This window comes from Limnohabitans sp. (genome assembly GCF_031539175.1).
Taxonomy (GTDB): domain Bacteria; phylum Pseudomonadota; class Gammaproteobacteria; order Burkholderiales; family Burkholderiaceae_C; genus Limnohabitans.
Window position 1 is genome coordinate 1 of sequence record NZ_JAVKLQ010000012.1, and the last position, 55210, is coordinate 55210.

Here is a 55210-nt window from a genome sequence, read left to right on the forward strand (position 1 = left end):
CCGTGACGGATGAGGAATTGACTATGATTGAAAACCGATTGAATCATCGCCCCAGAAAGCGACTAGGATTCAAGACACCTCACGAGGTATTCCATGCCTCGTTAAAGCGTGTTGCACTTCGTCCTTGAATCCGCCTTTGTCATATGGCTCGATCAAACTGTCTTTTTATGTTTGATCGACATGCTTAAAGCCCTGAGTTTTTCTGTCTGCTTGTGCCTGTCAATGGCTGCGAGCGCTGCTGATTTTTCATTTGCTTTGTGGGGCGACATGCCCTATGGAAAAAACAAAGACGCTCGTCAAACCCAAGCGGTGATCAACAGCATCAACCGCTCAGAGGTTGCGTTTTCTATCTTTGATGGGGATTTCAAAGATGGCAGCTCACGCTGTGATGACGCGGGCTATCACGCGGCTTATGTGATGTTTGAGGGCATGAAGAAACCCACGGTGTACGTACCCGGTGACAACGAGTGGACCGATTGCCACCGCACCAACAACGGCGGCTACAACAGCCGAGAGCGGCTGTCGCTCATTCGTCGTACGTTTTTCTCGCAGCCGTTGAGTCTTGGGCAAGAAAAAATGCCTCTGCAAAACCAAGGTGCCTTGGGGGAGAAGTTTTCAGAGAACACGCGCTTTCAAGTGGAGGGTGTTGTTTTTCTGGGCTTGAATGTGCCAGGCAGCAACAACAACTGGGTGCCCGATGCGAAAACGTGTGCATCTAAAAGCGTTCGCACACCCGCCGATTGTGAAGAGGCTAATCAAGAGTATGAAGCGCGCAACCAAGCCAACTTGGCATGGTTGGCCTCCAGTTTCGCGCAAGCTACGACCCGCGCTGCGAAGGGCGTGGTGATTGTTTTTCAAGCCAATCCGGGGTTTGACCTCTTGGAAACTGAGAAGGTCGATGAAAGCCAGTTGCCTGAGTACGCGGGCTACCAGTCTTTGATGGCGGCTGTGGCGTATGAGACGGCGCAATTCAAAGGTCAAGTCTTGTTGGTGCACGGCGATGATCATTTTTTCAAAATGGACAAACCTTTGTACGCGCCCAGCAAGTTGTTGAACAACTTCACCCGCGTGCAAACCTTTGGCAGCCCCTCGAACCACTGGGTCAAGGTGCTGGTGAACAAAGATGACCCCGAGGTCTTCACGATCAAGCCGGTGATTGTTCACCTCGATTAAGTGTCCCGCTGGTGGGCTCGCGTACAGTTCGCGCCATGAGAGTTTTTCAAATTAGTCCACAAGCCGTTTCTGAAACGGCACAACTTCCCGAACGATTGCCCGAACAAGGCTTCGTCTGGATGGCCTTTGCGCGTCGTGAATTTGAGGTGCTGCAGCAAGAGATTCAGGGCACCTTAGAGCGCTTGTGCGGCGCGCAAATTGTGGATTTGCATGTATCGGACGTGTTGAACAACCAGCTGCCCTCGCATTACGACTACACCTCTGATTACAACTTGATGGTGTTTCGCCGACTCGCCGCAGGACAAACAGAGTCGGACTTGTCGCGTCCAGGCGAGATCTTGCATCGTTCGCGCGATAAGGGGGGACCGCCCGTTTTGCATCGCATTGATACCAGCCCTGTTGCTTTTGTGGTGTTCGATCGCATGGTGTTGACGGTGCATCCGACCGACTGTGCCATTCGCGAAAGTTACGCTGCGCGTTTGTTGAACTTAGGCGCTTTGGCTGCGAATGCACAAGCGGGTCAACAGCCAAACCGATTGCCCGTCAGCCCCCCTGATTTGATGCTGCGGGTGATCAGCCAAATGGTGGACGGCTATCTCAATTTGCGCCGCGAACTCACGCGTCAACTTGACCATTGGCAAAGTGAGTTGATCAATCCTAAAACGCGCTTCAACAATTGGAGTGCTTTGCTGGACGCCCGTTTGTCGTTGCACCACTTGGATGAAATTTGTGAAGACCAACGTGCGGCCATTCAAGATTGGATCGATGCTCTTGATGCGGTGGTTGAGCCCCATGCCGTGCACCCACGTTCGTTTGAATTGCTCAAAGTTCGCAGTCGCGATGTGCTTGAGCACATTGAGCGCGTGGTGCACCATGTGCGCCGTTTAGAGCAAAGTGCCGAAACCGCCGTGCAAATGCACTTTAATGCGCAGAGCAACCGCACCAACGACATCATGCGCACGCTGACTGTGCTGACGGCCATCTTTTTGCCCTTGAACTTGATCACTGGTTTTTTTGGCATGAATTTCGAAACCTTTGCCGTACTTCATGATGAGCATGGTTTGTGGTGGACGAGTTTGTTCATGCTGGTCTTGGCGGTGAGTTTGGTGATTTTCTTTTGGCGCAAACGTTACTTAGGTGGCAACACTTGAGTCTGTTGCCTTGTCACTGATTTTTCACAATCGCTAGCTAAAGTTCATGTCAATTTATCAATCGATTGACATGAAGGTGGCCTTATTTCTCGCCATATTTTTCAAGCGCTATGCTGCCTGTGTCTCGTGCATGCGCTATCCGCTTGTGCCATCCGTCCCTATGTGGTGGACCAAGCTGCACAGGCATTAAGTCATCAAGATCAAACCACTGAAGAGGACCTGGTCTTGGTCCGCGAGGCCAGTGCTTTCTATCTCAAGATGTCAGAGTCGTTGCTGCGCGAGTCGCCTGGTAATTTGAAGCTGGCTCAATCTGTGGCGGCTGGCTTCACACAATACGCCTACGCTTTTGTGGCCTTCGAAGCTGAAAAAACAGAATCAGTGAATGCCAAAGCGGCGTTTGTGCTGCGTGAACGTGCAGCACGTTTATATGGTCGTGCGCATCGTCATGCCATGACAGCTTTAGAGTTGAATCAGCCTGGTTTGACTAGGGCTTTGGCTGAGCCTACCAAGGCACGGCCCCTACAACTCTCTGAGGAGCAAGTGGGACTGGCTTACTGGGCTGCGGCCTCTTGGGGGGGGCTCATTTCTTTGTCCAAAGATCAGCCTGATGTGGTGGCTGATTTGCCGCAAGCCATCCTCTTGGCGCATTGGGCTTGGCTGTCTCAGCCGAGTTACGGGCAGGGTGCTTTGGCCAGTCTCTTGGGAACGTTTGAAGCCGCACGGCCCAACGGGTCTGTGACGCAAGCCACACAGTATTTCGATCAAGCCATGCGTGATGGTGCGGGCGCCCAAGCTGGCCCCTATGTGGCGAAGGCCGAAAGTATTGCGTTGGCTGTGCAAGACCGCGCGATGTTTGAACAGTTGTTGCACCAAGCCGTTGACGTGTCGACGCGTCACCGACATTTGCAAAACGAAGTCATGCGTGAACGCGCGGTATGGCTGCTTGAGATGACGGACGATTTATTTTGAAAGCTTTGCTATGTTGAAGTCTGCTTTGTTGGTCATGGCCGTTTATGTGGGGGCCATGAGTCCTGTGTTGGCGGCTGACAAACCATTTCGTATCGGGACGCTTGCGCCTAAAAACTCGCTTTACCACCGTCAACTTTTAGAGGTCGGCGAGGCATGGCGTGCTGCGCAAGGTGGCAGCGCTAAGTATGTGGTGTATCCAGATGGTAGCCAAGGCGGTGAGACCGAGTTGGCACGCCGCATGCGTATTGGACAGCTACAAGGCGCACTGTTGTCTGTCGTGGGCTTGCACGAAATTGAGCCCTCAATCAGCGCACTTCAGGCCATGCCGCTGCTGTTCAAGAGTTGGGAAGAGGTTGATTACGTGCGTGAAAAAATGCGCCCTGCTATAGAGAAGAAGTTTTTAGACAAAGGCTTCGTGGTCCTCGCGTGGGGGGATGCAGGCTGGGTTCGCTTTTTTTCGAAGGAGCCTGCATTCAAGCCTGATGACTACAAAAAGATGAAGTTTTTTGCGTGGGGTGGTGAGGCCGACCAGCAAGAAATTATGAAAAATTTGGGCTACACACCCGTGCCCTTGGAAACCAGTGACATCTTGCCTTCCATCCAAACCGGCATGATCAATGTGGTGCCCTCGACGCCTTACTTTGCCTTGGCCAGTCAGGTCTACACCATGGCACCCAACATGTTAGAGATCAATTGGGCGCCAATTGTGGGTGCCTTGGTGGTGACAAAAAAGGCTTGGGATGAGATGTCACCCCCCACGCAAGAGGCGGTGCGCATCGCTGGTGAAAAAGCGGGGTCGCAAATTCGCACCAAAGCCCGTCAAGAAGTCGATGAGGCGGTCGACGCCATGAAAAAGCGTGGGTTGGTGGTCAACAAGCCGAATGCGGATCAAATGCGCGAATGGTTAGACCTCGCTGACAAGCTTTACCCGCGCATTCGTGGGACCTTGGTGCCTGCTGATACGTTCGATGAAGTGTTTCGTCATCTGAAGGTTTATCGCGCGAGCAAGGCGAAGTGATGCGAAAAATTTGGCCGTTGGATGAAGCACTGGCAGGGGTGGCGCTGACGTTGATGGCGCTGATTCCCATCCTTGAAATTGTTGCCCGCCCAGTCTTAGGCCGTGGTGTGGAGAACGCCCCTGTGTTGGTGCAGCACCTCGGTTTGGTGATGGCCATGTGGGGTGCATTGGCCGCCGAGCGGCATGGGCACCTCACAAGTTTAGGTGCCGTGTTCAAAGGTTTTCAGCCTTGGGCGCAAGGCGCTGCTGCGTTGGTGTGTGGGTTGTTGGTTTGGGCGAGCTGGCAGTTTGTCGCGAGTGAACGCGAGGGCGCACAAAGCTTGGCCTACGGCATACCGATGTGGTGGGTGCAATTGGCGATGCCTATAGGTTTTGCCTTGCTCGGCTTTAAGTTGGCCGGACGTTGCGTACCCCAGTTGGGGGGGCGAATTTTTTTAGGACTTCTACTGCCAGTGTTGGGCTGCGGCTTGGGACTGGTTGATGACGGCGAAGTCGTTGCGTTATGGCCGATGGTGTTGGGTTTGGCTTTCATGCTGTTGTGTGGCGCCCCAATTTTTGCTGTGTTGGGTGGGCTGGCTTTGGCACTGTTTTGGCAAGCGGGGTTGCCACTGGCATCGATCGCGTTGTCTCACTACCAAATCACGGTGAACCCGTCGTTGCCCGCTTTGCCATTGTTCACGTTGGCAGGTTTGGTCTTTGCGCGTACAGGCGCTGCGAAGCGCTTAGGTGCGGTATTTCTGGCCATGTTTGGTCAAGGTGTTGTGGGCTCGGTGGTGGCGACAACGGTGTTGTGTTCTGTTTTCACCGCATTCACAGGGGGCAGTGGCGTCACGATCTTGGCGTTGGGTGGGTTGTTGTTGCCGCTGCTGCGTGACGCAGGTTATCCCGAGAAAAAAAGCATCAGTTTGGTGACCAGTGCCAGCGCGTTGGGGGTGCTCCTAGCACCTTCTGTGCCGTTGATCATGTATGCCATCATCGCTCGCGTACCCATCAACACCATGTTTTTGGCAGGTTTGATTCCTGCTTTTGTGATGGTGGGCTGCTTGCTGGTATTTGGTGGATACCTCCGCGTGTCTCGTGCACCAACGACTGTCATGTCATCTTCTGAACCTCTTTCTTTAAGAGGTGCTTTGTGGCAAGCCAAGTGGGAAATTTTGGCACCAGTTGTCGCTGTTGGTTCGCTGGTATCGGGACTCGCCACGCCCACAGAAAGTGCTGCTTTGACGGCCATTTACGCGGTGCTCACACAGACCTTGGCGCACGGTGAATTGAATGGTCGCTTGCTCGCCCAATGTTTGTCGACCTGTGCACAAATCATTGGTGGGGTCATGTTGATTTTGGGCATGGCCTTAGGGCTCACGAATTTCTTGGTTGACGCAGGCGTTCCCGATTTGGCGACGGATTGGGTGCAAGGCGTCACGAGCAACAAGTGGGTCTTCTTGTTGGCCTTGAACGTCTTTTTGTTTTTCGCCGGTGCTTTGATGGAAATTTACGCAGCCATTGTGGTGCTGGTGCCGCTGTTGCTGCCGCTCGCCGTGAGCTACGGCATTGATCCCGTTCACTTCGGCATCATTTTCTTGGCCAATATGGAAATGGGCTTCTTGTGTCCGCCCGCTGGTATGAACATTTACTTTGCGTCTGCTGTGTTTGGCAAGAGCTTGCGCGATGTCGCGCTGTCCGTGCTGCCTGCTTTGGCGGCCATTTTTGTGGGCACGGTGCTGATCTCGTGGTTGCCACTCGTGGCTACGGGGTTACCGGCTCTGGTGGCGGCGGGTTGGCGCTGAGTTTTTGCCGCCGCAAGAGTAGATCAGCTAACGCTGAGGGCCTCTAGCTGCGCGGTCACGCTGCTGCGTGCCAACAAGGCCAAGCTCTTTCTGGAGTGACCTTGCGGCATCAAGCAGGGGCTTGCATGCAGCGTGATGCAGATGCCATCTCGGGCACGCATCACTTGGTGAAGTGAGCTGAGAAAGCTCACGTCGCCGACAAACGCAGCCCTCGTGCAGTGCTCGCCTGTCTGTGTGCTGGTGTAACGCAGAGCCAAGGGCTGCACGGGCACGTCTTGTTGAATGGCGGCCTCGAACAAGTTGCCATGAAACATGTCGACCGTGTGGCCCAAGGTGCTGGTGCCTTCAGGAAATCCGGCGACGTTGTGGCCGCTTCCCATGGCTGTTGCCACTTGGGTGACCATGTATCGTGCCGAGCTGGGTGAGCCACGGTTCACAAACACCACACCGCAGGCTTGGGCAATGGTGCCGACGACCGGCCAACGACGCACTTCTTCTTTGGCCACAAAGATGCTGGGTTGCACGGTTTGAATCGCCACCGGATCTAGCCAAGACACATGGTTGGCCACCAACAGTTGGGTTGTGTTGGACAAAGGCGGTCGCTCAATGTGGCCTACGACGTTGACCGTCACGCCCATCACCGCCAAGGTCTGAGTGGACCAAGTTTGGATAGCCAAGAGCTTTTCTTCGCGATTGAGGCGAGGAAATTGCACCCACAAAATCCAAAACGCACGAAGGAATGCCTGTATCAGGCGTAGATATTTGATAAGCAGCATAAACACCAAGAAGTTTAGATGTCTGATGTGACAAAGCGGTTAAAGGTGTGTCATCAAAATTTCATGGTTTCGTCTTGGTCCCGTCACGCGATGTTTTGAGAATTGCAGCCATTGCAAGACATACATCACGTCAAAAAAAGGACTGACCATGAAAGAATTGCCAAACCCCACGATGCCGTTGTCGTTGATCGACTTCCCTCGGGGGTCACTTCATCGACACGATCATCAAGCTGAAAAAAATCTTGTTGCGCCCCAAAAAACTCAAGAGCGTCCAGCGCTGATTGTTGAGTGGGCCAAGCACCAAGATGAGGTGCGTGAGGCGCAGCGTTTGCGTTACGACGTGTTTGCCACGGAAATGGGGGCACGTTTGAAAGAGAGCATTCCAAGCCATGACATCGATTTGTTTGACGATTACTGCGAACACCTGATCATTCGCGATGATGCGACCGAGCAGGTCATTGGCACCTACCGCGTGCTCACGCCCGCACAAGCGAAACGCATTGGCAGCACCTATTCTGACTTAGAGTTTGATCTGATTCGCTTGCGTGCTTACCGCGAACGTATGGTGGAGTTGGGTCGCAGCTGTGTGCATCCTGAGCACCGCCACGGTGGCGTGATCATGGCGCTGTGGGGTGCTTTGGCTGAGTTCATGGTGCGTAACAAGTTGGATGTGATGATCGGTTGTGCCAGCATTCCGATGTTGCATCAAGGTGTCATCAGTGGCGAAGTGGCTGCGAGCATTTGGCACCAACTCAAGCAAACACATTTGGCCGAAGTGTCGGACCATGTCACCCCTCGTTTGGCGTTGCCTGTGGATGAGTGGGAAGTCAACCCCGCTTTTGAGCCACCTGCATTGATCAAAGGCTATTTGCGCTTGGGCGCCAAAGTGTTGGGTGCGCCTGCATGGGACCCTGACTTCAACACCGCCGATCTGCCGATGCTCATGAAGATCAATGACATGCCTGCACGTTACCGCAAACACTTTTTGGGTGCTTGATGCATTACCGGGCGATTTTCATTTCTGATTTGCATTTGGGAACGCCTGGATGCCAAGCCGATGCTTTGCTTGATTTTCTGAAGCTCAACACCAGTGACTACTTGTACTTGGTAGGTGACATCGTCGATGGCTGGCAGTTGCGTCGAAAATGGTATTGGCCACAAGCGCACAACGATGTGGTGCAAAAGCTGCTTCGCAAAGCGCGAAAAGGATGCCGGGTCATTTATGTGCCTGGCAATCACGATGAATTTGCGCGTGGATTTTTAGACCATCAATTCGGCGGCATTGAAGTGGTGGAGGAAGCCACGCACTTGACGGCAGACGGCCGTAAGTTGTGGATCATTCATGGTGACTACTTTGACGCCGTGGTTCAGCAAGCCAAGTGGCTGGGGTATGTGGGCGATTATTTGTACGAATTCACGCTCAAGCTCAACCGCTATTTGAACAATATGCGTGGTCGATTGGGCTTGCCTTATTGGTCGTTGTCTGCTTATTTGAAACACAAGGTGAAAAAGGCCTTGAACTACGTCACTGATTTCGAGAATGCTGTGGCGCATGAAGCTGCCAAGCATGGCTATCAAGGGGTGGTGTGTGGCCATATTCACCGCGCTGAAATTCGTGATGTGAACGGCGTTTTGTACTGCAATGATGGTGATTGGGTGGAAAGCCGAAGTGCTTTGGTTGAGCATAAAGACGGTCGTTTGGAACTGGTGTTTTGGAATGCGGAAGCCAAGGCAGTTGAAAAACCGAAGTTGCTCAAAGTCGCATGAAGATTGCATTGATCACAGACGCATGGCGTCCACAAATTAATGGTGTTGTCACCACTTTGGTTGAGTTGGTGGACCAACTCAATGCGCAAGGCCATCAGGTTGAAGTGATACATCCGGGTCTGTTTCAGACGCGCCCTTGTCCAGGCTATGCGGGCATTGAGCTGGCGGTGCGACCCTTTGCGCAGCTCAAAGCGCAGCTGGATCGTTTTGCACCGGATGCCATTCACCTTGCGACCGAGGGTCCTTTGGGCTGGGCGGCCCGCAAATATTGCCTGCGTGCAAAGTTGCCATTCACGACGGCATTTCATACGCGATTTCCTGAAATTTTGAAGGCTGCTTTGCGTGTGCCTTTGTGGATGGGCTATGCCTTGTTTCGGCACTTTCATCGGCCTTCTTCGGGGGTGATGGTGCCCACACAAGGTGTGATGCGGTTGCTGGATGGCAAGGGCTTTAAAAACTTGCGCAGTTGGACCCACGGCGTGGACATGTGTTTGTTTGAGTTTTTCTCGGCCGCTCAGCACCATCCCGATTTGGACGATTTACCGCGTCCTGTTGCGTTGTACGTGGGGCGCGTGTCATATGAAAAAAATATCGATCAATTTTTAGCGATGCCTTGGCATGGCAGCAAAGTGGTTTGTGGTGTCGGACCCTTAGAAGTTCAGTTGAAAGAGCGCTTTCACAATGTCCGTTGGCTGGGTGTGTTGCCGCGTGATGAATTGGCCAAGGTGTATGCCAGTGCAGATGTCTTCACTTTTCCTAGCCGTAACGAAACCTTTGGCTTGGTGATGCTCGAAGCCATGGCGTGTGGTACGCCCGTGGCGGCTTATCCTGTCGATGGACCTTTGGAGGTGTTGCGTGATCAGACGGGGTCAACGCCGCGCCCGCAGGGCGGTGTCTTGCATGACGATTTGGGTTTGGCCAGTTTAGAGGCGCTCAAGGTGCCGCGTCACAACGCACGTTTGCAGGCGTTGAGCTTTAGTTGGGACGAAGCCACGCGTTTGTTTGAGTCACATTTGGTCAAAATTTCCCCACGATGAAATTGACCGGGAAACGTGCGCTGGCGCGCAGTCTTTGCTTTTTCAAATACGTCAAGCTTGCAAAGTTACGTTGATTTGTCACAAGATTGTCACGATGGCAAGACAAACTTGCAGGCATTGAAATTAGGTATTCACATGACCACTGCGCCAACGACCCCAAAGACACCTGTAGCCCCGGTTTCGACCGACTGGTTAGACCGAGATTTGAGTCTGCTGGCTTTCAACGCACGCGTGCTCGATTGGGCGAAGCGTCCAGATGTGCCGTTGTTAGAGCGTGTGCGCTATTTGTGCATCGTCTCATCGAATTTGGATGAGTTTTTTGAAGTCCGTGCTGCACTTTATTCCAGCATCGAAAAACCCAAAGCCGCGCCAGATGCCGCAAGTGCCAAAGCACATTTGAATTTGAGCGAGGTGGCACACGCGTTGGTCGATGAGCAATACGCGCTCTACAACGACGTGCTGATGCCAGCTTTCGCCAAAGAAGGTGTGCGTATTTTGTCGCACGGTGAGCGCAACTTGGCACAGCACCGTTGGGTGAAGTCCTATTTCGATCGTGAAGTTCGCCCGCTGCTTTTGCCTGTGGGCTTAGACCCCGCACACCCCTTTCCTCAAGTAGCGAATAAGTCGCTGAATTTCATTGTTCGCCTTTCGGGCAAAGATGCTTTTGGTCGTGACAACGAAATTGCGATTGTCAAAGTACCTCGCAGCTTGCCGCGCCTCATCCCCATTCCTGAAAAATTGTCTGGCAAGCGCCAGTTGTTCGTGTCGATCTCCAGCGTGATTCGCGCCCACTTGAAAGACCTCTTTCCTGGCCGCGATGTGGGCCAGTTTTCTCAATTTCGCGTGACGCGCCATTCAGACTTGGCGGTAGACGAAGAGGATGTGAAAAATTTGCGCACGGCCTTACGCAAAGGGCTGGTGCATCGCAACTATGGCCAAGCTGTGCGTTTGGAAGTGTCGGCGGGCTGTTCGGAGCATTTGTCGGACTTTTTGTTGCAGCAGTTTGAGCTGCCTGCCTCCGCGCTTTACCGCGTGCATGGCCCCGTCAATTTGGTTCGTTTGAATCAGTTGATTGATTTGGTGGACAACCCCAAGTGGCTGTTCCCACGCTACGTGGGCAGCTTCCCGCACCAACTCAATCCCAACACCTCCATTTTTGAGCAATTGCAGGCGGGCGATGTCTTGATTCATCAGCCCTATGAGAGCTTTGATGGCGTACTCGCCTTTTTGCGTGACGCCGTGCGCGACCCCGATGTGTTGGCCATCAAGCAAACGATTTATCGCACAGGTGCCGATTCGGTGTTGATGGAGTTGCTGCGTGAGGCCGTACAACGCGGCAAAGAAGTGACCGTGGTGGTGGAGCTGAAAGCGCGCTTTGACGAAGAGGCCAACATCAATTGGGCTGAAAAACTGGAATACATCGGTGCACAAGTGGTGTATGGCGTTGTGGGCTTGAAAACCCATGCCAAGATGCTGCTGGTGTCGCGTCGCGAAGGCCGCGTCATTCGTCGCTACGCACACCTGTCGACAGGTAACTACAACCCCCGCACGGCCAAGCTCTACACCGATTTAAGCCACCTCACTTGTGACCCTAAGCTGACGCAAGACGTGGAAACGGTCTTCAATCTATTGGCCAGCCAAAGCAAAATTCCGCGTCTCAACAAGATGCTCATTGCACCGTTTCATTTGCAACGTAGCTTGATCGAATGGGTGGATAAAACGGCCGCCTCTGCTGCTGCAGGTGTCGCCAGTCGCATCGTGTTGAAGATGAACACGTTGACGGATGAAAAGCTGATGGAGGCTTTGGTGCGTGCAGGTCAAGCTGGTGTGCAAATTGATTTGATCGTTCGCGGCGCTTGTATGTTGCCTGCACAGCGCGCCGGATTCACGGACAACATCCGTGTGCGTTCCATCATCGGCCAATTCTTAGAGCATTCACGCGTGTTTTACTTTGCCAGCGGTGATAACGAAGTCTTGTATTTGTCGAGCGCCGATTGGATGAACCGCAACATGCTGCGTCGTGTTGAGCTGGCTTGGCCTGTCGAAGACGTGGCGTTGCGTACGCGAATCGTCAACGAATGTTTGGTGGCATATTTACAAGACAACGTCGATGCTTGGGTGTTGGATGGAGAAGGGCATTACAAGCGCGTGCAAGCACCCAAAACACGGGCTGGAAAACTCAAAGAGCCGCACAGCGCGCAGGCTGCATTGAAAGCCTTGTATTCCGCCAAAGTTTGAAGGGATCGGCAATGGATTTGATTTTGTGGCGCCATGCAGAAGCAGAAGTTGCCGCACAGGGCGATGATGATTTATCACGTGCGTTGACGTCTAAAGGCGATCGACAAGCCCAACGCATGGCCGCGTGGTTAGACAGCCATTTGCCAGACGGCACCCGTATTCTGTGTAGTCCTGCGAAGCGGACGGAGCAAACGGCCAAGGCTTTGGGCCGTAAATTTAAATTGCGCGAAGAGTTGATGCCAGACAGCAATGCAGATGCTGTGCTGGATTTGATCAAGTGGCACCCGGAAACAGGCCCCCAGGGCAAAGGTCCTGTGCTTTTGGTGGGACACCAGCCTTATTTGGGAGAGTTGGTGGCCCGCTTGCTCGGGATGCCTGAGCAAGCTTGTGCCATTCGCAAGGGCAGTGTGTGGTGGCTGCGCACGCGCGTACGCGAAGGTCAACTGCAAACAGTGCTGTTGACCGTGGTCTGTCCTGACCTTATTTCGCGTTCGTGGGACGACCGGTCTTGATGGTGGGCACCTTGATCAAGGCGGCTTTGAATTGAATGTCGCTCATGGCGGCCAGTGCTTTGATGCCTGCACGCAAGAGTTCGCTTTTCTTGACAGGCTGACCTAATTTTCCACCGCGCATTTTGAGGGCGTCGATCACCTCGTATTCGTCTTTAGGAATGGTGAAGCTGTCGCGAACCAGTTTAGGTTTTTTCACCTTGGCTGGTTTTTCTGCTTTGACGGGTTTGGTAGCGACCACGGCCTTTTTAGGGGCTGCGACTTTTGTTGCTTTCACAGGCTTTGCTTTTGGCGCTAGAGGTTTGGCAGCGGCTTTGGCTGTGGGCTTCGCAGGTACTTTTATGGCTGCTTTCTTGGCTGCTGCACGTGGCTTTGCTGCTGCCTTTGGCGCAACGGCTTTCACGGATTGTGGTGCAACCACTTTGGTTTCTAGGGTGGCTTTGACCGGGGTGGCTTGGGCTGTCATTGATCGACCTTCAGTTGAAAAAGAGTAAACAGTATAAACCGTTTACTCTTTTTTGTTAATGATTCAAAAAATGAAGCGACCAAGGCGTACGCTCCCATGCGACACACTCTTGTCTGAGTAGATGCGCCGATTGTGGGTAGCGGTTTATCCACGCGGTATCTGCCGTTAAAACAAACAGTTGTCGCAGGTCATTGCACCGCAAGGAGAGGCCGCCATGGTCTGGCTCTTTGCGTGCATGGCACAAAATGATCGCAATGCGTAGCGCTAAGAGCAGTTTGACGAATTCGGGTTCATCGAACTCCGCTTCTAATTTTTTCAGTTTGCCTCTTTGACCAAGTATCAGCACGCTGAGACGATGCAGTTCTTGCATGCCAAAACCCAACAGGTCGGCGTTGTCCAAAATGTAGGCGCCGTGCTTGTGATAGTCACTGTGTGAGATGGCCATGCCGACCTCATGCAGGCTGGCAGCCCAGGCGAGTTTGCGTTCTAGCTTGTCGGTGTTTGCGGTGTCCTTGGGCCCGATGCGCTCAAACAGCGTCAAGGCCGCTTTGCTCACGCGTTGGGCTTGCGCCGCATCCACCGAGAATTTTTGAGCCAGCCGTTGGACCGATACGTCCCGCGCATCGGTGTTGTGGTCATCACGTTCGACCATCTCGAACAACACCCCGTGACGTAAGGCACCTTGTGCGACTTGCAATGTGTCGATTTCCAGCAATTCCATCAATGCGCGCAGGACGCTCACACCTCCGCCAATCACGGCACGTCGGTCTTCTTTCAAACCTTCCATGCGAACGTTGGACGCCTGGCCTGCACGCAGTAAACATTTCACCAACCAGTTCAAGCCTTCGCGCGTCACTTGCCCTTCGGGCCAACCCGACAGCGCCAAGATGTCTGCTACGGCGCCGACGGTGCCTGATGCACCGTAGGCGGTGTCCCATTGCGTGCGGGGGTAGCTGCTGAGGGCTTCTTCCAACACCGCTTGTGCGGCAATTTCAGCGCGGTAAAAGCTTTGTTCGGTGAACTCCCCTTGTGGGAAGTACGTCATGGACCATGTCACACTGCCCACTCGGAATGAGGCTGTTTGGCTGGCTTGCGTGCCCATGCCCAGTACCAATTCCGTGGAGCGGCCTCCAATATCGATCACCAACCGGCGTTCATCGCTGTGCGGCAGCATGTGCGAAACACCTTGATAAATCAAGCGCGCTTCCTCGGTGCCTGCAATCACTTCGATGGGGAACCCCAAAATTTCGCAACCGCGTTGAATGAAGGCTTCTCGGTTTTTGGCTTCGCGCAGCGTTTGGGTGGCCACCGCACGCACTTGGGATTTTTTGAAACCAGAAAGACGTTCGGCAAAACGCGCCAAGCAAGCCCAGCCCCGTTCCATAGCGTCTGGCGTGAGGTTTCGATCTTCGTCTAAGCCATTGCCTTGACGGACGGTTTCTTTCAAATACTCAACGCGTTGAATTTGTCCATGGTCGTAACGACCAATTTCAAGTCTGAAGCTGTTGGAGCCTAAATCGATCGCTGCAAGTAAGGTGCCGTGGTTCATAGAAACAATATTATCTTTTTCGCGTGACATATTTGTGTCAATCGTGTGAAGCATGTGCATCAGGCCGCCAAGTTGTCATGAAATGGTCACGTTGGCGGGGTAAGTTATGCCTTTGCCTCTCGCTTCATACAATGCATCTGGTTGTTTTTTTTGTTGGTTGATTGACCTATTCTTCGTTTCATGTCTTTTTCTTCTTCGCCATCTCAAATTCTGGGCTTTCTGTTGGCGTTGTTCGCCTGCACGGGATGGGCGCAGACCACCGAAACGGAAGATGAATCGGCCCGTTACCAAATCACCTACAACACGCAGCGCCACTTGGCGTTCAATGCGCCTTATTCGAGTCCAAACAGTATTTCCTCTCAAGCCGAGCGCATGTACACCCTCAGTGCGACCGCGCATTGGGGCTTTCGTCCTTGGCAAGGCGGAGAGTTGTATTTCAACCCTGAAATCACGCAAGGTTTGCCATTCACTGGCAACTTGGTGGGCTTGGGCGGTTTTACCAACGGTGAAATTACCCGCGCAGGGGGAACTGACCCTAAGCTGTATCGCCAACGACTGTTTGTGCGTCAGACGTGGAATCAAGGCGGGGGTCAAGAGGTCGTTGAATCTGACTTCAACCAAATGGCCGGCTTGGTTGATAAAAACCGCTGGGTATTGACGGTTGGCAACTTCTCAACCCTCGATGTGTTTGACGACAACACCTATGCCAAAGACCCTCGCACCCAGCTCATGAACTGGGGCAACTGGACTTACGCCGCTTACGATTACGCCGCAGATGCACGCGGCTTTGGTTGGGGCTTCGCGGCCGAGTGGTACCAAGACGACTGGGTGCTGCGCTTTGGTCGCATGACTGGCCCAACATCACCGAATGCCCAGCCCACCGACTTTGCCCTAGCACGCCACTATGGCGACCAAGTGGAGCTCGAGCGCTCGCATCAACTGCTGAATCAACCCGGTAAATTGCGCGTGCTGGCGTGGCGCAACCGTGCACAGTTGGCGAGTTTCAATGATGCCACGCAGTGGTTGCAACGCCCAGGCACGCCTGTGCAAACGGGGCCTGATGCGCTCATCGCTGTTCGCAACGGTGAAAAAGTGAAATACGGTCTAGGCTTCAACGTCGAGCAGGCCATCAACGCCGATGTGGGGTTTTTCTTACGCGCCATGAAGGCGGATGGCCACACCGAAACCCATGCATTCACCGAGGTGGACAGCTCTTTGTCGACCGGTTTGGTGTTCAAGGGTGGTTTGTGGGGTCGAGCGGATGACGCGGTGGGCGTGGCGTTCATGCGCAACACCTTGTCTGCAGACCGGCAGCAGTTTTTGAAGGCCGGTGGCATTTCGTATTTCATTGGTGATGGCCAACTCAACTACCGCCCAGAGCAAATTTTGGAAACCTTTTACAGCTTTCAAGTGGCACGAGGCACATGGTTGACGGCAGATTTTCAACACATTCAAAACCCTGCTTACAACGCGGATCGTGGCCCTATACAGGTGTACGCAGCGCGTTTTCACGCAGAGTTCTAACTCTGTTGCAAGGCCGACAAGAGAAGCTGGGTCGAGGCAGATAACTCACGTTTGGGGTTGAACGCCACCACCAACTGACGTTGTGCCCAAGCGTCTTTGAGGCGAATCACTTTGAGTTGGAGTGCTTGAACTTGGCTGGCACAGGCGCCCAAGGGAATCACGCCAACGCCCAAGCCTGCGGCAATCATGTGACACATGGCGTCAAAGCTCCGCACTTGTACACGCATGTGCATGTGTTGACCTTCTTGTTCTGCCACGCGCGAGGTGAGTTCTAACAGTGAGCTGCCTGTATTCAGGCCAACGAAGTCGTATTGCAGACACGTTTTAAAGTCCACAGCTTTGAGTTTGGCCAGCGGGTGCGTGGCATGGGTGAGTACGACCAATTCGTTGGTTTGAAAGGGTAAAACTGTCAATCCATCCATCGGCGTTTCGTCGGCCAAGACACCAATATCTGCAATGCCGTCGACCAATGCACGCGCAATGTCGCCGCTGAGTTGCTCTTCCACTTCCACCCGAATATCGGCGTGTTCAGATAAAAACGTGTGAAGGATGTGCGGCAGGTACTCCGTGAGAGAAGACATATTGGCCCACAAGCGCACATGACCGCGAATGCCTTGCGAGTAATCGCTGATCTCACTGTTGAAACGCTCTAAGCCTTGAAATAAACGAATGCAGTGCTGCAATGCCAAGTGCCCCGCAGACGTCAATTGCACGCCTTTTTGACTGCGATCTAACAATAGCGACCCAGTCGCTGCTTCGAACTCTGACAAGCGTCGACTGGCCGCTGACAACGCCAAATGGCAGGTTTCTGCACCTTTGGTGATGCTGCCCGTTTGAGCGACCGCACAAAACAGGCGCAAGGTCACAAAGTCGAATCTGCTGAGGTTAAAGCTTTGTTTCATGGGTGACTCTGTTGACCTTCGCAAAAAGCGAAGGAGATTTTACGCATGAGCAATTTTCTTGTTGGCATTTTGTTTTTACAGTCTTAGCCATGTCTGATTTACAAAGCTTAAAACCATGTCCGCGTTAACAGGGCTCAAAGTGATTGAACTTGGGCAGCTCATTGCTGGCCCGTTTGCGGCCAAAACCTTGGCTGACTTTGGTGCTGACGTCATCAAAATTGAAACCCCCAAGACCGGTGACCCTCTGCGCAAATGGCGCTTGCTCAAAGACGGCACCTCGGTGTGGTGGCAAGTGCAGTCGCGCAACAAACGCTCGGTGGCACTGGACCTGAAAGAGCAAGAAGCGCAAGACATCGTGCGTCAGCTCGTGCAAGACGCCGATGTGTTGATTGAGAATTTCCGCCCGGGTGCGATGGAAGCTTGGGGCTTGGGTCCTGAGGCGTTGTTGGCCATCAACCCGCGTCTCATCATGCTGCGCATCAGTGGCTATGGGCAAACGGGGCCGTACCGCGACAAGCCCGGGTTTGGTGTGGTGGCCGAGGCCATGAGTGGTTTGCGCCACCTCACGGCTGAGCCGGGTCGTGTGCCCGTGCGTGTCGGTGTGAGCATTGGTGACACTTTGGCGTCGCTGCATGGCGTGATTGGCATTTTGATGGCGTTGCAAGAGCGTCAAACGAGTGGACAAGGCCAAGTGATCGACGTGGCTTTGTACGAGGCCGTGTTCAATTGCATGGAAAGCTTGCTGCCCGAGTACAGCGCCTTTGGCGTGGTGCGAGAAGCCGCAGGCAGCGCCTTGCCTGGCATTGCCCCGAGCAATGCTTACCGCTGTCAAGATGACGGTTATGTGTTGATTGCAGGCAATGGCGACAGCATTTTCAAACGGCTGATGCACACGATGGGGCGCGACGATTTGGGCAACGATCCAGCACTCACCGACAATGCGGGTCGTGTGAAACGCGTGGCTGAGATTGACGCAGCGATTGGCGTGTGGGCTGCACAGCGCAGCGTTGCGCAAGTGTTGGAAGCTTTGGACGAAGCCGCTGTGCCCGCCGGTCGCATTTACACCGTGGCCGACATTGCCGCAGACCCACACTACCAAGCACGCGAGATGATTCAACACGTGCAGATGGACGATGGCACATCGTTGGCTGTGCCCGGCATTATTCCGAAGCTCTCGCGCACACCTGGCAGCCACCGTCGCAATGCACCCAGCATTGGGCAGGATACCGATGCGGTGTTGCACGACATTGGTTTAACGTCAGCACAAATTCAAGCACTCAAAGACAAAGGCATCGTGGCATGACCCGCATTTATTTCAACGAAGTTGTCACCCGTGATGGCTTTCAAATCGAACCCGGGTTTATTCCCACCGACAGCAAGGTCGCATTGATCGATGCTTTGAGTTTGTGTGGCTACGCCAAGATTGAGGCCACGTCGTTCACCTCGCCCAAAGCCATTCCTATGTTGCGTGATGCCGATGAGGTGATGGGGCGCATTCAGCGTGTCGCGGGTGTGGAGTACACCGTGCTTGTGCCCAATCTCAGAGGCGCTGAGCGCGCGATGGAGGCGAAGGCGGATGAGTTGAATTTGGTCATGTCGACCTCTGAGACCCACAACCTCTCGAATCTGCGCATGACCCGCGCCCAGAGCTTTGCCGCCTTGGCGGGGGTGGTCCGTTATGTGGATGGCCAAACACCGATCAATGTGTCGCTCTCGACATGTTTTGGCTGCCCCATGGAGGGCGACGTCCCACAAGCGGATGTTCTGGCTATTGCGCGTCGTTTTGCAGACCATGGCGTGCGTGGCATCACCATTTGCGACACCACGGGCATGGCGCATCCTGTGCAAGTCCAGCGCATGGTTGAAGCTTTGCAAGCGCAGTTGCCTCATACCCAACTCACGCTGCACTTTCACAACACGCGGGGTATGGGCTTGGCCAATATCTTGGCTGCTGTGCAAGCGGGTATCACGCGTTTTGATGGCTCACTCGGCGGCTTGGGTGGTTGCCCTTACGCACCCGGCGCCAGTGGCAATGTGTGCAGCGAAGACGCGATCCATATGCTGGATGCCATGGGCTATGACACGGGCATGGATGTGACAAAACTGATTCAACTCGCACGTCAGTTGCCACAGATCGTGGGCCATGAGGTGCCGGGGCAAGTGGTCAAGGCAGGGCGCATCACTGATTTGCATCCTGCGCCTGCTGATGTGAACGCACTCAGAGGACTAGCGTCATGATTGACCATCTCGATCACTTGGTGCTCACCACCTTCAACGAAGATGCCTGTGTCGATTTCTACACACGCGTCATGGGCATGACGTTGGAGAGTTTTGTGGGTGGTACGCCACCGGTGACGCGCAAAGCGTTCAAGTTTGGCCACCAAAAAATCAACTTGCATGTCCGCGGCAAAGAGTTCGAGCCCAAAGCCCATGTGCCCGTGCCTGGGGCGCTGGATTTGTGCTTCATCGCCTCCGTCCCTTTGGATGAGGTGATCGTCAAACTCCATGCCGCAGAGTGGCCGATCATCGAGGGGCCAGTCATGCGCACCGGTGCGACACAGAAAATTCGTTCTGTGTACGTGCGTGACCCTGATTTGAATCTGATTGAAATTTCAGAGCTTGTCTGAGCGAACGCATGGCGGTGGCTGAGCGGCCATCGCCATAGCGCATATTTTTATTGCTCGTCGACGATGGGGTTGGACAAGGTGCCAATCCCTTCAATCTCGATTTCGCAAACATCGCCCGGGGCCATCCACACAGGGGGTGTGCGCGCATAGCCCACGCCGGCGGGTGTGCCGGTGATGACCACGTCTCCAGGCTCCAAGGTCATGCACTCGGTGATGATGCGCAGCGACTCCACCACGTTCCACAAGAAATCGCGCGTGTTGGCGTCTTGCATGACTTTGCCGTTCAAACGCGATTGAATACGTAAGCCTTCAGCGCCCATGGGCAACTCGTCCGGCGTGACCAGCCAAGGGCCGAAGGGGCCTGTGCCATCAAAGTTTTTGCCGATCGTCCACTGTGCTGATTTGCGTTGGTAGTTGCGAATACTTGCGTCGTTGAAGCATGAATAACCCGCGATGCAGTCGAGTGCGTTGGTTGCCGTCAGGTGGCGTGCGCGTTGACCAATCACCACAGCCAATTCGGCTTCATAGTCGAGCTGCGTGGATGCTTTGGGGCGCACGATGGCGCCTTGATGCCCGACCATGGAGGTGGCGCCGCGCATGAAAAAGCTGGGGTATTCAGGGCGAGCGTTGCCGCCTTCCTTGGCGTGGTCGGCGTAGTTCAAGCCCATACAAACAATCTTGCCGGGATTGGGGATCAATGGCAGCAGTTCCACCGAAGACAAGGTCCGGATGGCCGAGGTGGGGGCCTTCTGTGCAGCGGTGTGTGCTGCGGCCATCGCACCCTTTGTGGCAATGAGCGTTTTCAAATCTGCTGGCAAGTCAAGGCCGAGCAAACTCAGGTCGACAAACGTCTCGGACGACGCGTCTTTGATCCAGCCTACGCCCGTGTGGTTGTCTGTTTTGAAACTTAAAAATCGCATGGTGTTGTCTCCTTTTATTCGTTATTCCAAGCGCCAGGTGTATTTCATGCTGGCCCAGCTTTGCTCTGGCTTGCCATCCACCGTGCCGGGGCGGAATTGGCATTTGGAGAGCGCGTTGCGTGCCGCTTCATCCAAACGGTTAAAGCCGGAAGACTTTTCAATCTCGGCTTGCAACACGCGCCCATCCGTCCCAATCAAAAACTTCAGTGTGACGGTGCCTTCTTCTTCTAAGCGACGCGAGGCGCTGGGGTAGTCTGGTTTGGCACAGCTTGCGCCGGCTTGAATGGTCGCGCCCGTGCGGATGGCAGGTGCCGCGGGGGCCGGCGGTGCTGCCACCACGGCTGGCGCTGGGCTGGGCGGCGCGGGTGGTGCGACCGGCACCGTGATGGCTGGTGCGGTGCTGGGGGGCACTGGCAGCGGTGCAGCAGCAGGAGGAGGCGGCGTTTTGGGCGGCGGTGGTGGCGTTTGCGGGGGGGCAGGGGGTGGTGGCACGTTGTCGCTCAGCAACATGGCTTCCACTTTGATCTCGGTGATCTTCACCACTTTCTGGGCCAAGCCAGATTGAAGCGCCCAGAGCAGCAAGACATGCAGCAAGACCACCAGCGCGATGCTGGTGATGTGCTTGCGCGGGTTGCGTTGGCGCTGAGCGTAAGGGGAGGAGGAGGTCGAAGAGGTGGTCACAGGACGATGCAGAAAATCTGTCTTGATTCTAGGGCGCCTGCGTGAACACGTCAGGTCACAGGGGCTGGATTGAACAACACCAAGGCGTTGTGCAGTTTCCAGTGCTCTGCCCACGTCTTTTTGCGACCGCTGGCCACGTCGAGCATGAGTTGAAACAACTCCATCCCAACTTCTTCAATCGTTTTGTCGCCATCGGCGATGGTGCCTGCGTTGACGTCCATCAGGTCATGCCAGCGGCGGGCAAGGTCGGTGCGTGTGGCCACTTTGATGACGGGTACCTCTGCCAAGCCGTAAGGTGTGCCGCGTCCGGTGGTGAACACATGCATGTTCATGCCCGCGGCGAGTTGTAGCGTGCCGCAAATGAAGTCGCTGGCTGGGGTGGCAGCGTAAATCAGTCCTTTTTGTTGGAGCTTGTTACCTGGTGACAGCACCCCCGAAATCGGGGCAGAGCCCGATTTGATGATAGAGCCCATGGCCTTTTCGACGATGTTGGACAAGCCACCTTTTTTGTTCCCAGGCGTGGTGTTGGCGCTGCGGTCGACGCGGCCTCGGGCGAGGTAAGCGTCGTACCACGCCATTTCACGAATCATGGCTTGGGCCACTTCGGGGGTGGTGGCGCGTGAGGTGAGTTGGTCAATGCCATCGCGCACTTCGGTGGTTTCTGAAAACATCACGCTGGCGCCTGCACGCACCAGCAAATCGGTGCAAAAGCCGACAGCTGGGTTGGCTGTGACGCCTGAGAACGCATCGCTGCCACCGCATTGCACGCCCACCACCAGTTCGCTGGCAGGTACCGTCTCGCGTCGTCGCAGGTTCAATCGTTCGAGGTGGCGTGTGGCCGTTTGTATGATGTCGTCAATCATCGACATGAAGCCCACATGGGCGTCGTCTTGCAGGCACACCACGTCCAAAGCTTCTCCGCGTTGGTCGTTGATGGGAATGGCACCTGGCGGCATCAAGCGTTCGGGTTGCAGTTTCTCGCAGCCCAAGCTGACCACCATCACTTCGCCGCCAAAGTTGGGGTTGAGGCTGATGTTGCGCAGGGTGCGGATTGGAATTTCCGCGCCGTCTGCGTCAATGGCCACGCCACAGCCGTAGGTGTGCTCGATGCCCACCACGTCGTCGACGTTGGGGTATCGGGGGAGCAACTCGGCCTTGATGCGCTGGACCGCAAACGCCACCACGCCCGACACACATTGCACGGTGGTGGTGATGGCCAAGATGTTGCGCGTACCCACTGAACCATCGGCGTTGCGGTAGCCCTCAAAGGTGTAGCCCTCCAGCGGGGGCAGTGGGTCGGGCTTGATGGTGGCGATCGGCAAGTTGTCCAGTTCGCGCGCTTCAGGCATCTGCAACAAACGTTCGTGCACCCAGCTGCCTGCCGCAATGTCTTGCAACGCATAGCCAATCGGAATGCCATAGCGCACCACGGCACCGTGGGCGGGCAGATCGACCAAGGCGACTTTGTGGCCCTGTGGCACTTGGGTTTTCAGCGTCAGGCCGTCGGGCAGCACGGTGCCAGCGGGTAAACCGCCGGCGTTGGCCACGATGGCCACGTTGTCGCGAGCGTGCATGCGGATGGTGAGCGGGGTCATGGTGTCTCCTATTTCGGCATAATGATAGCGGTACCATTTATCGGGTCAAGACCGATTTGCAAGTGAGCGACATGATTGACAAAGACAACCCCAAACGTTCTCGCCGCAGCAGCGGTGCCATCACCTTGCGCGATGTGGCCATGCTGGCGGGCGTGGCGCCTATCACCGCCTCGCGTGCCATCAACACGCCGGGGCAGGTGTCGCCCGAGGTGTTGCGCAAAGTGCAAGAGGCCGTGCAGCGCACGGGCTATGTGCCCAACCGCATGGCGGGCGGCTTGGCGTCGTCTCGCAGTCGCCTCATTGCAGCCGTGGTACCCAGCACGGTGGTATCGGTGTTCATGGAAACCATCGAGTCGTTGAACGGCACTTTGTTTGACGCGGGGTACCAGCTCATGTTGGGTCAATCGGGCTATTCTGCCGAGCGCGAGGAACTGTTGCTTGAGGCCATCATTGGGCGTCGTCCAGATGGCATTTTTTTGACGGGCATTTTGCCGCCAGGCAGGGCCCGCACACGTTTGTTGGCCTCGGGTATTCCTGTGGTCGAAACGTGGGACTTAACGCCCACGCCGATTGACATGCTGATTGGCTTCTCTCACTCGGACATTGGGCGTGAAGTGGCTCAATTCTTGATGAACAAAGGCTATCAAAAGTTTGCAATTGTGCGCGCTGAAGATGAGCGTGCCGACCGCCGTACGGTGGCCTTTCAAGACGCGGTGGCGCAACGCGGTTTCCCCCCTGTTTTTGACGTGAATGTGGGGGCCTCGCGCTCCCTCAAAAGCGGGCGCGATGCGATGGCCCGCATTTTGACTGAGGCACCGGGTGTGGAGGCTGTGTTTTGCAGCTCCGACTTGTTGGCCTTGGGTGTGATGACGGAGGCTCGCGCTCGCGGGATGTCCGTGCCCAGCGATGTGGCCGTGATGGGTTTTGGCGATGTGCCGTTTGTGGCCGACATGGTGCCTGCGCTCACTACCGTGCGCATCAATGGGGGGCAAATAGGCGAGTTGGCTGCTCGCTTTTTGATCGATCGTGCGGAGAGTCGACCTGTGGACCCTCGCATCGTCGACGTGGGTTTCTCGATCATCGAGCGCGACAGCACGGCCCTAGCGAAAACCCTAGGCTAAAACCATTGACGGTCAGTTTTTCCCTCGTTACCATCCCTTTAAATTCATTTGGTAGCGCTACCAAATGAAGTGATTGTCAAAAATCACCCGCAGCTCAACATCACCTCAACTCAAAGTGGCTTCCATGGCATCAACCTCATCACATATGTACTCGCGTTTGCTATTGACGGGCGCATCAGGTGGTTTGGGCCGCGTGCTGCGCCCACGTTTGAAAAACCGTTGCGATGTGTTGCGCGTCAGTGACTTGTCAAATTTGGGCGATGCGGGCGTTGCTGAAGAGGTGATGCATGTCGCTTTGCAAGATCGCCCTGCCGTGATGCAAATGTTGCAAGGTGTGGATGCGGTGGTGCATTTGGGTGGTATCTCCACCGAGCAACCGTTTGACGACATCGTGCAAGCCAACATCATTGGCGCCTACAACTTGTACGAAGCCGCTCGCATTCACGGCACACGCCGCATTGTGTTTGCCAGCTCCAACCACGTGACGGGCTTTTATCGCCAAGACGAGGTGGTGGACGCCACCATGCCCGTGCGACCCGATGGTTACTACGGCTTGAGCAAAGCGTTTGGCGAAAACTTGGCCCGTTTTTACTTTGACCGTTACGGCATCGAGACCGTGGCGCTGCGCATTGGCTCCTCATTCCCAGAGCCCAAAGACCGCCGCATGCTTGCCACGTGGATGAGCTACGACGACTTGGAGCGTTTGGTGGTCGCCAGTCTCAGCTCACCTGTCGTGGGCTACAGCGTGATTTACGGCATGTCTGACAACCACCATGTGTGGTGGGACAACACACCCGGCAAGCACATCGGCTACCGCCCGCAAGACAGCTCCGAGCCATTCCGTGCGGATGCCGAAGCGCGTCAGCCGATTCTCGATTTGAACGACCCCGCCGTGATTTACCAAGGTGGCGGCTTTGTCAAAGCGGGTCCTTTTTGATTTTTTTAGACAACACAACAGGAGACAACACCATGACAAAACGCTTCAGCCTGATTCAGACCTTGGTGGCCACGGCCGCTGCTTCGATGTTCGCCATGTCGGCCAACGCCACCGAGTTCCGTTCGTCCGACACGCACCCCGATGACTACCCCACAGTGCAAGCGGTGCGCCACATGAGTGAAGAGCTGAGCAAGGCCACCAATGGCAAGCACAGCATCAAGGTGTTCTCTAAGTCCACCTTGGGTCAAGAAAAAGACACGATCGAACAAACCAAGCTCGGCGCCATCGCCATGACCCGCGTCAACGTCGCCCCCATGAACAACATCTGCGCGGCCACCATGGTGCCCACCATGCCGTTCTTGTTCCGCTCGATCGAGCACATGCGCAAGGTCTTGGATGGCGCGATTGGTGAAGAAATTTTGAAAGACTGCGAACCTCAGGGCTTCGTCGGTTTGGCGTTCTATGACTCAGGTGCCCGTTCGATCTACACCGTGAAGAAACCCATCAAAACCTTGGCCGATGCCAAAGGCTTGAAGGTGCGCGTGCAGCAAAGCGATTTGTGGGTGTCTGTGCTGGAAGCGATGGGCGCCAATGCCACGCCCATGCCTTATGGCGAGGTGTACACCGCACTGAAAACCGGTTTGGTCGATGCCGCTGAAAACAACTACCCCTCATATGAGAGCTCACGCCACTTCGAAGTGGCCAAGTACTACAACAAGACCGAGCACTCGATGGCACCCGAGATTTTGTTGTTCTCTAAGAAGGTGTGGGACACCCTGTCCGCTGAAGATCAAAAGCAAATCCGTGCGGCTGCCAAAGAGTCGGTGACGTACATGCGCAAGCTGTGGGATGAGCGTGAAGCCAAGTCGTTGGCGATTGTGAAAGCCGGCGGTGCTGAAATTGTGGAAGTGGACAAAGTCGCTTTCCAAAACGCCATGAAGCCGGTGTATGACAAGTTCTTGAAGGACCCCAAACTCCAAGACATGGTCAAGCGCATCAACGCTGTCAAGTAACTGAGCCGTTCATGTACACACGCTTTTGTGCCGCCTTAGCGCGGTTTTGTTTGAAGGTGGGCGTCGGTGGCCTGGGGCTGCTGATTGCTGCCGTGCTTTACCAAGTCGTTGGGCGCTACGTGTTCAACGACACGCCCACTTGGGCGGAGAGTGGGGCCGTGTTGTTGGTGCTCTACGTGACCATGCTGGGCATGGCTGTTGGGGTGCGCGACGCGGGCCATATTGGCTTGGAGTCTTTGTTGGTGCTCGTGCCTGAGAGCGTGCGCTTGAAGATGGAGCTGCTCATTCACGCCCTCGTGCTGGTGTTTGGCCTGATCATGGCCTACAACTGCGCGGTGTTGGCGCAAAGCGTGTGGGACTACAAGATCCCGACCTTGGGATTGTCCGAAGCTTTCAAGTACGCCCCACCTGCTTTGGCGGGCGTCTTGATTGCTTTGTTTTCGTTGGAACACATCATCGCCTTGTTGCGCGGTGACGAGGTAGAACCCGCATGGCATTGACTATTTTGTGCGTGAGCTTCACGCTGTTGCTGCTGTTGGGTGTGCCTGTGGCGTTCTCGATTGGCCTGTCGTCATTGGCGACGCTGTTTTACGAGGGCTTGCCGCTGGCGGTGGGCTTTCAGCAAATGATTTCGGGCATGAACCCGTTTTCGTTCCTCGCCATTCCGTTCTTCATTTTTGCCGGCGAGATCATGATGTATGGCGGCATTGCCGACAAGATCGTGGATTTCGCCAAATCGCTCGCAGGTCATGTGCGCGGTGGCTTGGGCATGAGCAATGTGTTGGCGTGCACCTTGTTTGGTGGCGTGTCGGGCTCGCCTGTGGCGGACGTGTCGGCCATGGGCGCCGTGCTGATTCCACAAATGAAAAAAGAGGGCTACGACGCCGACTACGCGGTCAACGTCACCACCCATGCTTCCTTGGTGGGCGCGTTGATGCCGACCAGCCACAACCTCATCATCTTCACGTTGGCAGCCAGTGGCAAGGTGAGCATTGCAGCTTTGATTTTGGCGGGCATCGTGCCAGCCATTGTGTTGACCATTTGTAACTTGGTGGCTGCGTATGCGGTGGCGGTGAAGCGTGGTTACCCCGCAGGCACCTTCCCCGGTTGGGCGGTGGTGGGGCACTCGTTTGTGCAGTCGCTGCCAGGTTTGTTTGTGGTGGTCATCATCATCGTGGGCATTTTGTCGGGGGCGTTCACGGCGACGGAATCAGCCTCGGTTGCGGTGGTGTGGGCCTTGTTCTTAGCCGCGGTGGTTTACAAAAAACTCACGCGTGACCAGTTGATGAAAGCAGCCTCTAAAGCGGTCAAGAGCACGGGTGCGGTTCTGTTGCTGATTGGCATCAGCTCCATGTTTGGCTACTTGATTGGTTTGTATGGCGTGGCTGAGTTGACGGGTAATTTGTTGTCAGGCTTCAGCAGCACACCTTGGGTCATCTTCTTGTGTGTGAACGTGATCTTGTTTGTGTTGGGTACTTTTCTCGACATGGCCGCCACGATTCTGATTTGTACGCCCATCTTTTTACCCATCTGCCAGCAAATGGGCATGAGCACCGAGCAGTTCGGCATCGTCATGCTCATCAATTGCGCCTTAGGCCTGAACACCCCACCTGTGGGCACCACCCAGTTTGTGGGTTGCACCATTGGCGGTGTGTCGGTGGGCACGGTGATGAAAACCATTTGGCCGTTTTACGGTGGCTTGATTGCTGCTTTGATGCTGGTGACTTACGTGCCCTCGTTCTCGATGTGGCTGCCCAACTTGATTTTGAAATAAGCCCCACGGCCCATTCACCTGAACTGACACACCCGTATGAACCAAGGTCCTTCCATCCCCTTTGCTACCAGCCCTCGCTACCCTGATCCGCGCATCGAGGTGTTGGACGAGCGGTTTCACAAACTGCGCGTGTTTAGCAGCAGCGTGGAGCAGCTCTTCAGCGGCATGCGTTGGGCTGAAGGCCCTGTGTGGTTTGGTGATGGTCGCTACCTGTTGGTGTCTGACATTCCCGGTAACCGCATCTTGCGTTGGGATGAAGCCTCAGGGCAGGTGAGTGAATTTCGCACGCCCTCGCACAACGCCAATGGTTTGACGCGCGATCGGCAAGGGCGATTGTTGACCTGTGAGCACCAATCGCGGCGCATCACACGCACGGAGTACGACGGCCGCATCACCGTGCTGGCCGATCGCTTTGAAGGCAAGCGCCTCAATTCACCCAACGACATCATTTGCCAAAGCAATGGCGCAGTGTGGTTCACCGACCCCCCGTTTGGCATTGCCGGTGATTGGGAGGGCGACCCTGCGCCTGCCGAGTTGCCGCATGCGGTGTACCGCATCGCGCCTCAAACGGGTGCATTGCAACAGGTGTTGACCGATGTGCCAGGACCCAACGGTTTGGCGTTTTCGCCCGACGAGTCGGTGCTCTATGTCGTCGCGAGCCGTGCCAAACCGCACCGTCAAGTGTGGGCGTATGACGTGGACGCAGAGGGAGGGCTCACCAATCAACGGTTGGTCATCGATGCCCAAGGCCCTGGTGCCTTGGACGGTATTGCGGTCGATGCGGACGGCAACCTTTGGTGTGGCTGGGGCAGCGATGGCTCGGCACACGGCAACCCTGAACAGCTCGACGGCGTGCGTGTCTTTGCCCCAGATGGCAGCGCCATTGGCCACATCCATTTGCCTGAGCGTTGCGCCAACGTCTGTTTTGGCGGCGCCAAAAACAACCGACTTTTCATGGCCAGCAGCCACTCGCTGTATGCCATTTACACCAACACCCGTGGCGCGAATGCGCTCGGTTGATTTCAAAGAAAGAGAGACTTCTCTATGAAAAAACGCAACTTTTTAATGGCTTGTCTCGCGGGTTTCTTGACCGTGACGGCGGCCCACGCTTGGCCTGACAAAAACGTCACCTTGGTGGTGCCTTTTCCACCTGGTGGCTCTACCGATTTGATCGCTCGCACCTTGGCACCCAAGCTGCAAGAGAAACTGGGTGGCACCTTCATCACCGACAACAAAGCCGGTGCCACAGGCACGATTGGCGCGGGCTTTGTCACCCGCGCAGCCCCCGATGGCCACACCTTGTTTGTGTCTTCCTTAGGCCCTTTTGTGATCGCCCCCCACTTGTTGACCAAAGTGCCTTACGACGCCTTGAAGGACTTTGACTACATCACCGTCGCCGTGCAGGCGCCCAACGTGTTGGTGGTGCCTGCGAGTTCGCCCTTTAAATCGATGGCCGATGTGATTGCTTTCCAAAAAGCCAATCCCAACAAAATGACCTTTGCCTCTTCGGGCAATGGCAGCAGCGACCACCTGACGGCCGAGTTGTTTTGGCTGCAAACTGGCACCACGGGCATCCACGTGCCTTACAAAGGCGGTGGCCCCGTGATGACCGATTTGCTCGGAGCGCAAGTCGACTCATCGTTCATGAACATCAACACGGCCATGCCGCAAATCGTGGCGGGCAAGTTGCGTGCGCTCTCGATCACCAGCGCCAAGCGCTCGCCCTTGTTGCCCAATGTGCCGTCGTTGGAAGAGTTGGGCATCAAAGACGCCAATGTCAACTCTTGGCAAGCCATTGCAGCGCCAAAAGGCTTGCCTGCAGACATCAAAGCCAAGTTGCATGCCGCCATTGTGTCGGCCTTGAACGACCCGCAAGTCAAACCCAAACTGTTGGAGTTGGGGTTTGAAATTGTGGCCAACACGCCTGAGCAATTCACGGCATTTCAAGCGGCAGAGTTTGCGCGTTGGAAGAAGCTGATTGAAACCCGCAACATCAAAGCAGACTGAACGATTTATGGCCAATACCACTGTGACGCAAGCCCCTGTCATCACCCAACTGCGTGTCATCCCTGTCGCGGGGCATGACAGTATGTTGCTCAACCTCTCAGGCGCACACGGCGCATTTTTTACCCGCAACATTCTCATCCTGACGGACAACGCGGGCCGCACAGGCATCGGTGAAGTGCCAGGCGGTGAAAAAATTCGCGCCACGCTGGAAGAGGCGACCGAGTTGGTGGTGGGACAAAGCATCGGCAATGTGCAAGCGGTGCTCAATGCCATGCGCACCCGTTTTGCCGACCGCGATGTCGGTGGACGTGGCTTGCAAACCTTTGACTTGCGCACCACCATCCATGCCATCACGGCGGTGGAGTCGGCCTTGCTGGATTTGCTGGGTCAACACTTGAATGTGCCAGTGGCTGCGCTTTTGGGCGAGGGTCAACAACGCAGTTCGGTGGAGATGCTGGGTTACCTGTTCTTCGTTGGCGATCGCACGCAAACCGATTTGCCGTATCGTCAAGAGGCCGATGCCGACAATGCGTGGTTCCGCTTGCGCAACGAAAAAGCCATGACCCCCGAATCGGTGGTGCGTTTGGCCGAAGCGGCGCGCGAAAAATACGGGTTCAACGATTTCAAACTCAAAGGCGGTGTCTTGGCAGGCGAGGCTGAAATTGAAGCCGTTCGTGCCTTGCACGCACGCTTCCCACAAGCCCGTGTCACCTTAGACCCCAACGGCGGCTGGTTGCTCAAAGATGCCATTCGCTTGATGCGCGACATGCGCGGTGTGGTGGCCTACGCCGAGGACCCCTGCGGTGCTGAAGAAGGGTTCAGTGGTCGCGAAGTGATGGCTGAATTCCGCCGCGAAACCGGTTTGCCCACCGCCACCAACATGGTGGCCACCGATTGGCGTCAGATGGTGCATTCGTTGTCGCTGCAAAGCGTGGACATTCCCTTGGCCGATCCGCATTTCTGGACCATGGCGGGCTCGGTGCGCGTGGCGCAAACCTGCCGCGACTGGGGCCTGACCTGGGGCTCGCATTCCAACAACCATTTCGATGTGTCGCTGGCCATGTTCACCCATGTGGCGGCGGCGGCACCGGGCAAAGTCACGGCCATCGACACGCATTGGATTTGGCAAGACGGCCAAGGCCTCACCCAAGAGCCCTTGCAGATCGTGGATGGCCATGTGCAAGTGCCGCAAAAACCAGGTTTGGGCATTGCTTTGGACATGGCCAAAGTCGAAGCTGCGCATCAGTTGTACTTGCAACACGGCTTGGGCTCGCGTGACGACGCCACGGCCATGCAGTACCTGATTCCGGGCTGGAAGTTTGACCACAAACGCCCGTGCATGGTGCGTTAACAGAACACGGATCACCTCATGACAATGCATTCACGCCTCTTCATTGCCGTTGCTTTGTGTGCGTTGTCGATCACGTCCGCTTGGGCATGGCCAGACAAACCCGTCACCATCGTGGTGCCGTTTCCGCCTGGGGGCGGTACCGATACAGGGGCCCGCATCGTTGGGCAAAAACTCAGCGTGAAGTGGGGACAGCCTGTCACCATTGACAACAAAGGTGGTGCGGCGGGACAAGTCGGCGCCGATTTTGTGGCGAAAGCCAAACCTGATGGCTACACCCTGTTGATGGGCAATGTGGGCACGCAAGCCATCAATCCAGCGTTGTACAAAAAACTACTTTACGACCCCGACAAAGCATTTGCACCTCTTTCGCTCGTGGCAGAACTGCCTTTGGCGATGATGATCAACCCATCGGTTGCGGCAAAGTCTGACAAAGAATTTATCGCGCTTGCCAAAAGCCAACCCGGTAAATTGAACTACAGCAGTTCGGGTGCTGGTGGTGGGCCACACCTTGCTGCTGAATTGTTCAAAGACGCCACGGGCACCTTCATCGTTCACGTGCCTTACCGAGGCGGTGGACCGGCCATCACCGACTTGTTGGCGGGCAACGTTCAGCTTTCATTCATGACCGTGCTAGAGGCCAGTGGACACATCAAGGCAGGTAAATTGCGCGCCCTTGCGGTCACTAGCGAGCAGCGCGTGAGTGCCTTGCCCGATGTGCCCACGCTGGCAGAAAGCAGTATTCCTGGATTCAACGCCATCAGCTGGATTGGTTTGCTGGCACCAGCAGGAACGCCAACAGCTTTGGTTGAAAAAATTTCTGCAGACATCCGAGACGTTGTGGAGTTGCCGGAGGTCAAGAATCGTTTGATCGATTTAGGCGGCATTCCCAAAGCCACATCACCTGCTGATTTCAGCAAACTCATTGACACCGATCGCAAACGTTACACCGCCGTGATCAAAGACCGCGCTATCACCGCGGACTGATTGATTTCGGCTTTCTCACACAGTGACTCAAAAAGGAAACATATGAAAATTGGATTCATCGGCTTAGGCATCATGGGTTCACCCATGGCACAGCATCTTTTGGCCGCCAAGCACGAACTGTTCGTTCGTACGCGCAGCAAAGTACCCGCCGAACTCGCAGGCGCCACGGTGTGCGCTACCAATGCAGACGTGGCGCGCGCGGCAGACATCATCTTTTTGATGTTGCCCGACACCCCCGATGTGCAGACCGTGTTGTTTGGCAAAGACGGCGTGGTTGAAGGACTGAGCGCTGGCAAAGTGGTGGTGGACATGAGCTCGATCTCCCCCATTGAAACCAAAGCGTTTGCACAAAAAGTCAACGCAGCAGGTGCGGAGTATCTGGATGCGCCCGTGTCGGGCGGTGAGGTGGGGGCCAAGGCTGCCAGCTTGACCATCATGGTCGGTGGCACTGACGCCACGTTTGAGCGAGTCAAACCACTGTTCGAGTTGATGGGCAAAAACATCACCCATGTGGGCGGCAATGGCGATGGTCAAACCACCAAGGTGGCCAACCAAATCATCGTCGCACTCAACATCGCAGCCGTGGGCGAGGCCTTGCTGTTCGCCAGCAAAGCCGGTGCCGATCCAGCCAAAGTACGCGCCGCCTTGATGGGTGGTTTTGCGTCTAGCCGCATTTTGGAAGTGCATGGCGAGCGCATGATCAAACGCACGTTCAACCCAGGTTTTCGCATCGCCTTGCATCAAAAAGATTTGGGTTTGGCGCTCAGCGGCGCCAAGGCCATGGGCGTGGCCTTGCCACAAACGGCGTCGGCTGCACAGCTCATGCAGGTGTGCGCCGCGCACGGGTGGGATCAACTTGACCACTCTGCCTTGGTGAAATCCCTAGAGCTGATGGCGTCACATGAGGTGAGCGAAGGCTGATATCCTTTTCTCATGCAAATACCTTCATTGAAAAACCAAGTCAGCCCCGAAGAGTGGGCTTTGCGTGTAGACCTTGCGGCGTGTTATCGCCTCGTGGCCATGTACGGCATGAGCGATTTGATCTTCACGCACATCAGCGCCAAGTTGCCTGACAGCGTGTCGGGTGATTCGCCGCAGTTCTTGATCAATCCCTATGGCTTGATGTTCGATGAGATCACCGCTTCGTCGTTGATTCGCATTGACATGGCGGGCAACCAAATCACGCCGTCGGAGTTCAGTGTGAACCGTGCGGGCTTTGTGATTCACAGCACCATCCACGAAGCGCGACATGACGCTGCGTGTGTGTTGCACACCCACTCGCGCGCGGGTGTGGCTGTGAGTGCGCAAAAGGCGGGTGTGTTGCCTATTTCGCAGCAAGCCACGCTGTTGATGAGCTCGCTGTGCTACCACGACTACGAAGGCTTGGCGGTGCACGACGACGAGCGGGCCCGCCTGAAGGCCGACATGGGCAGCAGCAACTACATGGTGCTGCGCAACCACGGTTTGTTGACGGTGGGCAAAACGGTGGCAGACGCCTTTTTGGCGATGTACTTTTTGGAGTCCACCTGCCAAATTCAAATCAGCGCACAAGCGGGCGGTGAACTCAATAGGGTGCCGCAAACGGTGTTGGACGGCGTGGAAACGGCCATGCGTCTGCAGCAGGGGCAAGGCCGAGGCTCGGCAGGACAACTGGCCTGGCCAGCCCTGTTGCGCCGCTTGGACCGGTTGAATCCAGGCTACGACCAATAAAGCAGCCAAACACGGGGAGCTAGACATGACCTCTGACGAACTGCGCGAAATTCAAGCGCCTTTCAAGGCGAAGTACAAGGCCTCGCCTGAGACCGCTGTGATTCACAGCTGCGTCACGGGCGCTTTGTTGCTGGACCATCCCGCCTGTCGCATCGACACCTTGCAAGGCCCCGTCGTGGCTGGCATGCACCCGGCCGTGGGAGGCGACGGCAGCGAAGCGTGTTCGATAGACATCTTGTTGGAGGCCTTGGTGGGTTGTGCGGGTTTGACCTTCAATTTGGTCGCGACGGCCATGGGCATTCCGTTCAACGATGTGAAGATCAAGGTGCACGGGGCATCCGACATTCGTGGTGCTTTGGGCATCAACAAAGAGGTGCCGGTGGGCGTGACCCACATTCGCTTGCACTTCGAGGTTGATTCCCCCGCCACCGACGAGCAAGTGGCGCTGCTGGTCAAACAAACCGAACGGTATTGCATGGTCTATCAAACCTTGCTGCAGCCGCCTGTGATTGAAACCGCTGTTTCTCGTGTTTGAGCAGAACAGCTTGTGATTTGAAAATTCACACGCTATTCGGTAGCTATCGCTCATAGTCATTGATGGCCTCAGATCGACCCATAGTTGTGAATAGTGCTCTTTGCTAAATGAAAGCAGACGTGTAGCTGGCTTTTCTCAATGTTGAAGCATCGCGAGCTTCCCCTTGCGATCTTTCCAGACCTCGGCATCAGGAAGTGGACTCTTTCGTTTGGTGATGGTCTTCCATCCAGGGGTTTGGCAAAGCTCTGCATTGATGGCGACCATGTGCCCTTGGTCTGCGGGAAGGTCTTCCTCTGCATAGATCGCATTGACAGGGCATTCAGGTATGCAAACCGCGCAATCGATGCATTCGTCAGGATCAATGGCCAAAAAATTGGGCCCTTCCACAAAGCAATCCACTGGGCAAACATCCACACAGTCGGTGTATTTGCATTGGATGCAGCTCTCTGTCACAACATGGGTCATGGCGTCTCCGGCACTGTCTTAGATTTGAGCAAGTCGTTCCAAATGAACAGGCACATACTTGTGCCAAGGCGTTCCGGCAAAAGGGTCGCGGTCAGCGGTGTTGGTGAGTTCGTTCACAGAGACTCCTCTGCGAGCCAACATGCCATCGGCACCGGGGTAATCCAAGCCGTGTCCGTTGGGCATGGAAACATAGCCACGCTGTAACTCGTCCGTCAACTCAATGGGCGCTTTCGCGCTGCCACGGGGTGTTTTGAGTTGGACCCAATCACCCTCTGTGCATCCCAGCATGGCGGCGTCTTCGGGGTGGATGCGCATGACGCTGAAGTCGCCCTTCTTCATCCAGTCCGGATTGCGGATGGATGTTTGGCTGGTCTCTGCCCGGCGTTCACCGGCACACAAGATGAAGGGGTAGTCTGGTCTGTGGTGTGGCAATTTGTTGTCAATCGTTGCCAACTCGTCCAGCATCTCCTGGATGTTCAGATTGATTTTGTGATCCGGTAATTTCACGGCGTCCCAGCTGTCTCTGTATTGGCTCACGCCAAAGATGACGCCAGATGGGCTGTTCAATATGGCTTCAAACAAGCGATTGCCTGCGATCAAAGGCGGGCCGCCGAATCCAGCCCCCTTGGCAGCGGCAGCTTGCGTGCGGACGTATATCTGGCTGATGCCCCACAGAGTGGCCGCTGGCGCCAAGTTGGCTGGCAGGCTGGGCCCCAAAGTGCGGTAAAGCACCACAGGGGCATACCGCACCACCTTTTTGTCGCGTGCCGATTTCCAGGCAAAGGCCAGGCCAAACGCCGTGCGCCCCAGGCGAGCTGCACCGCGTAAAAATCTGTAATGGGTTTCGTCCAACTCTCCCATCGCTTCCAGAAGGCGTGCATGTATTTCTGCCTCTGTCAACGTGCCAGGCCTGGGCGGCAAGTGAGGGTGCCGCAAATGAAATCCGTTGCGTGGAAACTCCAAATTGAAAAACGTGGCCTCAGCCTTTTCAAATTGGCTGCTGGCGGGCAAAACATAGTCGGCCTGTCGCGCGGTTTCTGTCATGGCCACATCGATCACGACACTCAACTCTAATGCACGAAGCGATTGGCGCATGCGCTGACTGTCCGCCAATGAGTGCACTGGATTGGCACTTTCGATGAACATGGCCCGAAACCGCTTGGGGTGCTCCGTCAAAACTTCATCTGGAATGACGTTGCACGGAATCAATCCCATGATCACTTTGGAATGGGTGACTGGGCTGTGCGTCCACTTTCGGGGCGCTGCGGGCTTGCCCGAGTTCGATTTTTTGGATGTGCTGCGTGTGGAGTTCGAGAGATTGAGGAGCGGTGCAAACGCGTTGTTGGCCCCCTTCTTGGCATAGTTGCCCGTCAGCAGCCAGACCAAGCGATTGAGGTAGCTGTTGAGTGTGGAATGCAAACTCATTTGCACACCCAGGTCTTCAATCATCGACACGCTTTGGGCACTGGCAATTCGTCGTGCAGCAGACCGCAGCATCGATTCATCCACGCTGCAAATCTTCGCGTATTCTGCGACGTTGATTTTTCGCATGGCCGCTTCTACTGCTGCATAGCCGGTGGTGTGTTCATCCAGCCAGGCTTTGGCGACCAAATTCTCTTGGACCAGGATGGCCGACAAGGCTGACAGGCACCACGCATCTGTTCCGGGCTTGACGGCCAGGTGGAAGTCCGCCATTTTGGCTGTCTCGCTGCGCCTGGGGTCGATCACGATCATGGCGCGGTTCGGATCGTTCTGAATCTCTCGCAAAATCACACGTGTGCGGGCAAAACCATGCGATTGCCACGGGTTCTTGCCCAGAAAAACGGCGACCTCACAGTGCTCAAAGTCGCCATGCACCGGGGCTCCGGCCATCTTGCCTTGCACCCAGCCTTCCCCCGTCTTTTCTTGTGCAAGTGCGTTGGAACGGTACTGGATACCCAGTGCCTTGATGGTGCTGTCGGCATACGTCCCACCCAAATGATTGCCTTGGCTGCCGCCACCGTAGTAAAGGATGCTGTCACCGCCATGCTGCTGCTGGATGGTCTTGAACTTCTCGGCAATCTCGCGAATGGCCGTGTCCCAATCGATGTTCTCGTAGGTACCGTCGGCCTTCCGGCGTTTCGGTGTATCAATGCGGTCAGCACCGTTTTGGTAAAAGTCCATTCGCTGCGATTTTTCGCAGATGTAGCCTTGAGAAACAGGGTTGTCCTTGTCACCCTTCACCTTGGTGATCCGCCCATTTTCCGTCTTGATTTCCAAGCCGCAGTTGATCGAGCAAATGATGCATGCGGATTTCTTCCAGCCTTCTGTTTCAGCAGTTTCCATGGCGATGTATTCCTGAATCAATAGCGGTTGATTAATGGGGTAATGACTGTTATCCTACGTCACGCCATCAAATACTGTCAACACAGATTTTTAGAAATTTCTATGCGCTACAACGCTGAATACAAAGAGCAAGCAAGAGAAAAACTGCTCCATGCCTGTGGTCGGCATGCCAAACAGAACGGCTTCAATGCCACTGGCTTGGCCGATCTTGCCGCGGCAGCGGGCGTGACTACGGGCTCTGTGTACAAGCACTTCAAGGGCAAGTCGGATCTGTTCGTCAACATCATCCAGGCAGAACTCAAGCGCACCGCAGACATGTATGCCTCGGTCGATTCAAGCGATCCAGTGCAGGTCGCACGAGCCCTCGCGGCTTATCTCAGCTTGGCACATGTGCACAACGCAGGCGCAGGTTGTCCTTTACCGTCTTTGACGCCAGAGGTTGCCCGCGCAGATGACGAAGTCAAATTGCCATTTGAACAAGGCGTTCAAGCCATTCACGCCAATGTGACCGCCCTCACAGGGGATGCCCATTCGGCTTGGGCCATCATGGCTCAGAACGTGGGCGCCGTCATGCTTGCGCGCGCCATGCGCAGTGAGCGGCTCCAGCGCGAAGTGTTAAGTGCGGTGCGTCAAGCGGGTGAAAAAATCATGGGCCAAGACGAGCCAATGCAGCCAGGCCAGCGGAGTTGAAATGCGCGTATTTGGCATTGCAGGGCATTCTGGGATGGGCAAAACCACGCTGCTGGAACACTTGGTTCCGGCGTTGCAAGCCCGAGGGCTGGTGGTGTCTGTGATCAAGCACAGCCACAAAGATTTGGACATGGACCGGCCAGGCAAAGACTCTTACCGACTGCGTGAAACAGGGTGTCAGGAAGTGCTGCTCATGGGCCGACGCAGATGGGTTTTGATGCACGAGCTGAGCGAAGACCTTGAACCGCCACTGGCGCAATTACTGGACAAGTTGCAAGCGTGTGATTTGGTGCTGATTGAAGGGTTCAAGCAGGGTGATTTCCCCAAGCTGGAGGTCTGGCGTGCGGCGCTGAACAAGTCGCCACTGTGGCCCACAGTGCCTGGCGTCATGACAATGGCAAGCGACGATTCGACAGCTCCATTTGGCATGCCTGTTATCGCGCTGGCCGACATAACGCGCATTGCTAATTTCATTGTTGAGCATGCTGAAATGCACAATGCATCACTGAATCCTTGAGCTGTTTTGAAGACCTAATCAGTATCCGGTATTGGTCGACAGCGGTCATCGTTTGTAAATGACAGATCGACCTGAACGTCTGCAAAGCAGTCAAGCGATAGACGGGGTGATTTTTTTATACAAAGGGCGACAGCTACCGAACAGCGAATACCCAACAAAAAGCCCGCTGAAATTTCAGCGGGCTTTTTGTTGGGGCATCAGGCTCTGAGACAGGGCCTGATGCGTTGATCGGTTTCGATCAGTGGTTATCAGTCAACTGGTCCAAGATGGCTGGGTTTTCCAGTGTCGAGATGTCTTGTGTGATCGCCTCGTTCTTGGCCAAGCTGCGCAGCAAGCGGCGCATGATCTTGCCAGAGCGAGTCTTGGGCAAGTTGTCGCCGAAGCGGATGTCTTTGGGCTTGGCGATGGGGCCAATTTCTTTGCCTACGTGGTCGCGCAAGATTTTGGCAATCGCTTTGGCTTCGTCGCCTGTGGGGCGTGAACGCTTCAACACCACAAACGCGCAGATGGCTTCGCCGGTGGTGTCGTCAGGACGACCCACCACAGCGGCTTCAGCCACCAACTCGGTGCAGCTCACCAAGGCCGATTCGATTTCCATCGTGCCCATGCGGTGGCCAGACACGTTCAACACGTCGTCGATACGGCCAGTGATGGTGAAGTAGCCAGTTTTCTCGTCGCGGATCGCGCCGTCCCCAGCCAAGTAGTACTTGCCCTTGAATTCTTCTGGGTAGTAGCTCTTCACGAAGCGCTCTGGGTCACCCCAGATGGTGCGAATCATCGAAGGCCATGGGCGCTTGACCACCAAGATACCGCCTTGGCCGTTAGGCATGTCGTTGCCCGCTTCGTCCACGATAGCGGCTTGGATGCCGGGGAAGGGCAGTGTGCAAGAACCGGGAACCATCGGTGTCACGCCTGGCAGAGGGGTGATCATGTGACCACCGGTTTCTGTTTGCCAGAAGGTGTCGACGATCGGGCAGCGGCTGCCGCCCACGTGCTTGTAGTACCACTCCCAAGCGGCTGGGTTGATGGGCTCGCCCACTGAACCCAACAAACGCAGGCTAGACAAGTCGTAGCTCTTGGGATGCACAGCATCGTTGGCTTCCGCCGCTTTGATGAGTGAACGGATGGCTGTTGGTGCTGTGTAGAAGATCGAGACTTTGTGGTCTTGAATCATCTTCCAGAAACGGCCAGCGTCTGGGTAAGTGGGCACGCCTTCAAACACAATCTCAGTGCCGCCCAAAGCCAAGGGGCCGTAGGTGATGTAGGTGTGGCCAGTGACCCAACCGATGTCGGCGGTGCACCAGAACACGTCGTTGGCTTTCAAGTCAAACGTCCACTTGGTGGTCAAAGCTGCATGCAGCAAGTAGCCGCCCGTGCTGTGTTGCACGCCTTTGGGCTTGCCAGTGGAGCCCGATGTGTAGAGCAAGAACAGGGGGTGCTCAGCGCCCACCCATTCGGGTTCGCAGGTGGTGGCTTGTTGGTCAGCCAACTCACCCAACCATTGGTCACGGCCTGCGACCATGGCGACGTCGCCACCGGTGCGCTTGACCACCAACACGTTTTTCACAGAGTCGCAACCACCCAAAGTCAGGGCTTCGTCTACGATGGCCTTCAAAGGCAGGGCTTTGCCGCCACGCACTTGTTGGTCTGCAGTGATGATGGCGATAGCGCCTGTGTCTTCCACGCGATCGCGCAACGACTGGGCTGAGAAGCCGCCGAACACCACCGAGTGGGTCGCGCCGATACGGGCACAGGCTTGCATGGCGGCCACGCCTTCGATCGACATGGAGATGTAGATCATCACGCGGTCGCCTTTTTTCACGCCGATCGATTTCAAGGCGTTGGCGTATTGGCAAGTCTTGGCCAGCAGTTGGCTGTATGTGGCTTTGGTCACTTCGCCGCCGTCGGCTTCGAAGATGATGGCGGTTTTGTCGCCCAAGCCTTTTTCGATGTTGCGGTCCAAGCAGTTGTAAGAGGCGTTCAATGTGCCGTCTTCGAACCACTTGAAGAAAGGGGCGTTGCTCTCGTCGAGCACTTTGGTGAAGGGGGTTTTCCAGCTCAGCAGTTCGCGGGCTTGGTCGGCCCAAAAGCCTTCGTAATCAGTCTCAGCTTTTTTGCACAAGGCTTCGTAAGCGGCCATGCCGGACACGTTGGCTTGTTTAACGAACTCTGCGGATGGCAAGTGAATGGTGATGTCGCTCATAGAAACGGTCTCCTCTTTATTAGACGGCTAGCTTTCAAAACCCCACGACTGTGGGGCTGTGCTCTTACAAGGGTCTGACTGATTCGGGCCTGACAAGCGCGTTGTCCCTAGGGTTGTCCCGCGCTTAAGTGACAACTCTTAAATCAATAAGAGAAAACCATTGATGGTTGACAAAATCCCCAAAAACCCCAGCCCACTGGGCACCCAAAAGAGCGTACGAACGCCGGTCAGAATGGCCACCGAAGTCAACACAATGGCAATTTGCAGCAAGGCTTCGGCGTAGTCAAACCACGGGTCTTGTTGCATCGCGATGTCCCGCTCGTGCTCATGTTCTTTGGCTTTGGCCATGAGTTCTTTTTTGCCGTCGCCGGTTTCAGGTTCTGACTCGTAGCGGGCGATGTTCTTTTGGTAATCCGCCAATTTTTTCTCGAGCAAAACCTTGGCGGCTGGGCTCAGCTTGTCTTGGGCGAGTTGAACCTGTATGTCATCAGCCGCGATTTTGTAATCGGTTTGGCGGATGTTCTTGGCTTGGTAGAACGCAAACGCATTGGCCGCCAAGACGTTGTGCACCATCGTTTCCTTGGCGGCGTTGTTGCCGCCCAAGCTGGCAATGGCCAGCACCATGGCCAACAAAGACACCAGCATGGCGCAACGGGTACGAAAGGGGTCGTTGCCGTGCTCTGGCAATTCGGTTTCTGGCATTTCGCTCATGGGGTCTTCCTTTGAAAAAATCGGATTAGGTTGTGGGGATGGGCATCAAATCTGCCAAGGACAGGTGAATGTTGAGATGCTGGGCGATGAATTGGCGCGCCGTGTCTTGCCACGTGCCCTGCTTGGAGCCGGTGTGCAGCAGTCCAGGGTCTTGGTCTTGACCTTGGTTGAAGTCCAAGGGGGTGGCAAAGCGCAGCTCGAACAACTCGTAGCGCGGCATGTAGAGTTTGGGCGCTTGTCGGTTGAAGGCGTTGATGGCGCGCAGACGGCCTTGGTGGCTCCAGTCGCAAAACAACAAATCACCCATGCGCAGCATGAGCACGCTTTGGTTGGGCGCGATCTTGCCCAAAATTTGGGCGTAGCTTAGTTCGCCCGCAGGGTCGATGCGGGCCAGTTGGGCCGCTGCATCTTCGCCCAAAGCCACCCACGCCTCGCTGATGTGGCCACTTTGCGAATAGGCTTGCCAAAACTGGCGGCGGTAAGGGCCGATGTCGTCTTGGGTGTGTTTCAGAATGTCAAAAAACGCATCCAAGGTGCGTGCGGTCAACCAGCGGCTGGCGGTGGCAATGGCCTCGCGTCGCACGCCCAGCCAACCGGCGTGGTCGTGGCGTGGGTCGCCCAAGGTGCGCAGCAGTTCAGATAGCAACGCGTTTTGCAACTCGGGTGGCGGCGAGCGTTCAAACCACGGTGAGAGCAAGTTGTAGGCAAAGTCGTCGCGGCACAGCGGGTAGCGAAAGCGACGCGCATCGGTGTTGGGGGCATGGACAGCCCACTCGCACAAGCGCTGCACGTAGGCCAAGCTGCTGCGCACGTCTTCAGGGGCATCCAGTGCATGCATGAAGGCTTGGCGGCAAAACGGACTGAGCCAAAAACCATCGCTCAAGTCGTGCTGTGTTTGCCATTGCACCAAGCTGATCTGCGGTGGCAGGCTCAAGATGTCGCGGGCGATGTTGGTCGGGCCTAGCTTGGGATCAAACATGTCAAGTTCGGTGACCAGACGGACCAAGCCCGCCGATTGACCGCCTTCCAAAGCTTGGATCACCCGAGGCTGCTTGAAGAAAGTACCGGCGGCTTTGGCGAGTTTGAGCAGCACTGGGTTCTCAAGATCGAAGTGCTGCCAATAGGTGTGCAACATGCTGCGGCCCCAACGCATGGGGCGGCGGCTGCGCACAGTTTCGTGCAGGGTTTGGGCCAAGTAACGGTCGACCAAGGCCGTTTGGGCGTCCAAGCCTCTGCCGCCACTGAGCCACAGGGCGTAGGGAATGTGGCGCCAGTCACGCAGACGTGGCGTGGGTGTTTCTTCGGTGTCTGAGGACAGCGCCTGCCGAGCCGCATGGGGCAGTAAGGGCGCGAAGTTGACGGCTTCAAAGGCCGCGTAGGTGCGTTCGCCCACGCTGCGTAAATCGGGGTCGTTGCCAATGCCATTGCCGCGCTTGACGCGTACCGCCAGTGCCAGCTGGTCAAAGTCGAGGGGCAGGGACGCAAACAACGCAGTCATGAAGGCTTGCGCTTTCAGCGCACGGTTTCTTGCATCTTTTTCAAGGTGCTGGTCGCGCCTTTGGCGGCCGCGCTCTCACCGGCTTGGAAGGCCAGCACAAAGCGCAATTCGACGCGGCGGTTTTGGGCGGCGTCTTTTTTGCTGCTGGGGCGTTCATCGGCGTAGGAGCTGATGCCAAACACGGGTTGCTCGCGCTCGTTGCGAAAGTGTTGCATCGGTCCAGCATTGAGCTCTTTGTACACGGCGCGGGCGCGGTCGAGTCCCAAATGCCAGTTGCTGTAGTCGCCACGTTGCAGCGGCACCGAGTCGGTGTGGCCTTCGATCAGCACGGTTTCAATTTCGACATGCTGCGGGTTGGGTGGGCAGTTGGCCGGCAATTGGCGGCGCTGCGAATAGATGTAGCACGGCAGCACCTGTTGCAGCTGCTCGGCCGATTGGCGCAGGGCGCGCACGCCGTTGGCTTCTAAATCAGGGCGACCGCGCGCAAACAAGGTATCGGTGGGCAAGGTGATGACGCCCGAGGCTTGGTCGATGGCCACGGGTACACCGGCTTTTTGCAAGCGGCTGCCAATGGCTTGCACCACGCCTGCCAGTGGGTCTGGCGGCGCCACGTCGGTGGGCAACTCTGGCTTGCGGGCCAGCAACACCATCACCATGACGATGAAGATGAACAGCAGGCCAATCATCAAGTCACTGGCCGAGGCCATGTAGCCCGACTCTTCGACCTGTTCGTTGACGGCGGAGGGGCGGCGGCGTTGAATCAGCATGGTGGAGCGTTCAACATTCAGCGTTTGACAGGCAGGGCGTCGATGAACTCATCCAGCACTTCTTCCAAGTTGCTGATGCTGCCGCCGAGTTGGGTCACGGCCGTGGCCAAGTGCTGGTCCATCTTGATGTGCAGCTCAGCCACTTGGTTGGTGTAGCCCGACACGCCTTGGGTGATGGCGCTGACGGTGCCTTGCAGTGCCTCTTGCGCGTCTTGCATGTGGGTGCGGACTTGGCCCAAGGCCGAGTCGGCGGCTTGGGCGCTGGTTTGCAGGGTTTCCACCGTGCGGCCCAAGGCTTGGTTCATGGGTACCAACGCGTCTTTGAAATCGGTGGCGGCGGCGCGTTGCAAGGCCACCGAATTCTCGATGGTGCTGGCGCTGCCTTTGAAGGCTTCTGCCGTTTGTTGGATCAGCCCCACCGTGCCCTCTAAACCGCGCATGGCGTTTTGCACCGTGGTGATGGTTTGGCCAAATTTGCTGAGCAAGGACTCGAGTTGAATGGCGCCTTGGTGGCCCGAATGGTTGATGCGTTCTAGGGCGGTGTCGAGTTCGGTCACCGTGCCACGCGTGGCTTGCACGGCTTGCGTGAGCATGCCCACGGCGTCGTTGAAGGACGTCAGGCCGCTCTCCATGCCCTGCGTCAGCGCCGCACCGGCTTTGCTGAGTTCGCCTGCGGCTTGGGTGCCGGCATTGCCAAAGCTTTGGCTGGAGATTTGAATGCTGTCGGCCAAGGTGGCGAGCTTGTCAAATGCGGGTTGCATGTTGCGCGCCAATGACTCACCCACGGCATCGGCGAAGTCGCCTTCTAAACGGCGCAGTTGACCCACTTGGGTGCGGTTTTCGTCCAAGATGTCTTGGAACAGCGCGAGTTGCATGCGCACACTCGCTTCAGCCGCGTTGTCGGGCACGCGTGCGCGCAGGGTGTGACACAGCGTGTCGATGCTGGTTTGCAGGTTTTCGAGCGAAATCTTGGCACGCCAGTTCCACACCAGCGAGCACAACAAACCCGCAATCGAGGTGATGAACTTGCCGCCTGCTGTCGCGATCAGCGATTGCAGGGCTTGGTCTTGCTGTCGCGCCGACACGTCCAAGGCGTTCAAGGCCAAACCGGCCTGTTGCAACGCCACCGCCAAAAAGATGAAGGTGCACATCAAACCAAAGCCAATCAGCAAGTTGGGCATGGTCTCGAACAGTGCCAAGTTGAGTCGGCCCCCCAACACGCTGCGCACCGTCCACGTGTCGGCGTGGCTGCGAAAGCTGTAGCTGGCGCGTTGGCCTTGATTTGCTCCCTGTTGCGCGGGCAAGTCGATCAAACCGGCTTCGGTTTCGCGCAGCAAAAACTTCAACTCGTCGTCGGGTGTTTTGCGCTCGGCTTGCAGCAAGGCGTCACGGCTGCTGCCGGTGGCGGCGGCCAGCCAGTCGTTGAGCTCGCGCACTTGGTGACGCACGCTGGCGATGCGGGCCGTCCACCTTTGAAAGCTCAAAATCGCAAAGACAAATATCAAGGCCGCAATGGCCAGTGGCACAGCCAGCTGTTCGAGTTGGGCAAGGTAAGGATTCATGGGCATAGCGCTATTGTGTCTAAAGATCAGGGGACTGATGGGCCCCCGCTGTCTGGGTGGTCCAAACCGCCCGACCGCATCACGCGTCGTGCGCACGCATTCCACAGAATGCCCACGTTCGGGGCCCACAGGGTGAGGCGTTCTCGGGCGCGGGTGAGGCCGGTGTAGACCAATTCCCGGGTCAATACGGGCGACTCTTGGGCAGGCAAGGCCAGCAGCACATGGCGGAACTCAGAGCCTTGTGATTTGTGCACCGTCATGGCGAACACGGTTTCCACGCTTTCTAAACGCGAGGGCATGACCCAACGCACCGGCGAAAGCTGGGCTTTGGGCGGTTCTGAGGGGTCTGCGCTGGCGGCAAAAGCCACACGCAGCACACCGTGGGCATCGGGCAAGCACAGGCCAATGTCGCCGTTCATCAGGTTCAGCGCGTAGTCGTTGCGCGTGACCATGACGGGCCGACCGGCGTACCAAGTGCTGTCACCGAGCCCCAAGGCGCGTTGGACGGTGCTGTTGAGTTGTATGACCCCCAATGGGCCCTCGCGCACAGCGCACAACACACAAAACTCGGTGAAGGCATTGAGCAGCGCCCAAGCCTGTGCATCGCTGCAAGGGGCGGCAGGCCGTGTTTTGCTGGGGCGATGTGCCTCTAGCAAGGTCAGCCATGTGTGCCAGCCGTGGCGCAGGCCCACGGCCAACCGCGGGTCGTTGGCGCTGCTGAGTTGCAAGCGCGTCACATCGGGCTCGGGCGTGTCGCCGTCCAAGCGCTGTTGCAGGGGCAAGCTGGCCAGCCAGTCGGGGGCTACTTTCCACAAGGCTTTGAGTGCGGGCGTGTTGTTGGCCGAGGTGTGGTTCACGGCCTGTGCCCATTGGCCAATGCCGCTTTGGGCGTCAAAGCGGTGGCTGTGTGTGAGCGTGACGGTTTGTGCGCGCAGCAAAGTGCCGGTACACAGCTGCGACATCACCGCACCGGCCTCGACGGAGGCCAGTTGGTCTTTGTCGCCCAGCAAGATGAGGCGGGCCGAGGGCGGCACGGCTTGCAGCAGGCGCGCCATCATTTCTAGGTCGATCATCGACGCTTCATCGACCACCACCACATCGGTGGCGAGCTGGTGTGTGGGGTTGGCACGGTTGTGGGTTTGCAACAAGCGGTGCAAGGTTTGCGCTTGGGTGGGAATGCGGGCTTGCACGTCAGCGGGCATGCGGATCAGCGCTTTGCCGATGGACTCGGTCAAACGCGCCGCAGCCTTGCCCGTGGGCGCGGCGAGGTGAATGTGCAAGTCGCGCGACGCGGTGCCCACCAGCAAGGCCAGCAGTTTGACCACCGTGGTCGTTTTGCCTGTCCCCGGGCCACCCGTGATGAGGGTGATGCGGTTTTTGGCCGCCACCTCACAGGCCAAGCGCTGCATGTCGGGTGCGTCGGTGTTGGTGGGGGTGAACAGGGCGTCTAGGCGCTGCTGCAAGTCGGGGGGGACGTCGCAAGGCAAGGCCAAGCGCTGTGTGATGCGCTGGCGAATGTTTTGCTCGGCGGCCCAAGCGCGGCGCAAATACAGGCGCACGCGACGCTTTGTGTCTTCTACCAGCACCAAGGGACTGGCTTCACCTTGCGTCCAAGGCAACGTGGCCGCAGCTTCGCTCAGATCAGCAGGGAGCAGGGCCACTTGCTCGTCGCTCCAGCCCAGCAGCGCGGCGGCTTCGCAGGACAGGCTGGCCAAGTCCAAACAGGCGTGGCCTCGGCCCCATTGGTGGCTGGTGAGCGCAGCCAGCCAAATGTGGCGCGGGTCATCGCTGGGGTGCTTGCTTTGCAGCAGGTTGGCCAAAGATTTGTCGAGGCCCGTCAGGGGGGCAGTCTGTGCCCAAGACGATTGCAGCAGAGGAGAGAGTGTGGGTGTGGTGGACATGCCATGCAGTGCCACAGGGGGTGGCTTTTACAGGCAGTTTACTTGGAGACAAGCAGGCTTTGGCGCTGTACGCCTCGCGCTCAAAAATCAAATCCCAGTTGTTGCTTGGCATCGGTGGCGGTCGACGAAGACGCCGCGCGCGAGGTTTTTCTTTGGCCCATGGTCTTGCGTGAAGCGTGCTTGTCGACCACCGCTTGTTTGCCCGCTTTGACCTCTGCCGTTTGACGTCGCCCGTGCAATTGCTGCTTGGCCGCGCGCGTGGCCTCGGCCAGCGGCACGATGGGTTCTGCGATGTCCACGCCAAGCTGCACGCCGGCATGGGTTTGCACCATGGGCGGCATCAGCCACGGCTCAAACAACCACGTGTCGGGCACACGGCGCATGGCGGGCAGCCAGTACCGCACAAATTGGCCGTGGGGGTCGTGGTCTTGCGCTTGCTTGATGGGGTTGTACACCCGCGTGGTGTTGATGCCGGTGGTGCCCGATTGCATTTGCAACTGGCTCCAGTGGATGCCCGGTTCGTAGTCCAAAAATTGCGTGGCCAGCCACTCGCCCACAGGCCGCCAATGCAGCCACAGCGGGTAGGCCGCGACGGACACCAGCATGGCCCGCATGCGAAAGTTCAGCCAACCGGTTTCGCGCAGCATGGTGACGCATGCGTCCACCATGGGCCAGCCGGTGCGGGCGGCTTTGAGGGCTTCAAAGAGCGCTTCATCGAAGTCGTGTTCACGTAGACCGTCATAGCCACGGTGCATGTTTTGCCACTCAATGGCGGGCTCGCTTTCGAGTTTTTGAATGAAGTGACAGTGCCAGTACAGACGGCTGATGAAGGCGGTCAGCCCCGCGCGGTGGCGGGTGGCTTGTGGCGGCAGTTGCGCGATCTGCGCGCGCGTTTGCTGCACAACTTCGCGCATGCTGATGCAGCCCCAAGCCAAGTACGCCGACAGGCGCGAGCAGGCATCGGGCGCAGACAACGGCGATGAAATGCCGCCCCGATAGCCCAAACTGCGTGCCGTCAAAAAACTTTGCAACGTGGCCAGTGCCAAAGGCCTGCCGCCGCGCTGGCGCAACGGCGGGTTGTGTTGCAGATGCTCGGGCGCTTGCATCTCCGACGGCGCGCACCATGCGGTGCTGCGTGTGTTGGGATGCCAAAACTGCAACGCCCCGACGTGATGCACGGGCTCCGCCATGTGCCTTTCCCATGCGGCTTGCCATAGGTTGCGGTTTTTCAACACGCGCACCACGCCAAACTGCGGGGTCTCGTGCCACCCCACGCCATGGGCTCGGCACCAAGCGCCGACTTTGAGGTCACGCTCGTAGGTGAAGCCATTGCCTGTCTCTTGGTGCGCATGCAACTGGCGAAAGGGCGCTTGTTGCCAAATGCGGGTCAGCACGTCGGGCAGTTCACCCATGTGCACCTCTACGCAGCCGCCTTGCGCATGCAGTGCGTCGTTGAGCGCTTGCAGCGATTCGCGCACAAACTCAAAGTGTTGCAGCGCGGCATCGGGTTGCAACCAGAGTTCAGGTTCGATCACATACATGCAGCGCACCGGCCCTTGCTTGGCCGCTGCAGCCAGCGCTGCATGGTCTTGCCAGCGCAAGTCGCGCTTGAACCACACCAAGCTGTACGTCATGACTGGGCGGCTGGCTTGGGTTTGTTTTTGCGGCAAGCGTCGGAGCAGTACAGCACTTGCTCCCAATTCTTGGCCCATGCTTTTCGCCAGGTCATATCCCGCCCACAGGCGGCGCAGGGCTTGCTGGGCAGGCTTTGCTTGTTGCCTTTGAAGGACGATTTCATGGCGCAGGCTCGTTCAAATCAATGCCTTCGTGGTGTGCAATCTTTTCGAGGGCGTTCTCAAACAACGCGCGCGCTGAGCCAGAAATGGTGCGCAAGTAAGCGTGAAGGTGCGCATCGTCTGCGCTTTTGTTCAAGCATTCTTGGCTGTATTGCTCAAAGCTGGCGAGTTGCGAAATCAGCTCGGCCACATGCCTCGGGCATTCGCACAGCACGTTGCTAGAAATACCTGCTACGCGGCTGAGGGTTGCATCCGAGTACTTGCGTGCGGCGATCACGGGCCCCGCTGTGTCGAAGTCTGTTTGGCGAGAGGGGGGGGCACCCAACACCGACTGCAACAGTTCCGCCAACTCGTTGTCTGCCAAGGGTTCGCGTCGAACGGTCAGACCCGACAGTGTCATGGCTTGAACCATCGCATCGGTCGCGAAGTGGTAGAGCACCACGGTTTGCGCGAACTTGTGTTTTTGAATCAGGGCTTGGATGGCGTCGTGCACCGCCATTTGCAAGGTGTTGACTTTGATGAGCAAGACCCGTGGCGTGTCTGAGGCTTCCATGTCGGCTGCACTGGCAGTGGCCAAATCGACCCACACGTGGGTGATGGGCAGGGTCTGGTGCCGCCAGTTCTGAGCGAACTTGCTGGACTCCAGCCGATTCGCCATGCTCAAACCCACGATGGCCAAGGACATGGGCTGATGGGGTTCGGCCAAGTTGGGCGTTGTGAAGTTGGACCGAAGACTCATTCGGCGCAACTGGTCCAGATCCAAATTGGCAATCGCGCTGATGGCGTGCCCAGCTTGCGACAGCTGCTTGAGCAGCAACGCTTTGGACACATCGACCTCTTCAAACAAGCGTTGCTTGCCTTGCGTTTTCAAAGGGCTGAAGGCGCCGTAACGGGTCTCCCACACACGCAAGGTGGACACCGGAATGCCCGTGGTTTTGGACACCGCGCCAATGCGATAAAGGGGGGTTGAGTGGCCGTGTGTGGAATCCAAAATGGCACCTTTGCGTAGGGGTTGCGTAGATTTTTTATCGAAATTACTTTCAATTTTAGAGTTCACATGGTTTTGCGCAGCTAAGTGCCTAAAAATAGCCCCTCTATGCACACATCCTCTACCCACCGATTGGCCTGTTTGAGTTTGGGCGACCGCTCGGCCGTGATTCAAATGGCGTGGGAAGACAGAACCTCGTTTGAGACCATCCAAGAGCGCATGGGCTTGGGGGAGTCTGAGGTGATTCGGTTGATGCGGGCTGAGCTCACGCCGCGTTCGTTCAAGATGTGGCGCACACGCATGCGGGGTCGCGTCACCAAGCACCGCGCGCTTCGCAGCCCAGACATGAAATTTGACGACCATGCCGTGGCTGACCATCGCCGCGCGAACTGCTAGCGGGTAGTCCCGCTGTCCACGTTCAGTCGGGTCTTGGAATCAGTTGGTAAGACAGCATTTTTCCTTGGCCATCGACTTTGGCCAGCACCATGTCGCCGGAGGCGATGTTCTCGCCCATGTACGCATGGATGTTGACGTGGTGCGTGACCAAGATGAGCGCTTGAGGCCCCTTGCTTTGACGCCGCTCGGCGATGAACTTTTGCAGGGCTTGCGTTCTTTCTGGGGCTTGGTCCATGTCGTCAAAAAATGAGGCCAAGGTGGGCTCTACCTTGAACCCTTTGAAGTTCAGTCGCTCGGCCGTGTCTTTGCATCGGCACCACGCGCTGCTGCGCACATCGGCAGTTTTGACGCCTTGCTTCTTGAGCCAATTGCCCACCACCACCGCTTGGCTGCGCCCCTCAGAACTGAGGTTGCGTTGGGTCTTGCAGTCGTCCAGTGTGTAACGCGGTGGGTCGCCAAGGCCAGGGGCGCGGGTGTGACGCATCAACAACACGTAATCGCTGGACTCAAGTTTCTCCGACAAGTCGCTGGCCTGTGCCCAAAAGGCAAAGAAGCCGCACACCGCGGCTAACGTGAGATATTTCAGGCGCATGGGGGCTCCGTGTTGTTCAATCGTGCCGAAAACTCAGCCGTTACCAAGGCATCGATGGCGGCTGCGAGTTCAAAGTCTAGGCGCGTTAAGCCATTGACGTCATGGGTCCACAGGCGCACGCGCATGCGGGTGTCGGTGGACAAAAATTCAGGATGATGGTCGAGCCGCTCAGCCAGTGCACCAGCTTGTGCAAAAAATGCCATGGCGGTTGGGAAGCTGTCAAACGTCCAAGTTTTCTCAATGATCTGGTTGATCGCGTCGAGCGTCCACGCATCCAACTTGGCCACGCCGTCCTGAATGTGAGCGGCATTGAGTTTCTCGGCACGCATGCGTCAAGCCCTGCGCGTGAAAGACAAGGTGACATCGCCCAAATGGATGCCAAGCTTGGTCATGCGGGTTTTGTTGAGCATCACGCGGTCGTTCATCAGGTACATCCAGTCGTCCATTTGCACGTTCAACACGGTGCTGTCCACAGGCAAGGCCAAGGTGTAGCGCCAATTGAACGCGTTGCCTCGCGCTTGACCTTGCGCCACCCCCACCACATCGCCCGCCGTGCCTGAGTAAACGCCGTTGCCCTGATCGGTCAGCTGCCAAATGCGTTTTTCTTGGGTGCCGTCTGTGTAGACAAAGGTTTCATCCAAGGTGCCTTGGTTGCCTTGCCAATGGCACGTCATCTCGACCGTGAAGCGTTTGACAACTTTGCCGTTGCGGTCGGTGAAGATTCCCCACGCATCCACCATGCCGTTGAAATAAGTTTTCAAATCGAGCACCGGCTTCTCTGCCGCGTAATCGTCCACCGTGGGGCTGGCGCAGCCGCTCAAACTGGCGGCGCTCACCGTCGTGGTGATGCCTGTGAGCAAAAGCAGTCGTCGATTCATCATGGAAAACCTCGTGGGTTGTTGATTCATTTTCTGGAGAGAAAAACCAAGCTGGGCAGTGCCACCATCCAAGCGAGTGCGAGCGTCAGAAATGGAAAGCTCGAGCCCTCCCATGATGCCGCACCCAACTCAGCGCCTGCGTAATACGTGAGTGGTCCAAAAACAAAGCCCGCCAGCGCAGACAGCGCCAGAGGCTTGGTTTTTAAAAAGGCCATTGAGCTGTTCAGTGTCAAGGCAAACATCACCCAAAGCATCCACAGCCACAGCGGGCTGAGCCCCAAGATGGACAGGCCGCGAAAGTGCATCACTGAAAAATATTGAAGCAGCGAGTCGACCACCACGCCGATGCCAAGCGCCCATGCGGCCAGTCGCATGTCTTGCCGCGTGTGTTCTGTGTACACAAGATGCGCACCCGCGAGGCACGCGCCAAACATCAAGGCCGGAATTTCAAAGCCATGCGCCACCCCGGCCACACAGGCCCACCAAGCAGCTTGAAATCCAATGGCATTGATAAAACGATACATAAAGCCATTCTAAAAATTACCCTTAACCTTTGAGTTTTCGTGGTGATATGCTTTAGGTCTATGCGCATAAAATGCGCATAGTCTTACAAAGGACCTACCATGGTACGCATCAACACAGCCACCGCTGCATCACGCAAACGCCCTGTCAATCTGACTTTGAGCGAAGGTTTGGTGGCAGACCTCAAAAGCTACACCTCGAATTTGTCTGCGACGGCTGAAGAGTTGCTCTCCGCCTATGTTGTTGAGCAAAAGCTTGCGCGGCTCAACCGTCAACAAGAAGCGGATCAAGCTGTGGCAGGCTGGAATGCGTTGCATGCAGACGTTGGCTCTTTTGCCGATGAACATTCCACACTCTGATGGCGCAATTCGATCTTCACAAAAACAAAGGACCGTTAAAGGACACCATCCCCTACGTGGTGGTGGTTCAGTCTTCTTTGTTTGACGGCTATCGCCGCCGTGTCGTCGTACCCTTGGTGCGCCGCAGTGTTTTGCCTGCTGGCATCGCGGGCTCGCGGATGAACCCGAGTTTCAAAGTGCGTGGTGCAGTGCTGGTGTTGCACCCGCTGGACATGGTGTCTGTGGCCGTGGATCAGTTGGGCGAATGTGTGGGTTCGTTGGCAGACCACGGGCAAGAAATTGCAGACGCGTTGGATGAGTTGCTGACGCGGTCTTGGCATTGAGGCATAAACGCGCCTACCAACGGCGATCATGGCTTGACTACCGCAGGGGCGGTTTGGGTTTATGCAGCCACTCGCTGAAGCAAAGCTTCTTGTGCCAACGTGTTGATGCTCTTGCCTTCAGCTTGCGCCACGATGGCCAGCTTTTCGTGCAACTCGGTGGGAATACGCAAATTGAACTTGCCCGAAAAATTGCGGCGTGGCGCTATGCCTTTTTCTCTACACACCTCTAAAAACACCTCAAGTGATTTTTTAAATTCAGCGCGCAGCTCTTTTGCCCGTATCTGGCGAGGGGTGTGGTCGATGAAACGAACTGTTTGGCTAGCTTGCTTACTTCAGTGCAGGTGCGGCTGGTATTTTTCACGAGCCATTTATAAAAAAATCATCAAGAGCTTCAATCAACGCCTGAGGTGGTTGGTGCAAATGCACCCCCGCGCCTTGCGCGTTGATGCCTCTTAAAAACACATAGACCGCGCCACCCATGTGCTGGGCTTAGTCATAGTTGGCCGTGTTTCCTGATTTTGAACGGCCCCATTGGTCCATCGAGCCTTGGGGTGTTATTGCTTTGATGGATGCTTTAGCAAGTTGGTTACTGCAACACCACAGGACAGCACAAGGTGTAGCCGATCTTATGCATGGCTTTGATGCTTGGCTGTGCTGCGCCCACGCTTGCCAGTTTCTTTCTGAGGCGCGCGATGCGCATTTCCATAGATGCAGCCGAAGGCGCATTGTCATTACTGGCGCCAATGATCTCAGCGAGTTGCCAGCGCTCTAAGCTATGACCTGGCGCACGAGCCAGCGCGCAAAGAATTTGCACATCGCTTGCTGTCATATCCACCGTGCCGTCTGGGCCCCTGAGCGACAGCCGTGAGAGATGCAGCACCAACACATTGTCTAAAGTGGAGGTGGTTCGCAGGCGCTTACCCAAGGCGGCTACGCCGGCCATGAGTTCTTGCGGGTGCACTGGCTTGGTCAGGTAGAGGTCTGCACCACTTTCGTATCCCTCTACTTTTTCGCCAATTTTTGCGCGTGCCGTTGTGATGACGATCCCTACATTAGGCTGTGACGCACGCAAGCGTCGTGTGAGACTTAGGCCATCTTCGTCGGGAAGATTCAGATCAATCACATAGACATCAGGCACAAAGCCACCAGTGACATCGTTGATGTCCTCGGCCATCGGCACACCACGGACGTAATGGCCCTGATTTTGCAAAAAAGTGAGCGTGGCTTCGCGCAACTCATCGTTGTCCTCGATCACGAGAATCTTCAGGGCTGCATTTTGCATAGGGCTTGTCATTCAGGTCGTCGATACCGTTTTTGACAATTTTGTAATTTTGAGGCGTTGACTCCCAACAAAAACTAACATTTATCTAGCTTTTCCGGAAGCCAAACGCTGAATACCGTATGGTCAATCCGCGACTCATAAGTGATCGTGCCCTGCAATAAGTCAAGTAAACCTTTGACCAAAAACAATCCCAAGCCTGAGCCGGACAGGCGGCGTGCTTGAGGGCTGCGGTAATACTTTTCAAAGAGGTGATTTATGTCTGGCAAGCCCGCCGGTCCGACCTCACTCTCGACACGCCAAAGCCAGCCAGGCCGACCGTTTTGTTCAGTCGATGCCAGCGTTACAAGAATACGGCTTTGGGGTGCACCGTATTTGCAGGCGTTGTCGAGCAAATTACCTAAAACGATCGACAGCATTTGTGCATCGGTCTGCAGTGCCTCATCTCGGTCTGGGGTTGAAAAATCGATGCGATCAGGCATGCGACAGGCCAAGATACAAGCGCGTGTGAGTTCAACAGGGGTCACACTCTGCAAATGCGGTTGCAAGCCTTGGTCGGCCAACTGCCCCGTGTGCACGCAACGCTCGATCACTTGGTTCATGTCGGCGATGGTGCGCTCCATGGTTTCGCGTTTAAGTGGGCCACTTTCCATCCACATGCGTAAGGTCGCCAATGGCGTTTTCATTTCATGCGCCAACATGGCAAACAGTTGGCTTTGTTCTTCGCGATGTCGCGCTTCTGCCTTAGCTTTTTCTTGGCTACTAAACAGATCCAATGTGGCTTGCTGCTTTTCCTTTGCCATTTTTCGGGCTCGGAACTGCATCACGAAAAACATGACGACGCCATCAAACACCGTGTGTGCCAAGGAGCCAAACACGGCGATCATGTTCGCATTGATCCAGCCCAAATGTATCAGCGGAAGCATGGAGTTGGTCAGGCTATAACAACACAGGTAAAAGAGCATGAACTTCAAGGGAATGGGCCTGTGAACCTTCTCCTGCCATGCGCTCAGCAAGGTGATGGTCAAAAAGACCATGACAAGTGGGATGCCGATATTGCCAATCTTCAGTGCCAAGTAAGGCTGGCCTGACCAATGCAATACAGGTAATACAACTAGAAAAACGAGCAAGCTGTTGCATGCGCGCAATGCCCAGCGAGCAGGTTGGTAATCCTCAATAAAAATAGGGCGGATTCAAGGACGAAGTGCAACAAAGATGAACTGGTTATAGGTGGCTGAGGATGCGAGAGCATCATGGCCGCTTTAACCGCCAAATCGAAATTGCCCAATGTACAAGCACCTCAGCCGAGAAGAACGATAC

Annotated in this window: 56 protein-coding genes; 31 read left to right on the top strand and 25 right to left on the bottom strand. The window is 56.1% G+C overall.

Annotated features, from left to right (window positions below; translation table 11 throughout):
- The first annotated feature begins 180 nt into the window (after positions 1 to 180).
- The 5 genes from RMS95_RS02530 to RMS95_RS02550 all read left to right on the top strand — a co-directional run bounded on the left by RMS95_RS02530 (position 181) and on the right by RMS95_RS02550 (position 6095).
- Positions 181 to 1173 (top strand): hypothetical protein, encoded by a 993-nt coding sequence (locus tag RMS95_RS02530; RefSeq protein WP_310643300.1) that lies wholly within the window; start codon positions 181 to 183, stop codon positions 1171 to 1173.
- 35 nt (positions 1174 to 1208) lie between these two features.
- Positions 1209 to 2324 carry a magnesium transporter CorA family protein gene (locus RMS95_RS02535; RefSeq protein ID WP_310643302.1) on the top strand — a complete coding sequence of 372 codons (1116 nt, stop codon included), beginning with the start codon at positions 1209 to 1211 and terminating at the stop codon, positions 2322 to 2324.
- 126 nt (positions 2325 to 2450) lie between these two features.
- On the top strand, positions 2451 to 3293 hold the full coding sequence (locus RMS95_RS02540; protein WP_310643303.1) for a TRAP transporter TatT component family protein: 843 nt from the start codon (positions 2451 to 2453) through the stop codon (positions 3291 to 3293).
- A gap of 10 nt (positions 3294 to 3303) precedes the next feature.
- Entirely contained in the window at positions 3304 to 4311 is a 1008-nt protein-coding gene (dctP, locus tag RMS95_RS02545; RefSeq protein ID WP_310643305.1) for a TRAP transporter substrate-binding protein DctP, read from the top strand.
- A complete protein-coding gene (locus RMS95_RS02550) occupies positions 4311 to 6095 on the top strand; it encodes a TRAP transporter large permease subunit (protein ID WP_310643307.1) in 1785 nt (594 codons plus the stop codon). Before dctP ends, RMS95_RS02550 begins: the two co-directional genes overlap by 1 nt.
- A gap of 23 nt (positions 6096 to 6118) precedes the next feature.
- On the opposite strand, the gene RMS95_RS02555 is transcribed toward RMS95_RS02550, so the two are convergent.
- Complete coding sequence (locus tag RMS95_RS02555; protein WP_310643309.1) at positions 6119 to 6808, bottom strand: lysophospholipid acyltransferase family protein; 690 nt, start codon at positions 6806 to 6808, stop codon at positions 6119 to 6121.
- 211 nt (positions 6809 to 7019) lie between these two features.
- On the opposite strand from RMS95_RS02555, the gene RMS95_RS02560 reads away from it, so the two are divergent.
- The 5 genes from RMS95_RS02560 to sixA all read left to right on the top strand — a co-directional run bounded on the left by RMS95_RS02560 (position 7020) and on the right by sixA (position 12425).
- A complete protein-coding gene (locus tag RMS95_RS02560; protein ID WP_310643311.1) occupies positions 7020 to 7868 on the top strand; it encodes a GNAT family N-acyltransferase in 849 nt (282 codons plus the stop codon).
- Positions 7868 to 8638 (top strand): UDP-2,3-diacylglucosamine diphosphatase, encoded by a 771-nt coding sequence (locus RMS95_RS02565; RefSeq protein WP_310643313.1) that lies wholly within the window; start codon positions 7868 to 7870, stop codon positions 8636 to 8638. Before RMS95_RS02560 ends, RMS95_RS02565 begins: the two co-directional genes overlap by 1 nt.
- Positions 8635 to 9675, top strand: a complete 1041-nt coding sequence (locus RMS95_RS02570; protein WP_310643314.1) for a glycosyltransferase family 1 protein — start codon at positions 8635 to 8637, stop codon at positions 9673 to 9675. The genes RMS95_RS02565 and RMS95_RS02570 overlap by 4 nt, the downstream gene beginning before the upstream one ends.
- Before the next feature lie 135 nt (positions 9676 to 9810).
- Positions 9811 to 11913 (top strand): polyphosphate kinase 1, encoded by a 2103-nt coding sequence (gene ppk1 / locus RMS95_RS02575; RefSeq protein ID WP_310643315.1) that lies wholly within the window; start codon positions 9811 to 9813, stop codon positions 11911 to 11913.
- Between the two features lie 11 nt (positions 11914 to 11924).
- Positions 11925 to 12425 carry a phosphohistidine phosphatase SixA gene (gene sixA, locus RMS95_RS02580; protein ID WP_310643316.1) on the top strand — a complete coding sequence of 167 codons (501 nt, stop codon included), beginning with the start codon at positions 11925 to 11927 and terminating at the stop codon, positions 12423 to 12425.
- On the opposite strand, the gene RMS95_RS02585 is transcribed toward sixA, so the two are convergent.
- Entirely contained in the window at positions 12394 to 12888 is a 495-nt protein-coding gene (locus RMS95_RS02585) for a hypothetical protein (RefSeq protein WP_310643318.1), read from the bottom strand. The two genes, sixA and RMS95_RS02585, sit on opposite strands and share 32 nt — an antisense overlap.
- 55 nt (positions 12889 to 12943) lie before the next feature.
- Complete coding sequence (ppx, locus tag RMS95_RS02590) at positions 12944 to 14437, bottom strand: exopolyphosphatase (RefSeq protein WP_310643321.1); 1494 nt, start codon at positions 14435 to 14437, stop codon at positions 12944 to 12946.
- A 180-nt stretch (positions 14438 to 14617) separates the two neighbouring features.
- On the opposite strand from ppx, the gene RMS95_RS02595 reads away from it, so the two are divergent.
- On the top strand, positions 14618 to 15961 hold the full coding sequence (locus tag RMS95_RS02595; RefSeq protein WP_310643323.1) for a carbohydrate porin: 1344 nt from the start codon (positions 14618 to 14620) through the stop codon (positions 15959 to 15961).
- Here the strand turns inward: RMS95_RS02595 and RMS95_RS02600 are convergent.
- Positions 15958 to 16863, bottom strand: a complete 906-nt coding sequence (locus RMS95_RS02600; protein WP_310643325.1) for a LysR family transcriptional regulator — start codon at positions 16861 to 16863, stop codon at positions 15958 to 15960. The genes RMS95_RS02595 and RMS95_RS02600 overlap by 4 nt on opposite strands.
- Before the next feature lie 115 nt (positions 16864 to 16978).
- Here RMS95_RS02600 and RMS95_RS02605 point away from each other — a divergent pair, with 115 nt between their 5' ends.
- From RMS95_RS02605 to RMS95_RS02615, 3 genes are read left to right on the top strand one after another with little or no spacing between them, the layout of a single operon-like run.
- On the top strand, positions 16979 to 18166 hold the full coding sequence (locus RMS95_RS02605) for a CoA transferase (protein ID WP_310643326.1): 1188 nt from the start codon (positions 16979 to 16981) through the stop codon (positions 18164 to 18166).
- The gene (locus RMS95_RS02610; RefSeq protein ID WP_310643328.1) at positions 18163 to 19101 is read left to right on the top strand and encodes a hydroxymethylglutaryl-CoA lyase; all 939 of its coding nucleotides are present in this window, start codon (positions 18163 to 18165) and stop codon (positions 19099 to 19101) included. Before RMS95_RS02605 ends, RMS95_RS02610 begins: the two co-directional genes overlap by 4 nt.
- A complete protein-coding gene (locus RMS95_RS02615; protein ID WP_310643329.1) occupies positions 19098 to 19490 on the top strand; it encodes a VOC family protein in 393 nt (130 codons plus the stop codon). Before RMS95_RS02610 ends, RMS95_RS02615 begins: the two co-directional genes overlap by 4 nt.
- A gap of 47 nt (positions 19491 to 19537) precedes the next feature.
- On the opposite strand, the gene RMS95_RS02620 is transcribed toward RMS95_RS02615, so the two are convergent.
- Genes RMS95_RS02620 through garD form a run of 3 tightly spaced genes read right to left on the bottom strand, consistent with a single transcriptional unit; the run spans position 19538 to position 22686 of the window.
- The gene (locus RMS95_RS02620) at positions 19538 to 20410 is read right to left on the bottom strand and encodes a fumarylacetoacetate hydrolase family protein (protein ID WP_310643331.1); all 873 of its coding nucleotides are present in this window, start codon (positions 20408 to 20410) and stop codon (positions 19538 to 19540) included.
- A 21-nt stretch (positions 20411 to 20431) separates the two neighbouring features.
- On the bottom strand, positions 20432 to 21091 hold the full coding sequence (locus RMS95_RS02625; protein WP_310643332.1) for an energy transducer TonB: 660 nt from the start codon (positions 21089 to 21091) through the stop codon (positions 20432 to 20434).
- A 50-nt stretch (positions 21092 to 21141) separates the two neighbouring features.
- The gene (garD, locus tag RMS95_RS02630; protein ID WP_310643334.1) at positions 21142 to 22686 is read right to left on the bottom strand and encodes a galactarate dehydratase; all 1545 of its coding nucleotides are present in this window, start codon (positions 22684 to 22686) and stop codon (positions 21142 to 21144) included.
- Positions 22687 to 22757: 71 nt separating this feature from the next.
- On the opposite strand from garD, the gene RMS95_RS02635 reads away from it, so the two are divergent.
- The 12 genes from RMS95_RS02635 to RMS95_RS02690 all read left to right on the top strand — a co-directional run bounded on the left by RMS95_RS02635 (position 22758) and on the right by RMS95_RS02690 (position 34118).
- Positions 22758 to 23807 carry a LacI family DNA-binding transcriptional regulator gene (locus RMS95_RS02635; protein WP_310643335.1) on the top strand — a complete coding sequence of 350 codons (1050 nt, stop codon included), beginning with the start codon at positions 22758 to 22760 and terminating at the stop codon, positions 23805 to 23807.
- Between the two features lie 124 nt (positions 23808 to 23931).
- Entirely contained in the window at positions 23932 to 24744 is an 813-nt protein-coding gene (locus tag RMS95_RS02640) for an NAD(P)-dependent oxidoreductase (RefSeq protein ID WP_310643337.1), read from the top strand.
- Between the two features lie 86 nt (positions 24745 to 24830).
- Positions 24831 to 25757: a TRAP transporter substrate-binding protein gene (locus RMS95_RS02645; protein WP_405023352.1), complete on the top strand. Its 927-nt coding sequence runs from the start codon at positions 24831 to 24833 to the stop codon at positions 25755 to 25757.
- Between the two features lie 11 nt (positions 25758 to 25768).
- Entirely contained in the window at positions 25769 to 26257 is a 489-nt protein-coding gene (locus tag RMS95_RS02650; RefSeq protein ID WP_310643339.1) for a TRAP transporter small permease, read from the top strand.
- Positions 26248 to 27531, top strand: coding sequence for a TRAP transporter large permease (locus tag RMS95_RS02655; protein ID WP_310643341.1), 1284 nt, complete (start codon positions 26248 to 26250; stop codon positions 27529 to 27531). The genes RMS95_RS02650 and RMS95_RS02655 overlap by 10 nt, the downstream gene beginning before the upstream one ends.
- 36 nt (positions 27532 to 27567) lie before the next feature.
- A complete protein-coding gene (locus RMS95_RS02660; protein WP_310643342.1) occupies positions 27568 to 28551 on the top strand; it encodes an SMP-30/gluconolactonase/LRE family protein in 984 nt (327 codons plus the stop codon).
- Between the two features lie 24 nt (positions 28552 to 28575).
- The gene (locus RMS95_RS02665; RefSeq protein WP_310643344.1) at positions 28576 to 29538 is read left to right on the top strand and encodes a tripartite tricarboxylate transporter substrate binding protein; all 963 of its coding nucleotides are present in this window, start codon (positions 28576 to 28578) and stop codon (positions 29536 to 29538) included.
- A gap of 7 nt (positions 29539 to 29545) precedes the next feature.
- Complete coding sequence (gudD, locus tag RMS95_RS02670) at positions 29546 to 30889, top strand: glucarate dehydratase (protein ID WP_310643346.1); 1344 nt, start codon at positions 29546 to 29548, stop codon at positions 30887 to 30889.
- 18 nt (positions 30890 to 30907) lie between these two features.
- Entirely contained in the window at positions 30908 to 31873 is a 966-nt protein-coding gene (locus tag RMS95_RS02675; RefSeq protein ID WP_310643347.1) for a tripartite tricarboxylate transporter substrate binding protein, read from the top strand.
- Between the two features lie 42 nt (positions 31874 to 31915).
- Positions 31916 to 32794 (top strand): 2-hydroxy-3-oxopropionate reductase, encoded by an 879-nt coding sequence (locus tag RMS95_RS02680; RefSeq protein ID WP_310643349.1) that lies wholly within the window; start codon positions 31916 to 31918, stop codon positions 32792 to 32794.
- Between the two features lie 12 nt (positions 32795 to 32806).
- Positions 32807 to 33583, top strand: a complete 777-nt coding sequence (locus tag RMS95_RS02685; protein ID WP_310643351.1) for a class II aldolase/adducin family protein — start codon at positions 32807 to 32809, stop codon at positions 33581 to 33583.
- 25 nt (positions 33584 to 33608) lie between these two features.
- A complete protein-coding gene (locus RMS95_RS02690; protein WP_310643353.1) occupies positions 33609 to 34118 on the top strand; it encodes an OsmC family protein in 510 nt (169 codons plus the stop codon).
- 135 nt (positions 34119 to 34253) lie between these two features.
- Here RMS95_RS02690 and fdxA read toward each other — a convergent pair whose 3' ends face one another.
- Both fdxA and RMS95_RS02700 read right to left on the bottom strand, forming a co-directional pair.
- The gene (fdxA, locus tag RMS95_RS02695; RefSeq protein ID WP_310643355.1) at positions 34254 to 34583 is read right to left on the bottom strand and encodes a ferredoxin FdxA; all 330 of its coding nucleotides are present in this window, start codon (positions 34581 to 34583) and stop codon (positions 34254 to 34256) included.
- A gap of 18 nt (positions 34584 to 34601) precedes the next feature.
- Positions 34602 to 36908: a molybdopterin-dependent oxidoreductase gene (locus RMS95_RS02700; RefSeq protein ID WP_310643356.1), complete on the bottom strand. Its 2307-nt coding sequence runs from the start codon at positions 36906 to 36908 to the stop codon at positions 34602 to 34604.
- 102 nt (positions 36909 to 37010) lie between these two features.
- Here RMS95_RS02700 and RMS95_RS02705 point away from each other — a divergent pair, with 102 nt between their 5' ends.
- Positions 37011 to 37598: a TetR/AcrR family transcriptional regulator gene (locus RMS95_RS02705; RefSeq protein ID WP_310643358.1), complete on the top strand. Its 588-nt coding sequence runs from the start codon at positions 37011 to 37013 to the stop codon at positions 37596 to 37598.
- Position 37599: 1 nt separating this feature from the next.
- Positions 37600 to 38115, top strand: a complete 516-nt coding sequence (gene mobB, locus RMS95_RS02710) for a molybdopterin-guanine dinucleotide biosynthesis protein B (protein WP_310643360.1) — start codon at positions 37600 to 37602, stop codon at positions 38113 to 38115.
- A gap of 238 nt (positions 38116 to 38353) precedes the next feature.
- Here mobB and acs read toward each other — a convergent pair whose 3' ends face one another.
- From acs to RMS95_RS02755, 9 genes are all read right to left on the bottom strand, one after another.
- A complete protein-coding gene (acs, locus tag RMS95_RS02715; RefSeq protein WP_310643362.1) occupies positions 38354 to 40318 on the bottom strand; it encodes an acetate--CoA ligase in 1965 nt (654 codons plus the stop codon).
- A gap of 138 nt (positions 40319 to 40456) precedes the next feature.
- Positions 40457 to 41029 carry a DUF4337 domain-containing protein gene (locus tag RMS95_RS02720; protein ID WP_310643364.1) on the bottom strand — a complete coding sequence of 191 codons (573 nt, stop codon included), beginning with the start codon at positions 41027 to 41029 and terminating at the stop codon, positions 40457 to 40459.
- Between the two features lie 25 nt (positions 41030 to 41054).
- Complete coding sequence (locus RMS95_RS02725; RefSeq protein WP_310643366.1) at positions 41055 to 42527, bottom strand: EH signature domain-containing protein; 1473 nt, start codon at positions 42525 to 42527, stop codon at positions 41055 to 41057.
- A 14-nt stretch (positions 42528 to 42541) separates the two neighbouring features.
- Positions 42542 to 43294 (bottom strand): hypothetical protein, encoded by a 753-nt coding sequence (locus tag RMS95_RS02730; RefSeq protein ID WP_310643368.1) that lies wholly within the window; start codon positions 43292 to 43294, stop codon positions 42542 to 42544.
- A gap of 17 nt (positions 43295 to 43311) precedes the next feature.
- On the bottom strand, positions 43312 to 44856 hold the full coding sequence (locus RMS95_RS02735) for a hypothetical protein (protein WP_310643370.1): 1545 nt from the start codon (positions 44854 to 44856) through the stop codon (positions 43312 to 43314).
- A gap of 26 nt (positions 44857 to 44882) precedes the next feature.
- Positions 44883 to 46757: an exodeoxyribonuclease V subunit alpha gene (recD, locus tag RMS95_RS02740; protein ID WP_310643372.1), complete on the bottom strand. Its 1875-nt coding sequence runs from the start codon at positions 46755 to 46757 to the stop codon at positions 44883 to 44885.
- An 80-nt stretch (positions 46758 to 46837) separates the two neighbouring features.
- Complete coding sequence (locus RMS95_RS02745) at positions 46838 to 48391, bottom strand: FAD-binding domain-containing protein (protein ID WP_310643373.1); 1554 nt, start codon at positions 48389 to 48391, stop codon at positions 46838 to 46840.
- Positions 48388 to 48555, bottom strand: coding sequence for a DUF2256 domain-containing protein (locus tag RMS95_RS02750; protein WP_310643375.1), 168 nt, complete (start codon positions 48553 to 48555; stop codon positions 48388 to 48390). Before RMS95_RS02750 ends, RMS95_RS02745 begins: the two co-directional genes overlap by 4 nt.
- The gene (locus RMS95_RS02755; protein WP_310643377.1) at positions 48552 to 49544 is read right to left on the bottom strand and encodes a MerR family transcriptional regulator; all 993 of its coding nucleotides are present in this window, start codon (positions 49542 to 49544) and stop codon (positions 48552 to 48554) included. Before RMS95_RS02755 ends, RMS95_RS02750 begins: the two co-directional genes overlap by 4 nt.
- A 105-nt stretch (positions 49545 to 49649) precedes the next feature.
- Between RMS95_RS02755 and RMS95_RS02760 the strand changes: the two genes are divergently transcribed.
- Entirely contained in the window at positions 49650 to 49937 is a 288-nt protein-coding gene (locus RMS95_RS02760) for a TIGR03643 family protein (RefSeq protein WP_310643378.1), read from the top strand.
- Between the two features lie 22 nt (positions 49938 to 49959).
- Here the strand turns inward: RMS95_RS02760 and RMS95_RS02765 are convergent, their stop codons facing one another.
- The 4 genes from RMS95_RS02765 to RMS95_RS02780 are packed head-to-tail and all read right to left on the bottom strand — an operon-like array spanning position 49960 to position 51931.
- Complete coding sequence (locus RMS95_RS02765; RefSeq protein ID WP_310643380.1) at positions 49960 to 50529, bottom strand: histidine phosphatase family protein; 570 nt, start codon at positions 50527 to 50529, stop codon at positions 49960 to 49962.
- Positions 50520 to 50858 (bottom strand): 4a-hydroxytetrahydrobiopterin dehydratase, encoded by a 339-nt coding sequence (locus tag RMS95_RS02770; RefSeq protein ID WP_310643382.1) that lies wholly within the window; start codon positions 50856 to 50858, stop codon positions 50520 to 50522. Before RMS95_RS02770 ends, RMS95_RS02765 begins: the two co-directional genes overlap by 10 nt.
- 3 nt (positions 50859 to 50861) lie before the next feature.
- A complete protein-coding gene (locus tag RMS95_RS02775) occupies positions 50862 to 51410 on the bottom strand; it encodes a DUF3833 domain-containing protein (RefSeq protein ID WP_405023351.1) in 549 nt (182 codons plus the stop codon).
- A 23-nt stretch (positions 51411 to 51433) separates the two neighbouring features.
- A complete protein-coding gene (locus RMS95_RS02780; RefSeq protein ID WP_310643384.1) occupies positions 51434 to 51931 on the bottom strand; it encodes a DUF2878 domain-containing protein in 498 nt (165 codons plus the stop codon).
- Positions 51932 to 52030: 99 nt separating this feature from the next.
- Between RMS95_RS02780 and RMS95_RS02785 the strand changes: the two genes are divergently transcribed.
- Complete coding sequence (locus RMS95_RS02785; protein ID WP_310643386.1) at positions 52031 to 52288, top strand: type II toxin-antitoxin system CcdA family antitoxin; 258 nt, start codon at positions 52031 to 52033, stop codon at positions 52286 to 52288.
- Positions 52288 to 52611, top strand: coding sequence for a CcdB family protein (locus RMS95_RS02790; RefSeq protein ID WP_310643388.1), 324 nt, complete (start codon positions 52288 to 52290; stop codon positions 52609 to 52611). Before RMS95_RS02785 ends, RMS95_RS02790 begins: the two co-directional genes overlap by 1 nt.
- A gap of 59 nt (positions 52612 to 52670) precedes the next feature.
- Here RMS95_RS02790 and RMS95_RS02795 read toward each other — a convergent pair whose 3' ends face one another.
- The 3 genes from RMS95_RS02795 to RMS95_RS02805 all read right to left on the bottom strand — a co-directional run bounded on the left by RMS95_RS02795 (position 52671) and on the right by RMS95_RS02805 (position 54816).
- The gene (locus tag RMS95_RS02795; protein ID WP_310643390.1) at positions 52671 to 52847 is read right to left on the bottom strand and encodes a type II toxin-antitoxin system HicB family antitoxin; all 177 of its coding nucleotides are present in this window, start codon (positions 52845 to 52847) and stop codon (positions 52671 to 52673) included.
- Positions 52848 to 53197: 350 nt separating this feature from the next.
- Entirely contained in the window at positions 53198 to 53893 is a 696-nt protein-coding gene (locus RMS95_RS02800; protein ID WP_310643392.1) for a response regulator transcription factor, read from the bottom strand.
- 74 nt (positions 53894 to 53967) lie between these two features.
- On the bottom strand, positions 53968 to 54816 hold the full coding sequence (locus RMS95_RS02805) for a HAMP domain-containing sensor histidine kinase (protein WP_310643394.1): 849 nt from the start codon (positions 54814 to 54816) through the stop codon (positions 53968 to 53970).
- Positions 54817 to 55210 lie beyond the last annotated feature (394 nt).

Coding starts and splice junctions, on each gene's coding strand:
- RMS95_RS02595 (WP_310643323.1), top strand. CDS start 14,618: ATGTCTTTTTCTTCTTCGCCATCTCAAATTCTGGGCTTTCTGTTGGCG.
- RMS95_RS02560 (WP_310643311.1), top strand. CDS start 7,020: ATGAAAGAATTGCCAAACCCCACGATGCCGTTGTCGTTGATCGACTTC.
- RMS95_RS02770 (WP_310643382.1), bottom strand. CDS start 50,858: ATGCGTGCCGAGAAACTCAATGCCGCTCACATTCAGGACGGCGTGGCC.
- RMS95_RS02570 (WP_310643314.1), top strand. CDS start 8,635: ATGAAGATTGCATTGATCACAGACGCATGGCGTCCACAAATTAATGGT.
- RMS95_RS02585 (WP_310643318.1), bottom strand. CDS start 12,888: ATGACAGCCCAAGCCACCCCGGTCAAAGCCACCCTAGAAACCAAAGTG.
- RMS95_RS02735 (WP_310643370.1), bottom strand. CDS start 44,856: ATGAATCCTTACCTTGCCCAACTCGAACAGCTGGCTGTGCCACTGGCC.
- RMS95_RS02790 (WP_310643388.1), top strand. CDS start 52,288: ATGGCGCAATTCGATCTTCACAAAAACAAAGGACCGTTAAAGGACACC.
- RMS95_RS02730 (WP_310643368.1), bottom strand. CDS start 43,294: ATGCTGATTCAACGCCGCCGCCCCTCCGCCGTCAACGAACAGGTCGAA.
- RMS95_RS02675 (WP_310643347.1), top strand. CDS start 30,908: ATGACAATGCATTCACGCCTCTTCATTGCCGTTGCTTTGTGTGCGTTG.
- RMS95_RS02725 (WP_310643366.1), bottom strand. CDS start 42,527: ATGACTGCGTTGTTTGCGTCCCTGCCCCTCGACTTTGACCAGCTGGCA.
- dctP (WP_310643305.1), top strand. CDS start 3,304: ATGTTGAAGTCTGCTTTGTTGGTCATGGCCGTTTATGTGGGGGCCATG.
- RMS95_RS02620 (WP_310643331.1), bottom strand. CDS start 20,410: ATGCGATTTTTAAGTTTCAAAACAGACAACCACACGGGCGTAGGCTGG.
- RMS95_RS02685 (WP_310643351.1), top strand. CDS start 32,807: ATGCAAATACCTTCATTGAAAAACCAAGTCAGCCCCGAAGAGTGGGCT.
- RMS95_RS02690 (WP_310643353.1), top strand. CDS start 33,609: ATGACCTCTGACGAACTGCGCGAAATTCAAGCGCCTTTCAAGGCGAAG.
- sixA (WP_310643316.1), top strand. CDS start 11,925: ATGGATTTGATTTTGTGGCGCCATGCAGAAGCAGAAGTTGCCGCACAG.
- RMS95_RS02780 (WP_310643384.1), bottom strand. CDS start 51,931: ATGTATCGTTTTATCAATGCCATTGGATTTCAAGCTGCTTGGTGGGCC.
- ppx (WP_310643321.1), bottom strand. CDS start 14,437: ATGAACCACGGCACCTTACTTGCAGCGATCGATTTAGGCTCCAACAGC.
- RMS95_RS02550 (WP_310643307.1), top strand. CDS start 4,311: ATGCGAAAAATTTGGCCGTTGGATGAAGCACTGGCAGGGGTGGCGCTG.
- mobB (WP_310643360.1), top strand. CDS start 37,600: ATGCGCGTATTTGGCATTGCAGGGCATTCTGGGATGGGCAAAACCACG.
- fdxA (WP_310643355.1), bottom strand. CDS start 34,583: ATGACCCATGTTGTGACAGAGAGCTGCATCCAATGCAAATACACCGAC.
- RMS95_RS02745 (WP_310643373.1), bottom strand. CDS start 48,391: ATGACGTACAGCTTGGTGTGGTTCAAGCGCGACTTGCGCTGGCAAGAC.
- RMS95_RS02650 (WP_310643339.1), top strand. CDS start 25,769: ATGTACACACGCTTTTGTGCCGCCTTAGCGCGGTTTTGTTTGAAGGTG.
- RMS95_RS02655 (WP_310643341.1), top strand. CDS start 26,248: ATGGCATTGACTATTTTGTGCGTGAGCTTCACGCTGTTGCTGCTGTTG.
- recD (WP_310643372.1), bottom strand. CDS start 46,757: ATGTCCACCACACCCACACTCTCTCCTCTGCTGCAATCGTCTTGGGCA.
- RMS95_RS02760 (WP_310643378.1), top strand. CDS start 49,650: ATGCACACATCCTCTACCCACCGATTGGCCTGTTTGAGTTTGGGCGAC.
- RMS95_RS02600 (WP_310643325.1), bottom strand. CDS start 16,863: ATGAAACAAAGCTTTAACCTCAGCAGATTCGACTTTGTGACCTTGCGC.
- RMS95_RS02680 (WP_310643349.1), top strand. CDS start 31,916: ATGAAAATTGGATTCATCGGCTTAGGCATCATGGGTTCACCCATGGCA.
- RMS95_RS02775 (WP_405023351.1), bottom strand. CDS start 51,410: ATGATGAATCGACGACTGCTTTTGCTCACAGGCATCACCACGACGGTG.
- RMS95_RS02635 (WP_310643335.1), top strand. CDS start 22,758: ATGATTGACAAAGACAACCCCAAACGTTCTCGCCGCAGCAGCGGTGCC.
- RMS95_RS02800 (WP_310643392.1), bottom strand. CDS start 53,893: ATGCAAAATGCAGCCCTGAAGATTCTCGTGATCGAGGACAACGATGAG.
- RMS95_RS02645 (WP_405023352.1), top strand. CDS start 24,831: ATGTTCGCCATGTCGGCCAACGCCACCGAGTTCCGTTCGTCCGACACG.
- RMS95_RS02565 (WP_310643313.1), top strand. CDS start 7,868: ATGCATTACCGGGCGATTTTCATTTCTGATTTGCATTTGGGAACGCCT.
- garD (WP_310643334.1), bottom strand. CDS start 22,686: ATGACCCCGCTCACCATCCGCATGCACGCTCGCGACAACGTGGCCATC.
- RMS95_RS02610 (WP_310643328.1), top strand. CDS start 18,163: ATGACCCGCATTTATTTCAACGAAGTTGTCACCCGTGATGGCTTTCAA.
- RMS95_RS02805 (WP_310643394.1), bottom strand. CDS start 54,816: ATGCTTCCGCTGATACATTTGGGCTGGATCAATGCGAACATGATCGCC.
- gudD (WP_310643346.1), top strand. CDS start 29,546: ATGGCCAATACCACTGTGACGCAAGCCCCTGTCATCACCCAACTGCGT.
- RMS95_RS02765 (WP_310643380.1), bottom strand. CDS start 50,529: ATGCGCCTGAAATATCTCACGTTAGCCGCGGTGTGCGGCTTCTTTGCC.
- RMS95_RS02530 (WP_310643300.1), top strand. CDS start 181: ATGCTTAAAGCCCTGAGTTTTTCTGTCTGCTTGTGCCTGTCAATGGCT.
- RMS95_RS02660 (WP_310643342.1), top strand. CDS start 27,568: ATGAACCAAGGTCCTTCCATCCCCTTTGCTACCAGCCCTCGCTACCCT.
- RMS95_RS02705 (WP_310643358.1), top strand. CDS start 37,011: ATGCGCTACAACGCTGAATACAAAGAGCAAGCAAGAGAAAAACTGCTC.
- RMS95_RS02750 (WP_310643375.1), bottom strand. CDS start 48,555: ATGAAATCGTCCTTCAAAGGCAACAAGCAAAGCCTGCCCAGCAAGCCC.
- ppk1 (WP_310643315.1), top strand. CDS start 9,811: ATGACCACTGCGCCAACGACCCCAAAGACACCTGTAGCCCCGGTTTCG.
- RMS95_RS02665 (WP_310643344.1), top strand. CDS start 28,576: ATGAAAAAACGCAACTTTTTAATGGCTTGTCTCGCGGGTTTCTTGACC.
- RMS95_RS02640 (WP_310643337.1), top strand. CDS start 23,932: ATGGCATCAACCTCATCACATATGTACTCGCGTTTGCTATTGACGGGC.
- RMS95_RS02605 (WP_310643326.1), top strand. CDS start 16,979: ATGTCCGCGTTAACAGGGCTCAAAGTGATTGAACTTGGGCAGCTCATT.
- RMS95_RS02700 (WP_310643356.1), bottom strand. CDS start 36,908: ATGGAAACTGCTGAAACAGAAGGCTGGAAGAAATCCGCATGCATCATT.
- acs (WP_310643362.1), bottom strand. CDS start 40,318: ATGAGCGACATCACCATTCACTTGCCATCCGCAGAGTTCGTTAAACAA.
- RMS95_RS02615 (WP_310643329.1), top strand. CDS start 19,098: ATGATTGACCATCTCGATCACTTGGTGCTCACCACCTTCAACGAAGAT.
- RMS95_RS02785 (WP_310643386.1), top strand. CDS start 52,031: ATGGTACGCATCAACACAGCCACCGCTGCATCACGCAAACGCCCTGTC.
- RMS95_RS02720 (WP_310643364.1), bottom strand. CDS start 41,029: ATGAGCGAAATGCCAGAAACCGAATTGCCAGAGCACGGCAACGACCCC.
- RMS95_RS02535 (WP_310643302.1), top strand. CDS start 1,209: ATGAGAGTTTTTCAAATTAGTCCACAAGCCGTTTCTGAAACGGCACAA.